The organism is Pseudomonas sp. FP2300 (genome assembly GCF_030687595.1).
GTDB classification, from domain to species: domain Bacteria; phylum Pseudomonadota; class Gammaproteobacteria; order Pseudomonadales; family Pseudomonadaceae; genus Aquipseudomonas; species Aquipseudomonas bijieensis.
The window spans coordinates 1152778-1209335 of sequence record NZ_CP117440.1 but is presented as its reverse complement, the minus strand read 5'-3'; the positions used below and the strand labels follow the sequence as shown (position 1 = coordinate 1209335).

The following is a 56558-nucleotide window of genomic DNA, read 5'->3' as shown; positions in this document are numbered from 1 at the left end:
GCCGCGCGGGTGCGCCAGGCCTTGAAGGACGGGCTGGCGGTGAAGGTGCGCGGCAAGGTCTCGCTGTTCGAGGGCCGTGGCGACTACCAACTGATCCTCGACACCGTGGAGCCGGCCGGCGATGGCGCCCTGCGCCTGGCCTTTGAGGCGCTGAAGGAAAAGCTCAGCGCCGAAGGCCTGTTCAGTGCCGAGCGCAAGGTGCCGCTGCCGGCCCACCCGCAACGCATTGGCATCATCAGTTCGCCCACCGGCGCGGTGATCCGCGACATCATCAGCGTCTTTCGCCGCCGTGCGCCGCAGATATCCCTGACCTTGATTCCCACCGCAGTGCAGGGCCGCGAAGCCACCGCGCAAATCGTCCGCGCCCTGAAACTGGCCGATGCCCGTGGCTTCGATGCGCTGATCCTGGCCCGGGGCGGCGGTTCGCTGGAAGACTTGTGGTGCTTCAACGAAGAGGCCGTGGCCCGGGCGGTGGATGCCTGCGTCACGCCGATCGTCAGCGCCGTGGGCCATGAAACCGACGTATCCATCAGCGATTTCGTCGCCGACGTGCGTGCCCCGACCCCGTCCGCCGCCGCCGAATTGCTGGCACCGGATGCCGGCGACCTGGTGCGCCGGGTCGAAAGCCTGCATCGCCGGCTGGTGATGCGCATGCGCGACCGGTTGATGCGCGATCAACTGCGCCTCGAAGGCCTCACCCGGCGCCTGCGTCATCCCGGTGAACGCCTGCGCCAGCAAGCCCAGCGCCTCGACGACCTGGACATGCGCCTGCGCCGGGCCTTCGAACGCAGCCTCAATACCCGCCGCGAACGCCTGATCCGCCTGGAAACCCGCCTGGCCGGGCAACACCCGGGCCGGCAACTGGCATTGCTGCGCCAGCGCCTGGACAGCCTGGCCGAACGCCTGCCCCGGGCCATGCGCGAAGGCCTGAAAACACGCCGCGTGCAATTGCACAACCAGATGCAGACGTTGCACATCGTCAGCCCCCTGGCGACCCTCGGTCGGGGCTACAGCATTTTGCTCGACGAGCGCGGCCATGCCATCCGTAGCGCCGGGCAAACCCAGACCGGCCAACGCCTGACTGCCAAGCTGGGCGAAGGCGAACTGCTGGTGCGGGTCGAAGACAATCACCTGACGCCGGTCACCCTTTCTTTACTGGATTGATTCATGCCGCGATATCTCGCCCCATTGCTCTTGCTGTGCCTGACCTTCAACGCCCACGCCGACAGTTACATCTCCCGCCTGTTGAACAAACCGGTGCCCGGCGGCGTCGCTGTGGTGGACCTGGGCAGCGCAGCCAAGGCGCCGAAGGCCAGTTACCAGGGCAAACCGGTGTTGGTGGTCAAGGAACAGGACAACTGGCTGGCGATTGTCGGCATCCCGCTGACGGTCCAGCCCGGCACTCAGCAGATCAGCAGTGGCGGCAGCACCCAACCGTTCGTGGTCGGCTATAAAAAGTACCCTGAGCAACACATCACCCTGAAGAACAAACGCCAGGTCAACCCGAACCCGGCGGATCTCAAGCGCATCGACGCCGAACTGGCCGTGCAACTGAAAGCCTACCGCAGCTTCAGCCCGAACATCCCCAGTAACCTGCTGCTGGACAAACCGGTCAACGGCCCGCTGTCGAGCAAGTTCGGCGTGCGCCGGTTCTTCAACGGCGAAGAACGCAACCCCCACGCCGGCCTGGACTTCGCCGTGCCCGCCGGCACGCCGATCAAGACCCCGGCCGCCGGCAAGGTGATCCTCACTGGCAATTACTTCTTCAATGGAAACACGGTATTCGTCGATCACGGCCAAGGCTTCATCAGCATGTTCTGCCACATGTCGAAGATCGACGTGAAAGTCGGCCAGCAACTGGCCCGCGGCACGGTGGTGGGCAAGGTTGGCGCCACCGGTCGGGCGACCGGGCCGCACATGCACTGGAACATCAGCCTGAACGATGCGCGGGTGGATCCGGCGATTTTCATTGGCGCGTTTCAACCCTGAGTTTTTGCGGTGAGGCTACTGGCCTCATCGCGAGCGGGCTCGCTCCCACATTTGGATCTCTTGTAAATACAACATTGTGCCCAACAGAAATCCCTGTGGGAGCGAGCCTGCTCGCGATGACGGCAGCCATATCACCGCGACTCCAGGAATTGCCAAGCTCTAAACATCAACGCAATTCCCAAGACAAATATTCGAGATATGAGCGATTAAATCTCGCAAACCTCCGCAAAAACAGAACTTCTCTCAATTTTTTCCGACTGCTTGCGATCCGCCCCTCACGCGGTTAGGGTTGAGGGCATGAAAACCTCTCACACCCTCATCCAGCTTCGCCAGCACCGCAGCCTGTGCCTCGTCAGCGCACGACTGCCGGGCTGAATCGCGGCACCTCGTCCCGGCTGCGAAGCCACCCCATTCGAACCACCGGCAGGCCGCCTTTTTCCGGCCACGACAATAAGGATTTCCCCATGAGCATGCTCAAAGACCCGTCTTCCAAATACCGCGCCTTCCCGACCATCAACCTGCCGGATCGCACCTGGCCGTCGAAGACCATCACCGCCGCGCCGATCTGGTGCAGCTCCGACCTGCGCGACGGCAACCAGTCGCTGATCGAGCCGATGGACGCGGTCAAGAAGCTGCGCTTCTGGAAAACCCTCGTCGCGGTGGGCGTGAAGGAAATCGAAGCTTCGTTCCCAGCCGCTTCGCAAACCGACTTCGACTTCGTGCGCACCCTCATCGAAGAAGGCCACATCCCGGACGACACCACCATCCAGGTGCTGACCCAGGCCCGTGAAGACCTGATCGCCCGTACCTTCGAGTCCCTGCGCGGCGCGAAAAAAGCCATCGTCCACCTGTATAACGCCACCTGCCCGTCGTTCCGCCGCATTGTGTTCAACCAGGACAAGGAAGGCGTGAAGGAAATCGCGGTGAACGCGGCCAAGCTGTTCGTCAAATACGCCGCGCAGCAGCCGGAAACCCAGTGGCAGTTCGAGTATTCGCCAGAAACCTTCAGCGCCACCGAGCTGGAGTTCGCCAAGGAAGTCTGCGACGCGGTGATCGAAGTGTGGAACCCGACGCCCGAGCGCAAGGTGATCCTCAACCTGCCCGCCACCGTGGAAGTCGCCACCCCGAACATCTACGCCGACCAGATCGAGTGGTTCCACCGCAACATCACTCGTCGTGACAGCGTGCTCATCAGCCTGCACACCCACAACGACCGTGGCACCGGCGTGGCCGCCACCGAGCTGGGCCTGATGGCCGGCGCCGACCGTGTCGAAGGCTGCCTGTTCGGCAACGGCGAGCGCACCGGTAACGTCGACCTGGTGACCGTGGCACTGAACCTTTACACCCAGGGCATCGACCCTGAGCTGGACTTCTCCGACATCGACGGCGTGCGCAAAGTGGTCGAGGAATGCAACCAGATCCCGGTGCACCCGCGTCATCCGTACGTTGGCGACCTGGTTCACACCGCGTTCTCCGGCTCGCACCAGGACGCCATTCGCAAAGGTTTTGCCCAGCAGAAACCGGACACCCTGTGGGAAGTCCCGTACCTGCCGATCGACCCGGCCGACATCGGCCGCAGCTACGAGGCGGTGATTCGCGTCAACAGCCAGTCCGGCAAGGGCGGTATCGCCTACCTGCTGGAACAGGAATACGGCATCAGCCTGCCGCGTCGCATGCAGATCGAGTTCAGCCAGGTGGTGCAGCGCGAAACCGATCGCCTGGGCCTGGAAATGACTGCCCAGCAGATCCACGCCCTGCTCCACAGCGAGTACCTGCAAGCCAACACCCCGTACGCGCTGGTCAGCCATCGCCTGCAGGAAGAAAACGGCCACAGCGCCGTGGAAGTGGAAGTGGCGAGCAAAGGCCAGGGCGAGACCAACCTGCACTGGCGCGGCAAGGGCAACGGCGCGCTGGAAGCGCTGGTGGCCGGGCTGCCAATTCCGGTGGAGATCATGGACTACAACGAACACGCCATCGGCGCCGGCACCAATGCCAAGGCGGCGGCGTACATCGAACTGCGGGTCAACGGCGAGCGTGCGGTGCACGGCGTGGGGATCGATGAAAACATCACCACGGCGAGCTTCAAGGCGCTGTTCAGCGCGCTGAACCGCTCGCTGAGCCAGCCAGAGGCCAAGGCGGCCTGATCCACCGATGAAATACAAAAGGCCCTGGGGTGTGAACCCTGGGGCCTTTTGTTTGGCTGATGTTATGGCGCTGGCTGTTCCGACCTCATCGCGAGCAGGCTCGCTCCCACACTGGATCTTCAGTGGGGCCGAAATCCTGTGCCCACCTCAGACTCCCTGTGGGAGCGAGCCTGCTCGCGATGGCGGCCTCTCAGGCAACCAAGATGTCAGGCATGGGTATCGATCGAAACGGTCATCGCCTGCAAGAGCGCGGCCTGCAAGGTCTGCAAAGTCGCTTGGGTCGCCATGATCTGGGTCTGAATCGCCATGGTTTCCTGGGCTTTCTGCTCCTCATCAGCCCGGCTTTTTTGTACCCGAGCCAGCTGAGCTTGCTGTTCGGCCAGCAACTTCTCGGTCTGCTCGATCTGCTTCTTCAGTTGTTCGATAACATCGCCGCTGCCACTGCTGCCGCCCGCACCTGCGATATTCGCGCCGCTGGTGTCGACTTCCAGCTTCTTGTCCTTGTCTTCGCTGCTGTCAGCCGATGCCACTGGACTGGCCGCTTTCTCCTCTTCAGCCCCGCGAATGGAGACTTTAGGGGCTGACAATGGGTAAGGGTTTACGGTGGTTGCGCTGATACTGGTCATAGGGACTTCTCTCCTTGGCTGACCGGTTATCGGCACGCAACACTGCTCCTTGAGGCTGAATCGTTTCAATTCGTGAATTCGAAGCGATCGGCATCCAGGTTCGCCGGAAACCGCGTGCGATAGGCCGCCAGGTCCGCCGCCTTCAAACACACCGTGAACACCCCATCGGCCTCGCCGGCGCTGAGCAGGGTCTCGCCCTGGAAATCCAGCACCTGACTGTCACCGGTGTAGGCAAAACCCTTGCCGTCGGTGCCGATGCGGTTGACCGCCGCCACGTAGCACAGGTTCTCGATCGCCCGGGCCGGCAGCAGCCGGTTCCAGTGCATACGCCGCGCGCCGGGCCAGTTGGCGGTGTACAGCAGCAGGTCGGTGTCCTCGGCATCGCGGCTCCACACCGGAAAGCGCAGGTCGTAGCAGATCAGCGGACGAATGCGCCAGCCCTTGAGTTCGAACAGCACCTGGCGGTCACCCGGCGTGTAGTGATTGTGTTCCCCCGCCATGCGAAACAGATGACGCTTGTCGTAATGCAGCACCTCACCGTCCGACCGCGCCCAGAGCAGGCGATTGCGATGGCTGCCGTCAGCGGCCTGGATGATCACACTGCCGGTGATCACCGCATCCAGCTTCGCGGCTTGGGCCTTGAGCCATTGGCGTGTCGGGCCGTTCTCCGCTTCCGCCAAGGTCTCGGACTCCATGGAAAAGCCCGTGGTGAACATCTCCGGCAGGATAATCAGGTCCGCGCCACGCGCCTGCTCCAGCAAACCTTCGAAATGCTCCAGGTTGGCCCGGCGGTCGTGCCAGGCCAAGGTGGTCTGGACCAAGGCGATATTGAGGTCGGGCAATGTGCTCAGATCACGCATAGTTTTTCCGCCGCTTCGCGCAGCGTCTCCTCGCGCTTGGCAAAGCACAGGCGCACCAGGCGCTGGCCTTGTGGTGGGTTCTGGTAGAACACCGAGATTGGAATCGTTGCCACGCCGTGCTCGCGGGTCATCCACACCGCCATGTCGACGTCGTTCAGGTCCGGACGGATTTGCGAATAATCCACCAACTGGAAATAAGTGCCGGCCACCCGCTTGAAGCTGAACCGCGACGGCGCCAGCAGATCGCAGAACAAGTCGCGCTTGGCCTGGTAGAAGTCCGGCAGTTCATCGACGTGTTCCGGATGTTCGGCCATGTAGTCGGCCAGGGCGTATTGCAACGGCGTCACGCCGCAGAAGCTGACGTACTGGTGCACCTTGCGCAGTTCCGCCGTCAGGGCCGCTGGCGCCACCACGTAGCCGGTTTTCCAACCGGTGACGTGGTAGGTCTTGCCGAACGAACTGACCACGAAGGCGCGCCGGTACAGCTCCTCATGGGCCAGGACGCTGGCGTGGGCGACGCCGTCGAACACCAGGTGTTCGTAGACCTCGTCGCTGACCAGGTAAATGTCGCGGTCTCGAATCAGCGCCGCCAACTGGTCCAGTTCAGTGTGGCTGATCAGGGCGCCGCTGGGGTTGTGGGGGCTGTTGAGAATGATCATCCGCGTGCGCGGGCTCAGGGCTTGGCCGAGCTTTTCAAAATCGATGGCGAAGTCATCCAGGCCCAATGGCACGTGCACGCAACGCCCACCAGCCAATTGCACGGCAGGTTCGTAGCTGTCGTAGCTGGGGTCGAAGACGATCACTTCGTCGCCGCTGTGCACAACGGCCGCAATGGCACAGAAAATCGCCTGGGTCGCGCCGGGGGTCACGGTCACTTCCTGATCGGCATCGACGCTGACGCCATAACTGCGGGCAATCTTCGCCGCGATCTGCTCGCGCAGCGCCGGCAAGCCGGTCATGGGCGAGTATTGGTTATGACCTTGAGCAATGTGCCGGCCAACTGCATCGCGCAGGGCCTGCGGACCATCGAAATCGGGAAACCCCTGGGACAGATTGAGCGCGCCGGTCTGCGCGGCGAGCTGGGACATCTGGGTGAAAATAGTGATGCCGACATTCGGCAACTTGCTGGTGATCATCGAGGGTTCCCTGGTCTGCACCCGGCTCAGGTGCGGCGCGGGAGAGCTCGAGGATAGCCCAATCGCCGGGCATGAAAAAGGGTGCCACACAGGGCACCCTTTTCATGCTGAATACTCATGCCTGTGGGAGCAAGGCTTGCCCGCGATGAACGATAACGCGGTTCAGCTGTTACACCGCGGCGCGGTCATCGCGGGCAAGCCTTGCTCCCACAGATCAACATCCCAACTTTCAGATCCAGACTGGATCAGCGCTTGTCACGACGCTTCTTGTCAGCCTTCTTGTGGTGCGACATCAAGCGGCGCTTCTTGTTGACCTGGCGGTCGGTGAGCGTGTTCTTGTTGCCTTCATACGGGTTCTCACCGCCCTTGAACTCGATGCGGATCGGCGTGCCGACCAGCTTCAGGACGCGGCGATAGGTGTTTTCCAGGTAGCGGACGTACGACTTGGGCACCTTCTCGATCTGGTTACCGTGAATCACGATAATCGGCGGGTTGGCACCACCCAAGTGGGCGTAGCGCAGCTTGATCCGGCGGTTGTTGACCATCGGTGGCGCGTGCTCGCCTACCGCGTCTTCGAGGATCTGGGTCAGGCGGTTGGTCGGCCAACGGGTGACCGCCGACTTGAACGAGTTCTGCACCGACGCATAGAGGTTGCCCACGCCGGTACCGTGCAGGGCCGAGATGAAGTGGATGTCGGCGAAGTCGACGAAGAACAGCCGACGCTGCAATTCGACCTTGACGAAATCCCGCTCGCTCGGCGTCATGCCGTCCCACTTGTTGATCGCGATGACCAGCGCACGACCGGCTTCCAGGGCGAAGCCCAGCAGGTTGAGGTCGTGATCGACCACGCCCTCGCGGGCGTCCATCACGAAGATCACCACGTTGGCGTCTTTGATCGCCTGCAGGGTCTTGACCACGGAGAACTTTTCGACTTCTTCGTGGATCTTGCCGCGCTTGCGCACACCGGCCGTGTCGATCAGCGTGTACTTCTCTTCGTTACGCTCGAAGGGAATGTAGATGCTGTCACGGGTGGTGCCAGGTTGGTCGTAGACGATGACCCGGTCTTCACCGAGCATGCGGTTGACCAGCGTCGACTTGCCCACGTTCGGGCGGCCGATGATGGCGATCTTGATCCCGTCTTTTTCGCTCGGGCCCGGAATGCGCTTGGCTTCCTCGCCTTCGGCAACGATCTCTTCCTCGCCCTCTTCCGGTTCTTCCACGTCGTCCTTCGGGAAGCTCTCCAGAGCGATTTCCAGCATCTGGGTGATGCCACGGCCGTGGGCACCGGCGATCGGGATCGCCTGACCCATGCCCAACGGGGCGAACTCGGCGCGGGCCATGTCCGGGTCGATGTTATCGACCTTGTTGGCGACCACATAGGAACGCTTGTTACGTTTGCGCAAATGCTCGGCGATCATCTGGTCGGCGGCGGTAAAACCGGCCTTGGCGTCTACCAGGAACAGCACCACATCGGCTTCTTCGATGGCGAGCAGCGACTGCTCGGCCATTTTTTCGTCCATGCCGTGTTCATCACCGGAGATGCCGCCGGTGTCGACCAGAATATAGGTACGCCCTTGCCACTTGGCCTCACCGTATTGGCGATCACGGGTCAGACCGGACAAGTCGCCGACGATGGCGTCGCGAGTCCTGGTCAGGCGATTGAACAAGGTGGACTTGCCGACGTTCGGTCGGCCCACCAGGGCGATTACGGGAACCATACGGCTCTCCACTTCGTTATTTCAGAAAATACAAAAGCCGCTGCGAGGCAGCGGCTGGTGCTCGGGGCAGTCTGGGCAAGCACTGCAAACCTTGTGAACAAGGCCGCTTGGGGGATTAGCCCCAAGCATAGTCTTACTTGATGGTCAGGGCTTCCAGTTTGCCGCTGTTGCCATACACATAGATCATGTTGCCCACCACCAGCGGACGGGCACGCAGGCCGTCGCTGTCGATGCGCTCACGGCCGACGAAACGACCGTCCACCTGGCTGAGCAGGTGCAGGTAACCTTCCAGGTCACCCACTGCAACGTAGCTGGAGAACACTTCCGGGGCCGACAGTTGACGACGGGCCAGGGAGTCGTTGCTCCACAGTGCGGTGGTGGAACGCTCGTCAACGCCTTCGACGGTGCCCGAGGACAGGCTCACGTAGACGCTGCCAAAGCCTTGGGCGACACCGGCGTAGCTGGACGCATCGCGCTGCCACAGCGGACGACCGCTTTCCAGGTCCAGTGCCGCAACACGGCCCTGGTAGCTGGCGACGTACAGTGTACCGCCGGACAGCAGCAAGCCGCCGTCGATGTCGACCACACGCTCCAGCTCCGAACGACCTTGCGGGATCGCCACGCGCTGTTCCCACACCGGCACGCCGTTGGAAATATCCAGGGCAACCACTTTACCGGTCGACAAGCCAGCCACCGCCAGGCGGTTGGTGACAACTGGCGCACTGGTGCCACGCAGGGTCAGGACCGCCGGGGTGCTGTCATACAACCAGCGCTGGTTGCCGGTAGCGGCATCCAGGCCGATCAGACGGTCGTCCTGGGTCTGGACCACGACCACGTCACCGTTTGTGGCCGGCGGTGCGAGCACTTCACTGGTCACGCGGGCGCGCCATTTCTCTTCACCGCTGCTCGCGTCCAGGGCGACGATCTCGCCCTTGAGCGTGCCGATCATGACCAGGCCATAACCCACGCCAACGGCGCCGGAAACAGGCAGTTCAAGATCTTTCTTCCATTTGACGTCGCCGTTGCTGCGATCCATCGCCATCACCACACCGGTGACGTCGCCTGCATAGATGGTGTCGCCATCGATAGCCGGCACCAGCATGTTGTAGGTTTCACCCTGGCCATCGCCGATGGAACGGCTCCACTGCTTCTGCAGCACGACTTCTTCTTTGAAGTCGGTCAGCTCGGCCGGAGGCAGTTCTTTCTTGCTGTTGCTGCTGCAACCCGCGGCCAGAATGGCCAGGGCCAGCAATGCTGCATGTTTCCAACGGATCACGTCACGCATCCCCTTTGGCCAGGTCGTCCAGCTTGATTTGCAGGCCACCGACTGCGGCTTCATCCGACAGCGCAGCCTTGGCTTTTTGGTAGGCCGCATAGGCCTCATCGGCACGACCCAGCTGTACCAGCAGGTCGCCCTTGAGTTCTTCGCGAGTCGCCAGGAACGCCTTGTCGGCATCGCCGGCGAGCAGTTTCAGGGCGTCTTCGGCCTTGTTCTGTGCCGCCAGCACCTGCGCCAGGCGCTGACGCGCCACTTCGCCCAGGGTCGGGTTGGCCGGTTTGTCGACGATACCTTTGAGCTCGGTGGCCGCGTCGTCCAGCTTGCCGCTGTCCACCGCCACCTTGGCCACGAACAGGCGACCGTACTGCGCGTAGGCGGTGCCGCCGAATTCCTTGTCCAGCTTGCCGGCCAGGTCCGCCACGCGGGCCGCGTCAGGCTTGCCGTCCGGGGTCAGGGTGGTTTCCAGCAATTGCTGGTAGAGCACCGAGGCGCCTTGCGACTGGTTGCTCTGGTATTTCTGGTAGGCCTGCCAGCCGAACACGATGACCAGCGCCAACAGGCCGCCAGTGACCAGCGGCTTGCCGTTGCGCGTCCACCAGTCCTTCAAATCCGCCAGCTGTTCATCTTCGGTACTCGACACCCCAATACTCCTTAATCGCTAAATCGGCTGTTTGACAGCTTCAACCCTGCACGACGCAGGTGGCCAGGTGTGCAGCAAGCGCATCCCAGGCAATGCTTTGTTGTTCGCCCTGGCCACGCAGGGGTTTGAAACCTACCACTTGTTGGGCCAGTTCGTCGTCACCGAGGATCAGTGCGTACAGCGCACCGCTCTTGTCGGCCTTCTTGAATTGGCTCTTGAAGCTACCGGCGCCGGCGTTGATCTGCAGGCGCAGGTTGGGCAACTGGTCGCGGATCCGCTCGCTCAAGGCCAGGGCTGCCAGTTCGGCGGCCTCGCCGAAGGCACACAGGTAGACGTCGACCTGGCGGGAAAGCTCTTCAGGCACCTTGTCCAGGGCTTCGAGCATCAACACCAGCCGCTCGATACCCATGGCAAAGCCCACGCCCGGGGTCGGCTTGCCGCCCATCTGCTCCACCAGCCCGTCGTAACGGCCACCGGCACACACGGTGCCCTGGGCGCCGAGCTTGTCGGTGACCCATTCGAAGACGGTCTTGCTGTAGTAATCCAGGCCGCGAACCAACTTGGGGTTGATCACGTAAGGAATGCCAACGGCGTCCAGGCGTGCCTTCAGCCCTTCGAAGTGCGCACGGGATTCGTCGTCGAGGTAGTCGGCCATTTTCGGCGCATCGACCAGGACCGCCTGGGTCTCGGCATTCTTGGTGTCGAGCACGCGTAGCGGATTGGTCTTCAGACGGCGCTGGCTGTCTTCGTCGAGTTTGTCCAGGTGGGCGGAAAGAAACTCCACCAATGCCTCGCGGTAGCGGCCACGGGACTCGCTGGTACCCAGGCTGTTGAGCTCGAGCTTGACCGCGTCGCGCAGCCCCAGCTCGCCCCACAGACGCCAGGTCATGACGATCAGCTCGGCGTCGATGTCCGGCCCCTCGAGGTTGAACACCTCGAGACCAATCTGGTGGAACTGGCGATAACGGCCCTTCTGCGGGCGCTCGTGACGGAACATCGGGCCGATGTACCAGAGTTTCTGCACCTGGCCGCCGCCGGTGATACCGTGTTCGAGCACCGCACGCACGCACGCCGCTGTGCCTTCGGGGCGCAGGGTCAGGGAATCGCCGTTGCGGTCGTCGAAGGTGTACATCTCTTTTTCGACGATGTCGGTCACTTCGCCGATGGAGCGCTTGAACAGCTCGGTGAACTCGACGATCGGCATGCGGATCTGCCGGTAACCGTAGTTATCCAGCAAACGCGCCACGGTGCCCTCGAAATAGCGCCACAGGGGCGTCTGCTCGGGCAGGATGTCGTTCATGCCACGAATGGCTTGCAGGGACTTGCTCACAGGTAATCCTTAAATTCGTTCGACTCAACCACGCGCAATCACTGCGGCGTCGGCTTCGACCTTTTCGGCCGCTTTCTGGCGAATCAGCCGTTCCAGCTCATCCACCAGATTGTCATTCGTCAGTTTCTGCGACGGCTTGCCGTCGATGTAAATCAGGTTCGGTGTGCCGCCAGTCAGGCCGATATGGGCCTCCTTGGCTTCGCCCGGCCCGTTGACCACGCAACCGATCACCGCGACATCCAGCGGCACCAGCAGGTCTTCGAGGCGCCCTTCCAGCTCGTTCATGGTCTTGACCACATCGAAGTTCTGTCGCGAGCAGCTCGGGCAGGCGATGAAGTTGATCCCACGGGAGCGCAGGTGCAGGGACTTGAGAATGTCGTAGCCGACTTTCACTTCCTCGACCGGGTCGGCCGCCAACGAGATGCGGATGGTATCGCCAATCCCTTCGGCGAGCAGCATACCGAGGCCGACGGCGGATTTCACCGTGCCCGAACGCAACCCACCGGCTTCGGTGATGCCCAGGTGCAGCGGCTGGACGATTTCCTTGGCCAGCAGGCGGTAGGCTTCGACGGCCATGAACACGTCGGACGCCTTCACGCTGACCTTGAAGTCCTGGAAATTCAGGCGCTCCAGGTGCTCGACATGGCGCAGGGCAGACTCCACCAGCGCCGCCGGGGTCGGTTCGCCGTATTTCTTTTGCAGGTCTTTTTCCAGGGAACCGGCGTTCACGCCGATGCGGATCGGAATGCCCCGGTCGCGGGCAGCATCCACCACGGCACGGACACGGTCTTCGCGACCGATGTTACCCGGGTTGATACGCAGGCAATCGACACCCAACTCGGCCACACGCAGGGCGATGCGGTAGTCGAAGTGGATGTCGGCCACCAGGGGGACCTTGACCAATTGCTTGATCTTGCCGAACGCCTCGGCGGCGTCCATGTCCGGCACCGATACCCGCACGATGTCGACACCGGCGGCTTCCAGGCGGTTGATCTGCGCGACCGTGGCGGCCACGTCATTGGTGTCGCTGTTGGTCATGCTCTGCACAGCGATAGGCGCATCGCCGCCCACGGGCACGTTACCGACCCAGATCTTTCGGGATTCGCGACGCTTGATTGGAGATTCGCCGTGCATGACTTATTGACCCAACTTCAGGCGAGCGGTCTCGCCACTGGTGAACGGAGCCACATCGACCGGCTGGCCGTTGTAGCTGACCTGCGCGCCACGGGCATAACCCAGGCGTACGGCAAAGGGTGGCTTGCCGTTGATGGAAGTGCTGTCGCCCTTGCGCTTGAGGCCACTGAACAGCACCTTGCCGTTGCCGTCGGTGATCTGCGTCCAGCAGTCGGCGACAAACTGAATCTGTACCTGGCCTTCACCTGCGGCAGGCGCCACCGGAACCACTGGCGCTGCCGGAACGACTGGCGCGGCTGGCGCGGTGTGGGTCGTCGGCGCAGCGACGTTTGGCGCTGACGCGGTCGGTGCGGCAGGTGCCGTGGCAATCGGTGCGCTGCCAGTGCCCGGTGCAACTGGCGCTGCGGGCGCAGGGGCTGGAACAGCCGGCTCGGCGCCCGCCTCGGCATCGGCGGCATCCGGGCTCTGTGGCAACGCCAGGGCAGTTTCGCCTTCGGTCTGGCCTTCGACGACCGCCTGGTCTTCCGGCTCGTCCAGCGGATGGATCTGGGTGGTGCCGTCGGCACCCTCGACCTCGACATGCTCAGGGTTCAAGGCGACCGGCTCCTTGTTGCGCAAGGAAGCCTGGTCCTGCCACCAGACAAAACCACCACCAATCACCGCGATCAGCAGCAACAGGCTGACGATTCGCAAAATGGTGTGGGAAACGCGAACCGGCTCTTCGATGCGACCCAGGCTGTGCACGCTGCTGCCCTGGGCATCGGAACCGGTGTATTGATCGAATTGCTGGACCAGCACGGTCTGGTCCATGCCGAGCAATTTGGCATAGGCACGGATATAGCCCCGGGCGAAGGTATGCCCCGGCAGCTTGTCGAACGCGCCCGCTTCCAGGTTGCCCAGGGAAGCCGCGGTGAGATTGAGCTTGAGGGCCACTTCGGCCAGCGACCAACCATTGCTTTCGCGGGCTTGACGCAGGGTCTCACCGGGATTTACGCGAGTCGCTGCTACAACTTCGGGATGCGCCGCTTTCATCATTGCTCCGACAGGTATTGCTGATATTCCGGCGTACCGGGATAGAGTCTTTTGAGTTGCAGGCCGTAACTTGCAGCCTTGTCGCGATCTTCAAACACATGTGCCAGCCGAACGCCGAGCAATAGACTACGTGCATTTTGCTCGCTCAGCAGGCTAAAACGCTCGTAGTAGTCACGTGCGGGCACATAATGCCTGTCTTCGTAAGACAACTCAGCCATTTCCAGCAGTGCCCGCGGTTGCTGGCGGTTGAGCCGCAGCGCTTTTTCCAACTGCTGGCGCGCCAGGTCGCGTTGGCCGAGCTGCGCAGCCGTCATGCCGAGGTTTTCGAAAACCCGCGAGCGCTCAGGATAAAGGGTGTCGGCGGCAGCCTGCTCGAAGCGCTCGTAGGCTTCCTTGTAGCGTTTCTGCTCGTAAAGAAAACTGCCGTAGTTGTTCAGGATCCGTGCATCCTGAGGCCGGGCCGACAGCGCCTTGCGAAAATGTTCGTCAGCCAGTTCCGGCTCCATCTCGGCCTGGAACACCAGGGCCAGGGCCGCATTGGCATCGGCGTCGGAACTGTCCAGCTCCAGGGCTTTCTTGAGCGGGACCTTGGCCCGCTCGGTCATGCCCTGCTGCAAGTAACCAATGCCCAGTTGCACATAGGCCACACGTGCCTCGTCGCGCCCTTTGCTGGTCTTCATCGGGTTGTAGTCACCCGACAGGACACAACCGGAACAAAGGCCGGCCAACAGCAAAACGAGCGCGAAGCGCAGGGACATAGAGTTCCTCTCTTAGTGACTGTTCGCAGCGTTTTGCACCGCATCATCCGCGGCGTTCAACTCACGCACGGCAATGTAGCGCTCGCTGCGACGGGTGCGATCCAGCACCTGTCCTACCAATTGGCCACAAGCGGCGTCGATGTCTTCGCCGCGGGTGGTGCGCACGGTGACGTTGAAGCCAGCGTGGTGAAGCTGATCCTGGAAGCGACGAATCGCGTTGTTGCTCGGACGCTCGTAACCGGAATGCGGGAACGGGTTGAACGGGATCAGGTTGATCTTGCACGGGATGTTCTTGAGCAACTCGATCATCTCGACCGCGTGCTCGACCTTGTCGTTCACGTCCTTGAGCAGCGTGTATTCGATGGTCAGCACGCGCTTTTCGCCCAGGGACGACATGTAGCGCTGGCACGACTCCAGCAGCATCTTAAGCGGATACTTCTTGTTGATCGGCACCAATTGGTTACGCAATGCGTCGTTGGGTGCGTGCAGCGACAACGCCAGGGAGACGTCGATGTGCTTGGCCAGCTCATCGATCATCGGCACCACGCCCGAGGTGGACAGGGTCACCCGGCGCTTGGAGATGCCATAGCCCAGGTCATCCATCATCAGGTGCATGGCGGCGATGACGTTGTCGAAATTCAGCAGCGGCTCACCCATGCCCATCATCACCACGTTGGTGATGGCACGGTCGACGGTCGCCGGGACGCTGCCAAAGGATTTGTTGGCAATCCACACCTGGCCGATCACTTCGGCGGCGGTGAGGTTGCTGTTGAAGCCTTGCTTGCCGGTGGAGCAGAAACTGCAATCCAGGGCACAGCCTGCCTGGGACGAAACGCACAAGGTGCCGCGTTTGCCCTGGGGAATGTAGACGGTCTCGACGCAGCTGCCGGACGCCACGCGCACCACCCACTTACGGGTGCCGTCGCTGGAGATGTCCTCGCTGACCACTTCGGGGCCGCGAATCTCGGCAACAGCCTTGAGCTTTTCGCGCAGGGCCTTGCCGACATTCGTCATGGCGTCGAAGTCGTCGACGCCAAAGTGGTGAATCCATTTCATCACCTGGCCGGCACGGAAACGCTTCTCCCCGATCGAGTCGAAGAATTTCTCCATTTCCGGCTGGGTCAGGCCCAACAGGTTGGTTTTGCCGTTCGATGTAGTCATGGATTCACCTTCACTCAAAAGCCTGGGCTTAGCGAGTGGTTACTTCAGTAGCGGAGAAAAAGTAAGCGATTTCGCGAGCGGCAGCGGCTTCGGAGTCCGAACCGTGGACGGCATTGGCGTCGATCGACTCGGCGAAGTCAGCGCGGATGGTACCGGCAGCGGCTTCTTTAGGGTTGGTAGCGCCCATCAGCTCACGGTTGCGAGCGATAGCGTTTTCGCCTTCCAGCACCTGAACGACAACCGGACCGGAAGTCATGAAGGCAACCAGTTCACCGAAGAAACCGCGCTCGCTGTGCTCAGCGTAGAAGCCTTCGGCTTCGGCTTTGGACAGTTGCTTCATTTTCGAAGCTACAACGCGCAGGCCAGCGTCTTCGAAACGGGTAACGATCTTGCCGATCACGTTTTTAGCAACGGCGTCAGGCTTGATGATGGAGAAAGTACGTTGAACAGCCATGGTGTAACTCCAGAAACGGTAATTTGCGAAAAATTAAACCCGCGAATTATACGCGGGTTCAGGGGTATTGCCTAACCTGCCAGGTCGATCAGTCGATTTCGTCGATCCAGAGCTGTTGGACAGCCTCCAGGACCTTCTCGCCACAACGGCCAGAGGTATTATCGAAATCGGGTAGTTCCATGATCCAGCGCTGCAAATCGACAAAATTCACAGCTTTCGGGTCCACGCCCGGCTTGGCTTCGGCCAGTTCTTCTGCGATGCGTTGTACATCAGTCCAACCATAGCTCATGACAGTGTCACCATCAGTGCGGCGCTTCAGCCGCATGGTTAAGCGAATATTTCGGGATTTCGACGGTCAGGTCTTCGGTACCGACGATGGCTTGGCAGCCCAGCCGCGATTGGGCTTCCAGGCCCCAGGCCTTATCGAGGAAATCTTCCTCCAACTCATCCGCTTCTTCCAGCGAATCGAAGCCCTCACGAATAATGCAATGACAGGTGGTGCACGCACAGACGCCACCACAGGCACTTTCCATCTCGATGTGATGCTCATGGGCCAGCTCGAGAATGGAAATCCCGGGCTCAGCCTCCACGACCATGCCCTCCGGGCAGAACTTCTCGTGGGGCAGAAAAATCACCTGCGGCATCAGTTACTCCTCGATTTCATTCAGGTTGCGCCCCGCCAGGGCGGCTTTCACCGTCGAGTCCAGGCGGCGGGCAGCAAAGGCATCGGTGACTTGCGACAGACGCTTGGTCTGCTGCTCGATGGCATAACCATCGGTGCCCTTGATCAATTCGGACAGTTCCTGCATTTGCAGCTCGATGACCATGCGCTCTTCGGCGTCGAGCAAGCGCTCGCCGTCGGCTTCAAGGGCACCTTGCACGGCTTCGATCAGGCGCTGGGCGTCGACCTGCTGCTCGCGCAGCACGCGGGCCACCTTGTCGTCGCTGGCGTGCTGGAAGGAATCCTTGAGCATCTTGGCGATTTCGCCGTCGGTCAGGCCGTAGGACGGCTTGACCTGGATGCTCGCCTCGACGCCCGAACCCAGTTCGCGAGCGGAGACATTGAGCAGGCCATCGGCATCGACCTGGAAGGTCACGCGAATCTTCGCCGCACCGGCCACCATCGGTGGGATGCCGCGCAATTCGAAGCGCGCCAGGGAACGGCAGTCGCTGATCAGTTCACGCTCGCCTTGCAGCACGTGGACCATCATCGCCGACTGGCCGTCTTTATAAGTAGTGAAGTCCTGGGCGCGGGCAACGGGGATGGTGGTGTTGCGTGGAATCACCTTTTCCATCAGCCCGCCCATGGTTTCCAGGCCCAGGGACAGCGGAATCACGTCGAGCAACAGCAGCTCGCCACCATCGCGCTTGTTACCGGCGAGGGTATCGGCCTGGATCGCGGCGCCGATGGCGACCACTTGGTCTGGGTCGATTTCGGTCAGCGGCTGGCGGCCAAAGGCCTCGGCAACGGCTTCGCGAACCCGAGGCACGCGGGTTGAACCACCGACCATGACCACGGCCTTGACGTCTTCCAGCTCCACGCCGGAATCGCGCACGGCCCGGCGGCAAGCCTTGAGGCTGCGGGCGACCATGGGTTCGATCAGGGCATCGAAGGCTTCACGGGTCAGCGAGGCTTTCCAGTCGCCGTAGACGACTTCAACCGTCGCAGCGTCGGTCAAGGCTTCCTTGGCCGCGCAGGCGGTTTGCAGCAAGTGACGCTGGGCACCCGGATCGAGATCGGCGGACAGGCCCGCTTGCTCGATGATCCAGCCAGCAATGGCGTGATCGAAGTCATCGCCGCCCAGGGCACTGTCGCCACCGGTAGCCAGGACTTCGAAGACTCCGCCGGTCAGGCGCAGAATAGAGATATCGAAGGTACCGCCGCCCAGGTCGTAGATAGCTACGAGGCCTTCGGCGTGCTGGTCGAGGCCGTACGCCACCGCAGCGGCGGTCGGCTCGTTGAGCAGGCGCAGCACGTTCAAGCCGGCCAGCTTGGCGGCATCCTTGGTGGCCTGGCGCTGGGCGTCATCGAAATAGGCCGGGACGGTAATGACCGCGCCCACCAGCTCACCGCCCAACGCCGCTTCGGCACGCTGGCGCAACACCTTGAGGATATCGGCGGAAACCTCTACCGGGCTTTTCGGACCCTGCACGGTTTCGATGAACGGCATGTGGGATTCACCGCCAACGAAGCGGTACGGCAGTTGATCGCCCAATTGCTTGACGTCGGACAGACCACGACCCATCAAGCGCTTGACCGAGACAATGGTGTTCAGCGGATCGGTAGCGGCGGCCAGCTTGGCCGACTCGCCCACTTCGACGCGATCGGCGTGATAACGCACGGCGGAAGGCAGGATCACCCGCCCCTGCTCGTCGGCCAACGGTTCGGAAAGACCGCTGCGCAAGGCAGCGACCAGGGAATTGGTGGTACCCAAGTCGATCCCGACAGCCAGGCGACGCTGGTGCGGTTGTGGACTTTGGCCGGGTTCGGCGATCTGCAGTAGGGCCATCGTAATCAGGACTTATCTGTAATCAGGCGTGCGACCGGAGCGGCACTGGGTTAATCGTCGAGGCGCTCTTCGAGCTGGCGCACTTCATAGGTGAGCTTGTCGAGGAACTGCATGCGCCGCATCAGGCGTTCGGCCTGTTCGCGTTGCGCGGCATCGTTCCAGCAGGCTGCGAAGCTTTCGTTCAATGTGTGCTGGGCGTCTTTCAAGCGGCGCTTGAATACCGCGACACCGGCCAGGTCGGCGCTGTCCTGCAGGTCTTCGAGCTCTTCGCGCCATTGCATCTGCTGCAAAAGAAACTCGGGATCGTGGACCGTGACTTCCAGGGGCAACTCATGACCGCTGATGGCGAGCAGGTAACGCGCGCGCTTGGCAGGACTCTTGAGCGTCTGGTAGGCCTCGTTGAGGTTCGCAGACTGCTCGAGCGCCCGCCGCTGTTCAGCTTCGGAGGCGTCAGCAAAACGGTCCGGGTGGACACCACGGGCCAATTCCAGGTAACGCGCGGATAACTGGTCGAGATCCAGCTGGAACGCAGGCTGCATCTGGAACAAAGCAAAATGACAGGGAGTACCCACAAGCCGCCTCAGATGTTGAAGCTTTCGCCGCAGCCACATTCACCGCGTACGTTGGGGTTGTTGAACTTGAAGCCTTCGTTCAACCCTTCCTTGACGAAATCCAGCTCGGTGCCGTCCAGGTACGTCAGGCTTTTCGGGTCGATGATCACTTTCTGACCATGACTCTCGAATACCTGATCGTCTTCGCCCACTTCGTCGACGAATTCCAGCACATAGGCAAGACCAGAGCAGCCCGTGGTGCGAACACCCAGGCGGATACCCTCGCCCTTGCCGCGCCCCGCGAGGGAGCGCTGGATATGCTTAGCTGCCGCTTCTGTCATCTGGATAGCCATGGAAACTCCTTACCTGTGCACAGATCAGATCAAGCCTTTCTTCTGCTTGTAATCGCGAACGGCGGCCTTGATGGCGTCTTCGGCGAGTACCGAGCAGTGGATCTTCACGGGCGGCAGGGCCAGTTCTTCAGCCAGCTGGGTGTTCTTGATGGTTTCGGCCTCATCAAGGGTCTTGCCCTTCATCCACTCGGTGGCCAGGGAGCTGGACGCGATGGCGGAACCACAGCCGTAGGTCTTGAACTTGGCATCTTCGATGATGCCTTGCTCGTTGACCTTGATCTGCAGGCGCATGACGTCGCCGCACGCCGGGGCGCCGACCATGCCGGTGCCAACATCAGGATCCTGCGCGTCCATCTTGCCGACGTTGCGCGGGTTCTCGTAGTGGTCGATGACCTTTTCGCTATATGCCATTTGCTTCAATCCTCATCAGTGAGTCGCTCTGGTGGCGACTTCTTCAGTGCGCCGCCCACTCGATTTTCGAAATGTCGACGCCGTCTTTGTACATGTCCCACAGCGGCGACAGAGCGCGCAGCTTGGTGACGGCCTCGCAGACTTTCTGCGCGGCGTAATCGATTTCTTCTTCGGTGGTGAAGCGGCCGAAGGTGAAGCGGATCGAGCTGTGGGCCAGTTCGTCGTTGCGGCCCAGGGCGCGCAGTACGTACGAAGGCTCAAGGGATGCCGAGGTGCACGCCGAACCGGACGACACGGCCAGATCCTTGAGTGCCATGATCAGCGACTCGCCTTCAACATAGTTGAAGCTCAGGTTCAGGTTGTGCGGTACGCGGGCGATCATGCTGCCGTTGACGTAAAGCTCTTCCAGGTGCTCGACCTGCTTGAAGAAACGGTCACTCAGGGCCTTGATGCGCACGTTCTCCGCAGCCATGTCTTCCTTGGCCACGCGGAAGGCTTCGCCCATGCCGACGATCTGGTGGGTCGCCAGGGTGCCGGAACGCATGCCACGCTCGTGACCGCCGCCGTGCATGGTCGCTTCGAGGCGAACGCGCGGCTTGCGGCTGACGTACAGGGCGCCGATGCCTTTAGGACCGTAGGTCTTGTGGGCGGAGAACGACATCAGGTCGACTTTCAGCTGCGACAGGTCGATCGCGACCTTGCCGGTGGACTGCGCCGCGTCGACGTGGAACAGGATGCCCTTGGAACGGGTCAGTTCGCCGATGGCCGCGATGTCGTTGACGGTGCCGATTTCGTTGTTCACGTGCATGATCGAAACCAGGATGGTGTCGTCGCGTAGCGCGGCTTCGACCATGGCTGGAGTGATGATGCCGTCTTCACCCGGCTCGATGTAGGTGACTTCGAAGCCTTCACGCTCCAGTTGGCGCATGGTGTCCAGGACAGCCTTGTGCTCGATCTTGGAGGTGATCAGGTGCTTGCCCTTGGTGTGATAGAAGTGCGCGACACCCTTGATTGCCAGGTTGTCGGACTCGGTGGCACCGGAGGTCCAGACGATTTCACGCGGGTCGGCGTTGACCAGGTCGGCGACCTGGCGACGGGCGTTTTCGACCGACTCTTCGGCTTTCCAGCCGAACACGTGGGAGCGGGACGCCGGGTTACCGAAGTTTCCGTCGACCAGCAGGCATTCACTCATTTTTTGCGCGACACGCGGATCAACCGGGGTGGTCGCGGAGTAATCAAGGTAAATCGGCAATTTCATGGACTCTCTCCTAAATCAGGCTGGCTGGCGTTCCGCTTGCTCTGCGGCGGTCATTCGACGGCGGACGCTTCAATCTTGTCCAGGTGCGGCGCCTTGCTATTGCAACGGCGCTGGTCCTGACGCTGGGCTACTTCTTGCACCTCACGGCGAGTTACAAGGTCAGCCAAGCTGATACCGCTCAGAAATTCGTGGATCTGCAGGCTGAGGTCGCACCACAAGTGGTGGGTCAGGCAAGTATCGCCGCCATGGCAGTCGCCAAGGCCCTGGCATTTGGTCGCATCGACCGATTCGTTCACCGCATCGATCACCTGGGCAACCTGGATGCCCTGCATGTCGCGCGACAGCTGGTAGCCGCCACCCGGGCCGCGAACGCTGGAAACCAGGTTGCTACGGCGCAGCTTGGCGAACAGCTGCTCAAGATAAGACAGGGAAATGCCCTGGCGCTCGGAGATATCGGCCAGGGACACCGGCCCGTGCTGCGCGTGCAATGCCAGATCCAGCATCGCGGTCACGGCGTATCGGCCTTTTGTAGTCAGTCGCATGGACAATTACCACGGAGTTCGGAATGGGGGCGAGTATGCAATTCCCGAGTATTTAAGTCAAGTATAAGACCTAGTGGGTTACTCGGGTTTACCCGCGAAAGAGCGCGCGCATGATAGCAAAGGTAGGCGACTAACGACCAGCTATACCGCGTTATCGTTCATCGCGAGCGAGCTTTGCTCCCACAGGACGCCTGCGAAACAGGACTCCTGTGGGGCAAGGTTTTGTGGGAGCAAGGCTTGCCCGCGATGCAGGCGCCTCGGCTCAGCTGGCCTGAGTCTCATCCTTGTCCTTCACACACGCGAAATCTTCCTCGCGCAGTTCAGGCAGATCCTTGGCACGGTAATTACTCCCCAGCTCCTTCAGGGCCCCACACATCCCCTCCAGGCGCCCATCGACGGCTTGCAGGTGATCGAGCAACTGGTTGATGGCTCGGGCCACCGGGTCGGGCATGTCTTCGCCGACACCGTAGGCGTCGAAGCCGATCTTCTCGGCCATGGCCTTGCGCCGGGCGTCTTGCTCGTCATCGGACTTGACGATGATCCGCCCCGGAATACCGACCACGGTCGCGCCAGGCGGCACCGCCTTGGTGACCACGGCGTTGGAGCCGACTTTCGCCCCCGCCCCTACCGTGAACGGCCCGAGCACCTTGGCGCCGGCGCCCACCACCACGCCGTCTTCCAGGGTCGGGTGGCGCTTGCCCTTGTTCCAACTGGTGCCGCCGAGGGTCACGCCCTGGTACAGGGTCACGTCATCGCCGATCTCGGCGGTTTCGCCGATGACGATGCCCATGCCGTGGTCGATGAAGAACCGGCGACCGACCTTGGCCCCGGGATGGATCTCGATCCCGGTCAGCCAACGGCCGAAGTTCGACACCAGCCGCGCCAGCCACTTCCAACCCATGTTCCACAAGGCGCCGGACAAACGATGGATCCAGATCGCGTGCATCCCGGGATAGCAGGTCAGCACTTCAAAGGCATTGCGCGCCGCCGGGTCACGATGGAAAACACTTTGGATATCTTCACGCAAACGTTCGAACATTTTATTTCTTCCGCTTAATCAGCTCGCCACGGGCCGCCTTCTGGGTTTCCGTGAGGATGCCGCGCAATATATTCATCTCCGCCCGGCTCACCGAGCTTCGTCCGTACAACCGACGCAGGCGCGCCATCAAGTGTCGCGGCTTTTCCGGGTCGAGGAACTCGATGTCCACCAGGGTCTGCTCCAGGTGCTCATAGAATCGCTCCAGTTCGTCCATGGTCGCCATTGTCTCACTGCGCGGCGACGTGACTTCGGTTTTTTCGACCTTGCTGGGCTGCCCTTCAGCCGCCAGCCAGGCCATGCGCACTTCATAGCTCAACACCTGCACCGCCGCCCCGAGGTTCAAGGAACTGAACTCGGGGTCGGAAGGGATATGCACGTGAAAGTGACATCGCTGCAGCTCGTCGTTGGTCAGGCCGGAGTCTTCACGGCCGAACATCAGGGCGATTTCAAAGCCTTGCGCGGCTTCCTCGACCACTTTGGTCCCGCATTCGCGGGGGTCGAGCAGCGGCCACGGAATGCGGCGGTCGCGGGCGCTGGTGCCTAGCACCAGGTTGCACCCCACCAGGGCGTCTTCCAGGGTGGCGACGACCTGGGCATTGGCAAGGATGTCGTCGGCGCCGGAGGCACGGGCATCGGCCTCGTGATGGGGAAACAGGCGCGGTTCGACCAGCACCAGCCGCGACAAGCCCATGTTCTTCATGGCCCGCGCAGCTCCGCCGATGTTACCCGGATGGCTGGTATTGACCAGGACGACACGAATGTTCTGCAACAAGGGAGGCGCTCTCGAACACGATAAAGGGAGCAAATCTTACATAAGCACCTACCGTTAAGCTATGAAAGCGAACACCAACCTTCTCCTCGGAAAACTTTCTGATAGAATGCGCGGCTTTCTTTAACAACCTTAGGTGACACATCCATGCAGCCCATGCTGAATATCGCGCTGCGCGCCGCCCGCAGCGCCAGTGAACTGATCTTCCGCTCCATCGAGCGCCTGGATACCATCAAGGTCGATGAAAAAGACGCCAAGGACTACGTGTCCGAGGTTGATCGCGCCGCCGAGCAAAAAATCGTCGACGCCCTGCGCAAGGCTTACCCGAACCACTCGATCCTCGGTGAAGAGACCGGCATGCACGCCGGTACGGGCATCGAAGGCGAAGAGTACCTGTGGATCATCGATCCGCTGGACGGCACCACCAACTTCCTGCGCGGCATTCCTCACTTCGCTGTCAGCATCGCCTGCAAATACCGCGGCCGCCTGGAACACGCCGTCGTGCTGGACCCGGTTCGCCAGGAAGAATTTACCGCCAGCCGTGGCCGTGGCGCCCAACTGAACGGTCGTCGCCTGCGCGTCAGCGGCCGCACCAGCCTGGACGGCGCCCTGCTGGGTACCGGTTTCCCGTTCCGTGACGACCAGATGGATAACCTGGATAACTACCTGGGCATGTTCCGCGCCCTGGTCGGTCAGACCGCCGGCATCCGCCGCGCCGGCGCTGCGAGCCTGGACCTGGCCTACGTGGCGGCTGGCCGTTTCGATGCGTTCTGGGAATCGGGCCTGTCCGAGTGGGACATGGCCGCAGGCGCCCTGCTGATCCAGGAAGCCGGTGGCTTGGTGAGCGACTTCACCGGCGGCCACGACTTCCTTGAAAAAGGCCACATCGTTGCCGGCAACACCAAATGCTTCAAGGCTGTGCTGACAGCTATCCAGCCGCACTTGCCGGCTTCGCTGAAGCGCTAAGCAACCGGCTACAGAAAAAAGCACCCTTCGGGGTGCTTTTTTTTATGCCTGGATTTTGCCACAGCCGAACCACTGTGGGAGCAAAGACTGTGGGAGCAAAGCTTGCTCGCGATGGCGGTGGGTCAGGTGGCCTCTCTGTTGAGTGCGCCACTGCATCGCGAGCAAGCTTTGCTCCCACAACCATTTCACAGGATATTTGAGGGATGAGCCATAAAATGCGGGCATAAAAAAAGCACCCCGAAGGGTGCTTTTTTCATAGCGGATGGATCACTGAGCCGGTTCGTTCTGCCCCAGGATCAGCTGGCCTTCCTTGTTCACCGGGATCTGGTTGCCCGGGTCACGGTCCATACGGACCTTGCCTTCCTTGCCGTCGAGCATGTAGCGAACGTCGTAGCCCACAACCTTGTCGCTGATGTCATTCACCGTGTTGCAGCGAGTCTGGGTGGTGGTGTAGGTGTCGCGTTCCTGCATGCCTTCCTGAATCTTGTTACCGGCATAACCGCCGCCGGCTGCACCTGCCACGGTGGCGATTTTCTTGCCGGTGCCGCCGCCGACCTGGTTACCCAACAGTCCACCGGCCAGGGCGCCGATCACGGTGCCGGCGATCTGGTGTTGGTCCTGGACTGGCTTCTGCCGAGTCACGGTGACGTCCTTGCACACTTCACGCGGGGTCTTGATCTGGGTCTTGACCGGTTCCACGGCCAATACTTGCGCATACTCAGGGCCACTTTTTACCAAGCTGTAGGTCGCGACCGCACCACCGGCAGTTACACCGACAGCACCCAATACCGCACCAACCAGCATCGATTTGTTCACTTGAACCTCCTGACCATCACAAGCGGATTAATCCGCGCTTCTCCCAGCCTTGGAGCACAAAAAAAGGCGCGAGTTCAACTCGCGCCTTTTCAGCAGTGACGGATGGAGCGACAAGCCTTACGGGCGGTCGTCCACTTCCGTTTCGGTGGCCGCGGGAGGAATCAGGTCCTCGGTGCTCAGGTTCAGCCAGATCAGCACCACGTTGGCGATGTAGATCGACGAGTAAGTACCCGCCAACACACCGACAAACAGTGCGATGGAGAAACCGAACAGGTTATCGCCACCAAAGAACAGCAGCGCGGCAATCGCCAGCAAGGTGGAGATCGACGTCGCCATGGTCCGCAGCAGGGTCTGGGTGGTCGAGATGTTGATGTTCTCGATCAGCGAAGCCTTGCGCAGCACACGGAAGTTCTCACGCACCCGGTCGAACACCACGATGGTGTCGTTGAGCGAGTAGCCGATGATCGCCAGCACCGCCGCCAGCACCGTCAGGTCGAAGGTGATCTGGAAGAACGACAGGATGCCCACGGTCACGATCACGTCGTGGATCAGCGAGACAATGGCGCCCACCGCGAACTTCCACTGAAAGCGGAAGGCCAGGTAGATCAGGATGCCGCCCAGCGCCATCAGCATGCCGAGGCCGCCCTGGTCGCGCAGCTCTTCACCCACCTGCGGGCCGACGAACTCGACGCGCTTGACCTGGGCCGGGTTGTCGCCGCCAGCCTTCTGCAAGGCTTCGGCCACCTGGTGGCCCAACTGCGGGTCTTCACCCGGCATGCGCACCAGCAGGTCGGTAGTCGCACCGAAGCTCTGCACGATGGCATCGCTGTAGCCCGACGTCGCCAGTTGCTCACGCACCTTGGTGACGTCGGCCGGACGCTCGTAGGTCAGCTCGATGAGCGTACCGCCGGTGAAGTCCAGGCCGTAGTTCAGGCCCTTGTGGAACCAGCTGAACAACGCCAGTACGGTAAGGAACAATGTGACGCCGAACGCAACGTTGCGAACGCCCATGAAGTTGATTGTACGTAACATGGCAGCCCCTTAAATCCACAACTTCTTGAAGTCACGACCGCCAAAGATCAGGTTGACCATTGCGCGGGTCACCATGATGGCCGTGAACATCGAGGTAAAGATCCCGAGGGACATGGTCACTGCGAAGCCCTTGACCGGGCCGGTGCCCATGGCGAAGAGAATCCCGCCCACCAGCAACGTGGTCAGGTTGGCGTCGAGGATCGCGGTGAATGCCCGGCCGAAGCCTTCGTTGATTGCCCGCTGGATCGACATGCCCGCGGCGATCTCTTCACGTATCCGCGAGAAGATCAGCACGTTGGCGTCCACCGCCATACCCATGGTCAATACGATACCGGCGATACCGGGCAGGGTCAGCGTAGCCCCCAGCAGCGACATCAGCGCCAGCAGCATCACCATGTTCACCGCCAGCGCGACGGTGGCGATGATGCCGAAGAAGCGGTAGATGGCGATGATGAACAGCGACACGAACAGCATGCCCCACAGCGAAGCATCGATACCCTTGGTGATGTTGTCGGCACCCAGGCTCGGGCCAATGGTGCGCTCTTCGGCGAAGTACATCGGCGCGGCCAGACCACCGGCACGCAGCAGCAGGGCCAGCTCCGAGGATTCACCCTGGCCGTTCAGGCCGGTGATGCGGAACTGGCTGCCCAACGGCGACTGGATGGTCGCCAGGCTGATGATCTTCTTCTCTTCCTTGAAGGTCTGCACCGCGACGTCTTTCTCGACACCGTCGACCACTTGCTTGGTGTAAGTGGTGGTCGGCTTCTGCTCGATGAAGATCACCGCCATGCTGCGCCCGACGTTGCTGCGCGTGGCGCGGCTCATCAGTTCGCCGCCATGGCCGTCCAGGCGAATGTTCACCTGTGGGCGACCCTGCTCGTCGAAGCCCGCCTGGGCGTCGGTTACCTGGTCACCGGTGATGATCAGGCCACGCTCGATCTGCGCCGCCGGACGCCCGCCTTCACGGAACTCGAAGCTCTCGGAAGTGGCCTTGGAAGCACCCGGCTCAGCGGCCAGGCGGAATTCCAGGTTGGCGGTCTTGCCGAGGATACGCTTGGCTTCGGCGGTGTCCTGCACGCCTGGCAGCTCAACCACGATGCGGTTGGCGCCCTGGCGCTGCACGATCGGCTCGGCCACACCCAGCTCGTTGACGCGGTTACGCACCGTGGTCAAGTTCTGCTTGATGGAGTATTCGCGGATTTCCGCCAGCTTGGCCGGGGTCATCGCCAGACGCAGCACCGCCTGACCATTGAGGTCGGCCGGCACAATGTCGAAATCGTTGAAGTTCTTGCGAATCAGCGCACGGGCCTGCTCGCGGGTATCGGTGTCGCTGAAGCCCAGCTGGATGGCACCGTCGAGTTGCGGCAGGCTGCGATAACGCAGGCGCTCTTTGCGCAACAGGCTCTTGACGTCGCCTTCGTAGACTTTCATCCGCGCGTCGAGGGCTTTTTCCATGTCCACTTCCAGCAGGAAGTGCACACCGCCGGACAAGTCCAGGCCCAGCTTCATCGGATGCGCGCCAAGCTTGCGCAACCATTGCGGAGTGGTCTGGGCCAGGTTCAGGGCTACGACGTAATCGTCGCCCAACGCCTTGCGCACCACGTCCTTGGCTGGCAGTTGGTCTTCCGCCTTGACCAGGCGCAACAGGCCGCCCTTGCCGTTTTCGGCGATGGACGCAGCCTTGACCTCGATATTGGACGCCTTGAGCGCAGCGCTCGCACGGTCCAGATCGGCCTGGGTGACCTGCAGCGCAGTGCTTGCGCCACTGACCTGAATGGCCGGGTCATCCGGGTATAGATTGGGAGCGGAATAAATCAGACCGACCGCCAGCACCGCCAGGATCAGTACATATTTCCACAGAGGGTATTTGTTCAGCATCACGCCGCCCGCTTATGACGCGGGGCGCCTTGCGCGCCCCGTCGATTGAATAGAAGTTGTTACTTAGATCGCTTTCAGCGTGCCTTTTGGCAGCGTGGCCGCGATAGCGCCCTTCTGGAACTTCATTTCAACAGTGTCGGACACTTCCAGGACCACGAAGTCATCGGCCACTTTGGTGATCTTGCCAGCGATGCCGCCGGTGGTGACCACTTCATCGCCCTTTTGCAGGCTGCTCAGCAGGTTCTTCTGCTCTTTGGCGCGCTTGGCCTGTGGACGCCAGATCATCAGGTAGAAGATGACCAGGAAGCCGACCAGGAAAATCCACTCGAAACCGCCGCCCATAGGGCCGGCAGCAGCAGGTGCAGCCGCGTCAGCCATGGCATTAGAGATAAAAAAGCTCATTTAGCACTCCAGTTGCAAGTATTGAATCTAGGGATCGGAAAACTCAGTCCAAGGGCGGTACAGGCAACCCGCGCTTGGCATAGAAGGCCTCGACAAAGGCGGCCAATGTACCCTGTTGGATAGCCTCGCGCAAACCAGCCATAAGCACCTGATAATGGCGCAAATTGTGGATGGTATTGAGCATACTGCCGAGCATTTCGCCGCACTTGTCCAAATGATGCAGATAAGCGCGGGAGAAGTTCTGGCAGGTGTAGCAATCGCAGGTCGGATCCAGCGGCGAATCATCATGGCGATGGAACGCGTTACGGATCTTCAGCACGCCAGTGTCGATGAACAGATGCCCATTGCGGGCATTACGGGTTGGCATCACGCAATCGAACATGTCCACCCCGCGGCGCACACCCTCAACCAGATCTTCCGGTTTGCCAACGCCCATAAGGTAACGAGGTTTGTCAGCGGGCATCTGGCCCGGCAGGTAATCGAGCACCTTGATCATTTCGTGCTTGGGTTCGCCCACCGACAAACCGCCAATGGCCAGGCCGTCGAAGCCGATCTTGTCGAGGCCTTCGAGGGAGCGCATGCGCAGGTCGCGGTGCATGCCGCCCTGGACGATGCCGAACAGCGCCGCGGTGTTCTCGCCATGGGCATTCTTCGAACGCTGGGCCCAGCGCAACGACAGCTCCATGGACACCCGCGCGACGTCTTCATCGGCCGGGTACGGCGTGCATTCGTCAAAAATCATCACGATGTCCGAGCCCAGGTCACGCTGGACCTGCATCGACTCTTCCGGCCCCATGAACACCTTGGCGCCGTCCACCGGAGAAGCGAAGGTCACGCCCTCCTCCTTGATCTTGCGCATGGCACCGAGGCTGAACACCTGGAAGCCGCCGGAGTCGGTCAGGATCGGACCTTTCCACTGCATGAAATCGTGCAAGTCACCGTGGGCCTTGATCACTTCCATGCCCGGGCGCAGCCACAGGTGGAAGGTATTACCGAGGATGATCTCCGCGCCAATCGCCTCGATGTCACGCGGCAGCATGCCCTTGACCGTACCGTAGGTGCCCACCGGCATGAACGCCGGGGTTTCCACGGTACCGCGGGGGAAGGTCAGACGACCGCGACGAGCCTTGCCATCGGTGGCGAGCAACTCGAAGGACATGCGACAGGTGCGACTCATACTGTTTCCTCGGGTCCGCGTGGCGCGGGGTTACGGGTGATGAACATCGCATCACCGTAGCTGAAAAAGCGGTATCCATGCTCGACGGCGGCCTTGTAGGCGGCCATGGCTTCGGGATAACCGGCGAACGCCGAAACCAGCATCAACAGCGTGGATTCGGGCAAATGAAAATTGGTGACCAGGGCATCGACCACATGAAACGGCCGGCCCGGGTAGATAAAGATGTCGGTGTCACCACTGAACGGCTTGAGCACGCCATCGCGGGCAGCGCTTTCCAGGGAGCGCACGCTGGTGGTCCCCACCGCCACCACCCGACCACCGCGGGCGCGACAAGCCGCCACGGCATCGACCACTTCCTGGCTCACTTCCAGCCATTCGTTGTGCATGTGATGGTCTTCGATACGCTCCACACGCACTGGCTGGAACGTGCCGGCACCGACGTGCAACGTCACGAACGCCGTCTCCACGCCCTTGGCGGCAATCGCCTCCAACAACGGCTGATCAAAATGCAGCCCCGCCGTCGGCGCCGCCACCGCCCCCAAGCGCTCGGCGTACACGGTCTGATAACGCTCACGGTCCGAACCTTCGTCCGGGCGGTCTATATAAGGAGGCAACGGCATGTGCCCGACACGGTCGAGCAGCGGCAACACCTCTTCGGCAAATTCCAGCTCGAACAACGCATCATGCCGCGCCACCATCACCGCCTCGCCACCGCCGTCGATCAAAATCGACGAACCCGGCTTGGGCGACTTGCTCGACCGCACATGGGCCAGCACCCGATGACTGTCCAGCACCCGCTCCACCAGAATCTCCAGCTTGCCGCCGGAGGCCTTCTGGCCAAACAACCGCGCCGGAATCACCCGGGTATTGTTGAACACCATCAAATCGCCCGGGCGCAAATGCTCAAGCAAATCAGTGAATTGACGGTGAGCCATGGCACCGCTGACCCCGTCCAGGGTCAACAGTCGACTGGCGCGACGCTCGGCCAGAGGGTGGCGAGCGATCAGCGAATCCGGGAGTTCGAAGGTAAAGTCAGCAACACGCATGATGGGGTTCGTCTAGCAGGGCCGGAAAGTCTAGCGGAATTATCAAAAATTCACCATGAAACGTGATTGACCAACGGTAGTCACCTCTCTATACTTCGCCGCCATTGAGCCCTGATGGCGGAATTGGTAGACGCGGCGGATTCAAAATCCGTTTTCGAAAGGAGTGGGAGTTCGAGTCTCCCTCGGGGCACCATCTTAAAGAAAGACCTTGAAATTCAAGGTCTTTTTTTTCGTCTGTAGGAAAGTGGGTTGGCCGTGACCTCAGCCGATCCCCGCCCCCTTTGTGGCGAGGGGATTTATCCCCGCTGGGCCGCGAAGCGGCCCCAAATACCAAACCTGTGGCACGGAAGAATCTGTGACCAGTAAGAACCCGTGGCGAGGGAGCTTGCTCCCGCTTGAGCGCAAAGCGCTCACAAAAAAGTCACTACCCCCACCGATACTCCGAGTTGCCACGGCCAAGGCATAAACCATCAACCCAACTCCGCCCTCCTCACCCAGTCACAAAGGATTTCACCCCATGGAATTGCTGCTGGAAACGGTCGCTCTTTACTCGCTCAAGCTGGCTTATGAGACGGAAGGCCACAGCCCGATTCTGCGGGATGATCCGTTGATGGGCAGTTGCGACCGTGAGGTTTTTGAGTTGTTGATACGCCGGGACGATGTGGCTGGGATTCAGGGCGAAATCGGACGATGCCTGGATTTAGCGTTGGGAGCGATTGGTGGGGTGGATACAGTGCTGGGCCGAGAGCTGCATCGTTTGGCTGCGGATTTCAACGCAGTGCAGAAACTGGATGATCTTTACGCTCCGCTCATCGCGCTTAACAGTTATGTGAAAGATATTCTATAAACCCCAGCGCTCGTTCCCACGCTCCGCGTGGTAACGCATCCCGCGACGCTCCGCGTTGCAGCCTTACAGGCAAAACACGCTCCTACGCAGGTAATTCATGGACGACATCATCACAGCGATAGGCAGTTGGCTAACCGAAACCCATGAAGCGAAACGGCGGATGGTGAGCAACCTGGAAATGCTCTTCTGGATCGCCGTCGCGATTGTCGGCGCACTCGCCGCGAAGGATTACGCGACGAAGCGTAAAGCACTGATGACGCGAATGGAGCAAGCCTTGCCGGAGAAGGACCTGATCGCGACGTCGTTGAGTGACGAACAGGGTCGTTCAGTTAAATATGTTGGCACCCTGCGGCGGGTTGAAGGCGGATATACCGCTAGCCTGATTCGGGAGGCTGACGGGGAGCGCACCGAGTCGTGTAGCGAGGTGATGCCTTCGTTGGAGAAGGTTGAGGTTTATCTTACAAGTTACACTTCGTTTGTTTTGTCGGATTTCAAAAGCTGAAGTGGCTGTTAACGTCAGCCATGACGGGCCCGTTCGCACAAAGACAGACGCCTAAGAGAAGTGAATCGAACATTTCGGCCGATGAAAACAATCCGTCCCAATTCAGTTCTGATCGCTGACCGTTAAACACTATTGAGGCTCGGACGATGACCCGCCCACAGCTTGTCCGTGATCATCCCAGAAGTCTCTGAGCTATTTGCACATCGAATTCGTAGGTCACTCAAGCTGGACTGAGGCCCCCACTGGGGCAACGCCCATGGGGATTTAACTCTGCTACGGCGCGATCCACCTCGGATTGACTTGTAAATAATCGGTCCCTTTCTCCTAATATGTCTGGGGATTCAGGGCGAGAATTGATCGGTGCTCGGATTTGGTGCCGGGGCGGTTGGTGGGACGGATACTGTGTTAGGGGAACTGGGGCGGTTAGCTGCGGATTTTAGTGCTGTACTAACGATGAAAGGGCTTCATGCTCCAGCTATGATGTTTAGAGATTATTTGCGCGATGTTAACAATATTTCCCACTCCTTTCTCAATCTCCAAAACACGTCACCTTCCACAAATTTATGACAACTGTTTTTATAAAACCTTACAAAACTTAGCTTAACGACATCAGCCAACATCACGTATTAGAAATTTCTTGACGTAGCTGCCGTACACCGCTAATCGCAACTTTAGCAGACTCCAGCTTACGCCAAGATGACTCTGTCATTTCGCCACTCTGAATCACCTCATTAATAATCGCTTCCGCAGATACGATTAAATCATCAATTCTACGTTGCAACTGACGATTTCTCCTTACAACTACCCTACTTGGACGATTCAAACCAAGTAATTTAATTAAATATTTTGACGGACTCCTTTTCGGAACGAGCACCCCACTTAACTCCACACAAAAAAAGTCAAGCCTGTTGTGTTCAAAGGGATCAATAAATCCCATCTCATCCAAATAAGTCACTTCCAATTTTATATCCACAGGCCAGTGGGAGGACTTACTTCTGTTACACTTAGAGCAAGCGACGACTAAATTCTTAGGATCATTCTTTAAATCCGGAAATTTCTCTTGCGGCCTAAAGTGATCCAGAGCAAACCCCTCATGACCGCACTCATCCAATTTAATATCACAATAAACACATCGATATTGACAGTCTATGTGAATTTGGTCCTTATAGTAAGCATAACCATGATAACTACCACATTCTTTAACTGTGTATTTTTCGCAACGCACAATTTTAGGAAAAAATGTCATACTTTAATTCTTCTTAAAGTTGCTTTCAATTTCCTGAATTTTTCTTTCAAGCGCATCAAGCATCTTTAGCCTTTCATCACTATAAATCTCATCAACTTCAAATGGAGCGGAGCGCAAATAGTCCAACTCAACAAACTCTCGCTTCTCATCATCATCGAGACTAGAGCCTATTGACTTCCTTAGCAACGACTCAAAGCGAACCTCCCTCTCAGTTAAAACGTCAAGAAAACTATCGATTCTTCTCAGCACGCGAGCGCCTACAATATCTTTTCTTTCAGGCAGATCTTGCTTACTTAATATATCTTCCACTTTCATCTCCCCTTCAGACAGCTCTTCAGAATGAGGATAGCTAGTTAGTATATAAATTGGAATCTTCTTATTTAGCCCTCTGAGATACTCTGCCAACTCAATTCCTAAATAAGTCGCCACCCCCGACTCTTTCAACTGTTCATCAAGCACGATACTGACTACATCCTCGTCCTCTACCAAAAACCTCATATCACTTAACTTTGGCCTTGGAGGAATACCCACGACCACCGGCGATGTCGGATCCTTTGGAAAGCATTCCTGTAGCATCAAGCTATAAGTTTCACGCTGATCATCGTCTTCATCAACAAAAAAAATCTTCACAATTAAATCCCTGTATTAATCGACGGCACTTTAATCCAGAAGCGAGCCCCACCTAAGTCCCCCTTGGGTGCCAATACGATAGTACCCTTTGAGTGTTCCTCTACGAAAGTTCGTACAATAGAAAGCCCCATCCCGGTTCCAACTGTATCTCCCTTTCTATTTCGCTTCGTTGAGAACGTTGCTTTAAACACATGATTTTCTACACCAGCCTCTATTCCGCACCCACTATCTTCAAATTCTATGACACCCACATCCTCCTCGAGACTCAGCTTAATATTAATCCTCCTATGCTCAGCCGGAGTATCAGATAATGCCCAACAAGAGTTTGTTATAAGATTAGCAAATATGCTTTCCCAATCAATTTCATACGCCTTAATCTTCAACCCGGCTGGTGTTACATCATTAAAACTGACTTTGATTTTTCTCTTATCCAACATTTCATCAAAGCTGCTAAGCACGTTAGCAACGACGACGGACAGATCAATAACGCGCCTATTTCGCTTATCGCGCTTAACGTTACCCAAAGAAAAATTACCGAAAACTTTAATGTAGTTTAAAGACTTTTCAATTGAATCGAATCGCCTATTAGCAAAATCCACTACATCCTGAGGCAGCATGAAAAAGCCTTCAACTACCTTACTCCGAAGCAAAGCTCCATTTGTAATCGCATTAGATATAGCAGCCAGGGTCTCGTGCCCAAAAGACACAGACAAAATCCCTAAAGATGCTAAATTGGCGAGGGTGTCTTTTTCAGCCTCTAACTGATCCATACGCCCCTTTACAAAAGCTGTTCGTTGATTCTCTTCTGCGAGAGTCGACTCAATCACCTCCAACTGTTTCTTTATCTCAACATCTACAGAGCTATCCTTCAGCTTTCCTATTCTCTCCAGTACATCTTTGTATGCGCTAGCACTTTCATCAAGCACTTCAGACAAAACAATTTTCTGTGGCCTTAGTTGCTTTTCCGCTAGTGCGTGAGCTTGAATGTGCTTTTCAAAAAGCTCTATACATTTGAGGGAAAATTTCCGCAACTGAAAATAAGCTGGAGTTTCAGTTAATCCTTCTCTGTTTGTTTGGTCAACCAGATTAGGATTTGCCTCTCTACCAATGAAGACCGCACCTACGACTTGGTTATAGCCTATCTTCCAATTTTCCATAGTGATACTTTCAGGGTTAACTACCCGCCGCATCGCGAGGCCGAGCCAGTCGCCGTCGCCGCTAGGCTCCCCATATGGCTTGACTCTAAAATTGTCTCTATAGACTCGTACACCCTGATTACTTTTCAAAAATGCCCGAATTTCTTTAGGCTTAAATTTATTTGTATCCACTTCTCTACTGGAAAGATTGCGCATAAAATAAACACTAAAAGTCAAGGGTCCACACTGTGGCGCTTTTTCCGTATTCTTCATCCAATCCCCCCAATCCGCAGGTTTTGGCGCTAGACTTACCTCTCCATTGCTGTCGTATATTGTTACTGAGACCTTAGAGTCGTTAGTAATCTCAGCCTCCAAGCGCCATTCGGCTGCTTCGAGGAAGTGATCTGAAGCAACATACCCATCCAGCTCAGGCAGAAAACCGCCGGTATCAAATTTAACCCTAAAACCAAGTGCCTTTGAAAAAGGAGACACTAATAGAGATAGCTCTTTTCGCAAATCAGACAAAAACTCTTCATCCCATTTATCCTTAAGACCCGAAAGGATATATTGAGAGCCTTTGCTTTTACCTTTAATTGGGAAAAAGTTTTCTTCTATACGCGCCGAATCGATCTCATACACTTCATGCCTGACACTATCCAACTCAACGCTCTTGACTAAATTATATTTATTCCAATCAATATCAACTTCAAAAATTTTTTGACTTTCTTGTGTTTTCGTAAAAAGATTTAAACGAGTACATAGGCGATCAATACCTAAGCGTCCGAGCCCTTTAGCTCCGGTATACACTCGTTCCCTGGCGCTCTTCCCAACTTCATATTTATGCGTTGTCCCAATCCGCATCCATCTGGTTAATAGACTCTCTTTATCCATCCCATCACCGTCATCGGTGACGGTAAGTACAGGGTTGTCCGAATCAAGCCCACTAAATTCAATTACTACTTCATCCGCATCCGCGTCATACGCATTCTTCACCAACTCATTAATAGCCACGAGAGAGCTTGATATACTTTCTCGACCTAACTGGATTGCAACCCGCGCTTCAACACTAAAAGGGTGGCCTCCTAAACTATTCCTTATATTCATGCCATTCCCCTATTGGTAATCCTTTTATAATCCCAACGGTTAAATGCCTGCATCTAATCTTAGAATTAATGTAATCATTTACAAGCGAGGACTTAAAGAAATCAAGCAAGGAAATGCAAGATTCAATACTTCCATCATCCGGGCATATTGCAATAATATGATTTTCAACCGCGACCGCTTCATCACAGTCTACAATTGTTCCAACCACACGAAACTTATCCTTCGGACTTGAAGTTCTTCTAACCGCAACAAAAGGGCAAGGTATTTTTCGTCCGGGATGGAGTATTCTTTCGGCCAATACATTTACTGTAGACCATGGAGGAAGGATTTTAGCATGTGCAAACGGTGCTTCCGTACCAACTAAAGGATCTCGATGAGGTACAACTGGCCCAACACTCACGCGAAACCTATCTTCTAAAACTTGGTAATGCTCTGGAGCTAACTGAGAATTACTAATAGAGGCCGAAGCCAGATCAAATGGCTTAGTACCGCTAAGCACAAACACATCTATCTGCACATCTTTTTGGAAGCTACCAAAATCTTCAACCATAGGATTGAGCGAATTAAAAACTTCCGACCTCCAAATCTCATATCGACTGCCACTTTTTAAGACATCTGGCAGGATACCTACAATTTTCCCACCCGCAGGCATAATATCAATTGCATAAGCCATAAACAATGCAGCTGCATTGCACTTTCCTGATGTCCACTTTATATCTTCTGGTGTATCCGTTGGACAAAAAGGCGGATTCATTATTACATTATCTATAACTCCTACATAACTTGAATACTCTGCCAGAAAATCTCCCGCCCTAATATTACTCAACATAGCCATGGCTTCAGCTAGTGTCAAACCACACGTAGGAAGCGCCCCTTTAGAAATGGCCAGACCTACTATTTTTTTCCTCGCGAGCCGAACAAATTCTTGATTAATATCCAAACCGTATAGCTTTTTATTCCACCTATACAGACATTCCGTTAATGAGCCGCTAGCACTAAGACTATCGGCAACTTTAAGCAATAAGTTTCCTGTACCGCACGCCGGGTCAAAAACAGTTCCGCCAATACGAAAATCGATTTTAGAAGCCGCTAGTCTAGCTAACTCATCGGGTGTAAAAAAAACTCCCTGACGCTTCCTCTGCGTCGCTCCCATGAAAGATAAGAGGCTAGCCTCTTCCTCCTTTATTGCTTCAGAATCAACATGACAACATTCGACCACATCGACAGAGTTAGTTTCTATATGCTTTGAACGTGAAGCCAAAGTTTTTTCAGCAATTAGAAAGCTATCGCCATTTGCTTGAGCGCTCATGCGATCTCCTTCCCAGAAACTTCACAAGCTTGATTTTTTTCAGAAAGTCTTATTTCCATTCCTAAAACAGAAAGTACCGCGATTAACTTTCTGGTGCCGAATTCTGCAGTGCGTCCCCTTTCAAAACGGGATAGAGACTCCTGGGTGATACCGGCCCGTCCCGCAACGTATCCCTGCTTGATTCCAAGGAGATGACGGCGTTTCGCGATTGCTTGGCCCAGCTCATACAGCGTTTCCATCAGAGACACTCATAATTTTTGACGTATATATCAAAATTTACCCTTTTTTTTGTCCTAGCGCGAGCAGACAAAGGGAGTTGCTATACAAGCTACGTAAGGATCTGACAAATCCAGCTTTAACGGACCATAGTTGCTAGGAGGAGAAGGGCCTCGTGAACAAGACCCTTCCGCATCCACAAAGTAGGATGGTTCGTCTGCCCTACCTCACCTCAACAATATCCAACGCCCGATTCGCCAACAGCTCACTCACCTCAATCACCTGCAAAATCCCCAACGCAACACGCCGCCGCGAACCATCCAGATCAAACGCCAAATCACTGATCATGGCATTCGCCGAAGCCAGGTTCTCACTGAGATTCGCCAGCAAACACTCAGAATCCACCCCCGGATCAATCCGGAAAATGGAGTCAGTCTTGTCAGACGTTTCGCCCTTAGGCTTGGGCTTCAGGTAGTAATCCAACGCGCGGGTAGCCGCTTCATCGAGCTTTTTGTTGCGGGCAGACTGTGCACGAGACGTGGGTTCATCTGTAACTGGAGGATTCGGTGTAATTTTGACCATAGCCTTAGCTCTCTTTGGTTGAGGCTACTTCCCGCTCGCGACTAAACGATTGGGAGGCAGCTGTACGCAGGTTAGTCGACCGACGAGCTAAGAAATCGGCGCGCCCGGAGGCGCCCTGCGCACAGCCACCATCGAGTGCAGGGATGGGGATTCCTGACTGATGGACGCTTGAGCGACTTAGCAACGACGGGCGACTAAACCCGATCACTGATGAGCAGTGACAGGTCCCAAACTACCGACGCAACCCAAGGCGAACAAGCCGGCGGATTCTGGCGTAGTTGTAGGCAAAGGCGCAAGGCGACGTCGGCTGGCGAGTTGCGGTTGCCCAATGGCTGACAGCCCCGGCTGACGCTTCAGATTGTTCTGCCCCTCAATAGCCAGCCTTACCTGTTTTGAGGAAACCAGAACAACCACTTCAAGAAACCTCCTACATCGCGCCCCTCTCTTCACGCGTTAGCGTCTGTCCTGCCTTTACCGGACGAGACTCACTACGTGGCGACACGCAAAAAGGACATTCCCCAGGTTCGAAACCCACCCGGTGGCGACGGGCATTACGTCACCTATCGGGACATGACGGCCACCGAACTGGCCGAGCGCGACGCCCGACAGCGGGCTTATGAAGCCATGCTTGCCCGGCAGGCGGCCTATGAGCAAGAACGCTGGGCCACGGTGGATAAGAAGCCTTTGCCCATCGTGACCGGAAGCGTGTTTGCCAAAAGCTGCAAGCTATCCAACGGCCTCATCAATTACAGCAACCCCAACGGTTACGTCCCGGCAGATCTGGTCAAGCAGTACGGCGATCTCATGTGGCTCGGCGGCAGGAGCGTCGACTCATCCGGCACCATCCCCCTCAAGCGGATCGGCGCTGGTACGGTTCCCGCTACCTTAGGCAGGCTCGCGCTGGGCGGTTCGGCAACTTCCACAGCTGCAGTTGCCGGCGGCACCGTCGGCGCAGCCCTGCTAACAGGCGTCGTCGCCTTGCTCTGGCCCAGCAGCCTGGGTGACAGCGCGCTCTATAGCGAAGACCAGTTACGCAAACTCAAACAGGCCCGCAGCCGCATGCGCCTGAGCATCGAGCAACAGGCCGACGGCAGCCTCAAGGGCTATGGCTTCTACACCGGCCAGAATCGTGATTGGGAAATGGTTGACGTTGTCCAGTTCACCCCACGAGCCGATCAGTTCATCGCCGACCTGGGGGATGACATCGAACTGATCTGGACGCCAGCTACCAATCCGTCTGACACCCTCGGCATCCCCGCCCTGGAAGCCGCGCCACAGGCCCCGCACATCTGGATCTACCCCCCGACACCGATGGCCGACAGCATCATCGTCGACCCGATCTATCCGCCGGAGTACAGGGATTTCATTCTGGTGTTTCCGGTGGATTCGGGGGTTCGGCCGGTTTATGTGGTTTTGAGTGTTCCTGGGGATCATAAGTACTACAAACCCCCGTCGCTGCTTCCAGCGTTTCCAGAAGCCAAGATTGCTCCATCCAAAACGTTTGTACGTGGAGGTGGCGTTAAACGTCGAAGATGGAAGGATCGTAAAGGCAAGATTTATGAATGGGACTCACAGCATGGCGCTGTAGAGCTATACACAAAACAAGGTCAACACCTTGGCGAGTTCGATCCAATAACTGGCGAACAAACCAAACCCGCCGATCCGACAAGGAAAGTAGAAAAATGAAGCCCGTCGTTGAAATTTTTGACCAGACTACCGAAGAGCTAATACAGACCGTGGAAGTCCCAAGCGTATACATGGACCCATTGGCCGCACTTATGGGTTGGACAAAGCCTGAAGATTTTTGCTTTGTCTACGACCTGTCACCACAGCAGATAAAAACCATAGAAGAGTGGACTCACACAACTATTCATGGTGATAACCGCATCATTCAAATCGTCTGCCTTGAATGACGATCGCGGCCATTTTTGAAAAAGGTCTTGTTAGACAAGACCTTTTTCTTATACCGCTGTAGCTGAGTCGCTACCTCACCTCAACAATATCCAACGCCCGATTCGCCAACAGCTCACTCACCTCAGTCACCTGCAAAATCCCCAACGCAACACGCCGCCGTGACCCATCCAGATCAAACGCCAAATCACTGATCATGGCATTCGCCGAAGCCAGATTCTCACTAAGATTCGCCAGCAAACACTCAGAGTCCACACCCGGATCAATCCGAAAAATGGAGTCAGACTCGTCAGACGTTTCGCTCTTAGGCTTGGGTTTCAGATAAAAATCCAACGCTCGCGTAGCAGCGTCATCGATTTTCTTGTTGCGGGCAGACTGAGCACGGGAGACGTGTTCGTTCGTATCAGGGGGATTCGGCGTATCTTTTGCCATCGTCTTGCTTCCTGTAGTTGGAGCCATCACCCGCTCGCTGCTAAACGATGGGAGGCAGCTGTACGCAGGTTAGCAGACCGGGGAAACAAGAAACCGGCGCGTCCGGGGACGCCCTGCGCACAGCCACCATCAAGTGCAGGATGGGAATCCCGACTGGATGACGCCTTGCACAACCTGTTTCACCGCGAGCTGCTAAACCCGATCACTGATGAGCAGTGACAGGCCCCAAACTACCGACGCAACCCCAGGCGAACAAGCCGGCGGATTCTGGCGTAGTTGTAGGCAAAGGCGCAAGGCGACGTCGGCTTGCAAGCCGCAGCCGCCCAGTGTCTGACAGCCCCGACTGACACATGGGAAAAATCTTTCCAATCCATCCCCTCCCGCAAAGCCCCCATCCGCTCCAGCAAACGCCTCCACCGTTCCCCCCCTCGATAATGCCCCCTTCACTCACCCCCTACCGCTGCAACCGAGCACCGTGTACCCCCATGAACCTACGCACCTTCATCCGGAGCTACTGCCTCAACTCCAGGCTCGCCACGAATGCCCTGACCCGCCTGCACAAGGCGCTGTCCTCCCTGGCCGCCTACCTTGCGCAGCAAGGCTTCGACTCCAACACATGGCCGACCACCCGTGACGAAGCCACACAGGACCGTCGCCTCAACACCGTCTGCCCAGAACTGGCCGCCACGGTGTTCAGCCACGCCCGCGAAGGCATCATCCTGGTCGACCCGTTCGGCCGGGTCATCGCCGTGAACGAGGCCTTCACCCGGCTCACCGGTTACGGGCAGGAAGAGTTGAAGGGCCGTGACTTGAACTCCCATCGCATGGTACGGCGGCTCGCGGCGTTTTATGGGCCGATGAAGAACGCGTTGGATTTCCACGGCCACTGGTCCGGCGAAATCCAAAGCAACCACAAGGACGGCCGGGAGATGACGTCGCGGATCAGCATCAGTGCCGTGCATGACCGGCACGGCAATGTTCAGCACTACGTAACGCTGCTCAGCGACATGACGCAGATGAAGCAGCGTCTGCAGTTGCTGGAACGCGACGCTCGGTATGACGCGCTCACGCAACTGCCCAATCGCTTGCTGCTGGCCGAGCGGATGCGCCAGGCGTTGGGCAGGGCGCGCATTCATCAGCAGAAGGTGGCCATCGCGTTCATTGACCTGGATGGGTTCAAGGCGCTGAACGACAGTTATGGCCATGACTGGGGGGATCGGGTGTTGCAGATTGTCGCGGCGCGGATCAATGCGACGTTGCGTGAGGGCGATACCTTGGCGCGGCTGGGGGGTGATGAGTTTGTCGCGGGGCTGGTGGGTTTGCAGGCGGTGGAAGACAGCGAGCCGTTGCTCAAGCGGATGCTGGCGGCGGCGAATGCGCCGATTTTGATTGGTGCGCAGACGGTGGAGATTGCCGCGAGTATCGGGGTGGCGTTTTTCCCCGAGCATGGGCATGAGGTCGATGGGCTGATCAGCAAGGCGGATCAGGCGATGTACCTGTCGAAAAAGGCCGGCGGGAATCGTTTGGCGTTTTGTCCGACGCGGTTTATTTCCCTCAATAGCGAAGTCTGACGGTGGTACCGACGGTTCGTTCGGCGCCGGTCATGACGCCGTAGTCGCCGGAGCCGAGCAGTGAATACACGGCGGTGATGTACTGACGGTCGAAGACGTTGCGCACCCAGCCTTCCACTTCCCAGGCGCGGTCCTGGCTGCGCAGGCCCAAGCGCAGGTTGGTGAGGCCGTAGCTGGGTTGATAGCTACCCTCGCCGCCTTCGAGGGTGCCGGAGTAGCCGGTGCGAAAGCTGTAGTCGATGCCACTGTAGGCTTCCAGGCCGTAGGGCAGCGGGTGGCTATGGTCGAGGCCGCTGCTGAGGCTCCATTGCGGCGCGTTGTAGAGACGGTCGCCGCTGAGGTCGCAGGTCCATTGGCCCGACTCTGGTGGGCACGGTGCGTTGGGGAAGCTGCGGTAGCGGGCGTCGCTCCAGGCCAGGCCCAGGCGCCAGGTGAGTTGCGGGTGAAGTTGCCAGGCGGAGTCGAGTTCGATGCCGCGCAGGCGGACTTTGCCGACGTTGATCAGGTTGTCGCGCAGGGGTGGCGCGAACACGGACGTGGGCGGGCTGTAGGTGAGCGCTTGGTAGTTGTCGACGTCGGTCTGGTAGACGGCGAGGTCGAGCAATGCGCGCTCATCCCAGAAGCGTGTTTTCATGCCCAGCTCCAGGGACGTGGCCCGCTCCGGTTCGAAGGTGGGCGCGGTGAACGGGCCGACCACGTCGAAGTTGATGCCGCCGGCCTTGTAGCCCCGCGACCAACTCACGTAGCCCATCACCGCATCGCTGAAGCGGTAACTGGCGCTGGCGAGGCTGGAGATATTGTCTTCCTCGATCGAATCCTCACGGTAGTAACCGCCACCGAGGGCGATGTCGCGCAGCAATTGCCCACCCGACTGGAACACCGGTGGTAAGCCGGTCAGCGGGGCCAGGTTGCTGACGTCGCGGGAGATCCAGCCGTCCTTGCGCTCCTGGCCGTAGCGCAGGCCGCCGGTGAGTTCCAGCGGTTCAATCGGACGCCAGGAGATCTGGCCGAAAATCGCCCGGCTGTCGCCTTTCTGTTCACCGTCATAGCGTTGCCGAGCGCCGTCCAGCAGCATGGCCGGCACCTGGCTCGGATCGGTGATGTTAATGCCCAGTTTCTTCAGTTGCTCCACTTGATCGCCGACGAACCAGGGCGCGGCGTCCTTGCCGAATTCGGTGTCGATCCGGCGGTCGAGCTGTTGGCGCAGGTAGTAGAGACCGGCGACATAGTCGATGGACGAGCCGGCCGTGCCGGACAGGCGCCATTCCTGGCTGAACTGGCGGTGGCCCAGCTCGGTTTCGGATTGGATCACCGACAGCGCGGTGCTGTCGCTATCGCGGGTGGCGCGGTAGTCCCAGTCGCGGTAGGCGGTGATGCTGGTGAAGCGCATTGCCTCGTCGAGGTCCCAGTTCAATTCCAGTGAGACACCGTTCTGCAGGGTTTGCGGATGACCCGGCGCGTCGATCCGCGTTTCGCGTTGGTAGGGGTCGGGCTCGGTCAGCGGATAGCCGACGAATTTGGCGCGTTTGCGGGTTTGCTCGCTGTAGTGATTGACCAGCAGGACGTTGCCGGCTTCGTTTTGCTCGGCATAGTCAGCGATCAGGCGGGCGCTGAAGTCGGCGTTCGGCGTCCACAGCAACTGGCCCCGCAGGCCTTGGCTGTCGGCGTCGCCGAGGCGGGCACCGTCTTGCAGGTTTTCCACCGCGCCATCGGTGGAGCTGTCGAAAATGTTCAGTCGCCCAGCCAGCACATCGTCCTGCAACGGGCCGGAAATCGTCCCGCGAAACTCACGCAAACCGTGTTCACCGTAGCTGGCTTCGAGGTTGGCTTCGGGCTGGAACGTCGGTTGCCGGGTGACGATGTTCAACGCGCCCGCGGTGGTGTTCTTGCCGAACAAGGTGCCTTGCGGCCCGCGCAATACTTCGATGCGCTCGATGTCCATCAACTCGGTGAAGGCCATGCCCTGGCGCGCCTGGTAGACGCCATCGACGTAGGTGCCGACGCTGCCTTCCAGGCCATCGTTGTAGGTGGTGGCGCCGAAGCCGCGCAGGCCGAAGCCGGCGAAGCGAGAGTCGTGCCCGGACACCACCAGGCCGGGGACGCGCTGTTGGATGTCTTGCAGCCGATGCAGGCCGGCTTCGTCCAGTTGCTCACCGTAGAGGACGTTGATCGGGATCGGCACCTGCTGCGGGTCTTCTTCGCGGCGGCGAGCGGTGACGGTGGTTTCGTCGAGTGTGAGGGCGCTGGGTGCCTCTTGTTCGGCCTGGACCGACAGCCAAGGCAACATCGAAACGCCGCCAAGCAGGAGCAACCGGTAACCCATACCCGGCATGCTAGTGCTCCTGAGCCAATGCGCGAGGTACCGTGTCCGGGCAGGCCAGAGCCCTGACGCACGCCAGCAATTCCCGGCTGTCAGCGGGCTTGAGCACGATCGCATCGAAGGCCAGATCGTTTGGGTAACCCTGCGGCCTGCGTGGCGGGACGGCCGAATAAAGCATCGCCGGCAGATCGGGCCAACGGTCGCGCACCTGGCGCAGCAGCTCCCAACCGTCCATGCCGGGCATCATCTGGTCGCTGATCAACAGGTCGACCGATTGTTCAGCCAGGCAGGCCAAGGCGTCTTCGCCGTTCTCCGCCATGCTCACGTCAAAACCGTAACCGGCCAGCAGGTCGTAGAGCCATTCGCTGTTCTGCTCGATGTCGTCCACCAGCAGGACATGCTTGCCCTGGCCATCGAGCGGCGTGACGTTGTTGTCGACAATGCCGTTTTCCAGGTCGTGTTCCTCGGCGCATTTGAGTTGCAGACGAAAACTGAAGTGGCTGCCCTGCCCGGTGGCCTGGGGTTCGAGGCGGCTGTCCATGCGCTCCAGCAGTTGGGTGACGATGGACAAACCCAGCCCGCTGCCTTCATAGCGTTGCGCATTGCGACCGCGACGGAACGGTTGCAGCAGTTGTTCGAACTCTTGCGGGTCGATGCCGATTCCGGTGTCGATCACACTGAAGCGAAGTTCCACGGTGTCAGGAGTCGCCCCGGGGCAGGCGCTCACCTCGAAACGGATCTGGCCGTTGCGGGTGAATTTTGCCGCGTTCGCCAGGAGGTTCATGAGGACCTGTCGAAGGCGTTTGAAATCGGCCTCCACCAGCGGCGGCAGGTCATCCGCCAGCACCGCTTCGAACGTGTTGCCCTGGCGCGCGGCAAGAAAGCCCGCCTCGTCTGCGATCTCTTTCAGGAAACCGTACAAATAGCCTGCGGCGAGGGTCAGTTGCATTTGCTCCAATTCGCCACGGGAGAATTCGAGCATCTCGTCGATCAGCTCCAGTTGCTGGCGGGCGTTGCGCTCGATCGTGACCTGATAATCGCGGTTGGGCCCGGCGTGCAACAGGCGCGCATAGTCGATGATGCGCACTAGCGGCGAGCGCAGGTCATGGCTGATGCGGGCCATCAACGCACTGCGGGCCGCCAGGGATTCGCGCAACTGCGCCGTGCGCAGTGCCACGGTGCTTTCCAGGCGTTCGTGCTCGGCCTGGCGTTGTTGTTCGAGGCTGGACAGGGCGTGTTTTTCCCGGTTGCGGCTGCGGCTGACTTCCATGATCAATGTGCACACCAGCAACGCCACGCCCGGCAACGTGGACGATAAGCTGTATTTGCTTTGCGGCGACTGCCAGAGCAACTGTTCCTGGGGGAAGAAATACCGCATCGACAATTGCGCAAGCAGCAGCCCGGGTACCAGCCAGGCCATCCAGTTGTAGCTGAGCCGCCTGCGCCAGGCCATGAACAGCGTGGCAAACAGCGCACCGTAGAAACTCAACATGGATATCTGGACTATCTGCGCGCCCTGGACCGGATCGACCTTCAGCCACCAGAGTCGGCCGAAGACACAGCCCAGCAAAGGTATCCAATAGCTCCAGCCAACGACTTTGGGCAATCGGGAAACCTGTAGCAGCACACGCATGTAGGCAAGAAAAAGAACGAACGCGATCGCGCTGGTGCAGACCAGCAGCTCGCGTGTCCAGCTGAGCGCCGCCGGCCAGTAGATCAGGTAGCCGTTCAAGATGCAGGTCAGCAAAATGTAGCTCAGCACCGCGCCCGCATTCACGGTGAGCAGTCGAGAGCGGAGAATCCAGCCGACAATGAGGCCGAACGGGACGACCAGCAGGACAATGCCCAAGGTGAGCCCATCACTCAGGTAAGTCCGTTGCTGACTGCGCAGCAGCGCCGGTTCGGCCCACAACTGCGGCTCCAGCAGCATCTGGAAATTACTCGCCACCCGGACGTACAACGTGACGTTCTGCCCTGCCGCCAGCGTGACCGGAAACGCCGGCTGACGCACCGCCGGCTGCGGCCATTCGGCCAAGGGATGGGCAACTCCGGCATGGGCATCACGCCCCGGTTGGTAGACGCGAATGTCCTCCAGGCGCGGAGCCCCGACCACCAGCAAGCGCGAACACGCCACGGGGCTTGAGTTGGTGAGCTGCACTTTCAACCAGAAGGCCGAGCGGCTATAGCCTTGCGTCGGCCAGCTCGCGGTTGCGGCGTTGAATTGCGTATCGGGCAGTTGAGCGACTTGCTCCAGGCTCAAGCTGGCCTGGGTGTCTTCGAAAATGTTTATGGCGGGCATCAGGTCCAGGTGGTCAGCCTGGCAGACATCCACGGGCGCCGCGCGTAACAGGCCTGCGGACAACATCGCCATCGCCAGCAATAGCACCTGTAGAAGCCGCATCAGGCGTGCCCGGCCGACTCTGCATCGGCAACGCCCAGGGTTTGCTGGCGAAACTGGCTGGGGGTCATGCCGATGCGCTGGCGAAAGGCGGTGGTGAAGTTGCAGGCATTGCGAAAGCCCACCAGATCGGCAACGTCCTGCACGCTCAGGGCGCTTTCGGACAGCAACGCCTGGCCGCGCCGCAATCGCGCGTCGCGAATGTAGGCGAACACGGTCAGTCCCAGGTGTTCGCGAAATATCCGCGAGAGACGTTTCTCATGGGTGCCGACTTTTTGCGCCAGTTGCACCAGCGAAGGCATGTCGTCGAGGTGTTCGTCAATCAAGCGCATCGCGACCCGCAGCACGATCTCGTCGCCCTGCGGCTCCGGGTCTGCCGGGTTGTGTTGGCTGGGTGGCGGCGCGCGCCAGGTCAATTGCAGGTGGATCTTGATACGCGCCAGCACTTCCTCGGGGGCGCAGGATTTGGGGATGTAATCGACCCCGCCGACGGTCAGCCCTTCCAGGCGCTCGATTGAGCTGTTGGCCGACGACAGAAACAGGATCGGAATCTGGCGGGTCGACGGTGCCTCACGCAGAAGCCGACACAGACTGAAACCGTTCATTTGCGGCATGTGCACGTCCAGCACGATCAGGTCCGGACGCAATGCCAGTGCCCGCTGATAGCCCTGGTGGGCATCGCTGGCCAGGGAAATGCGCCATGGTTGCGCCTTGAGCAGGACGAGCGTCGCACGGATATCCTCCGGGACGTCGTCGATCAGCAGAATATGCGGCGGCTCGGCCGACGCCGCGCCTTCAGCCGTAGCCGCCTGCCTTTCGTATCGTCCGTCGTCCATGCGCTACGCTCTCTTGTCGTGCGTTTGCCAATTAATTGCCGGAAAGCAAAGGTTTTGCAAAACCAATCGATGGATCGGTGAAAATCGTTATACCGATAGCGGCAGGTCCGGCAAAGACTTGAAGACGCTGGATGCCCCTGACCGCCCCACCGCTGGCGGCCTATGCTGAAACGCTTCCCCTTCGACAGGCAGGTTTTTGATGATTCAGTGCAAACGCGCCTATGAAACAGCGAGCGCCGAAGATGGCGTACGCGTCCTGGTGGACCGTTTGTGGCCGCGCAATTGTCGCAAGGATGCGCTGGCTATTGCCGAGTGGCTACCGGAGGTTGGTCCTTCTCATGAGCTGCGCAAGGCGTTCAAGGCGGGGACGGTTTCGTTCGAGCAGTTCAAGGTGGCTTATCGCAAGGAGTTGGCGGGGCGGCCGGAGCATTGGTGGAAGCTGGTGGATGTTGCGCGGGGTGGGACGCTTACGCTGGTGTATGCGGCCAAGTCGACGGTTGAGAATAATGCCGTGGTGTTGGCGCAATGGTTGGAGGATGAGGTGGAGAAGCGGGCACAAGGGAGTTCGCCGGTTTGCTACTTGTCCGAGTTTCCGGAGCTTTGAGTCACTGGACTAGCTCGCTCCCAAAATGGTCTGTGCCCGGCCAGCCACAGGGTGATGGTTGTCCTTTGGGTATGGTGCACAGCTAAGATGGCGCGCAGAGAAACCAATAGGAAGACAGCCGTGATGCAATCGCCATTTGACCCGTTGGTTCATATCGATTGGAAAACACCGGGCGGCGAGTTGCTCGGGTTGTTGCAGCATTACTATCCCGACATCGATGTGTTTACCGGCCCAGGGTTCGAAGCGTTGTTGGATGAGCTGTCCAACGAGATGCCCGAGGTCTGTTTCGAGGCGTTGGCACCCGTGTTGGCGGATCAGGGTTATGACTTGTGGAACCTGGATGCCGGTGGCGATGATTACCGGCCGGTGATTGTCCCGGTCGGTCAGCGCGAGGCGTTCGCCAAGCGCTGGCAGGGCCAGCGCGGCGAGCCGAGGTTCACCGCGAGTTTGATCGAGCCGCAGAAACCCGCCCCTGTCGCACGCAAACCGGCCAAACCCAAGCGCAGCAAGGTGAAGTGGCTGCAGGAAGTCCATGACTATCCCGGCGCCACCTATGTGCATGAATACAACTACCGCAACGGTTGGGCCGCGATTACCGAGCAGGACGAAGACCAGTGGCTGTGCTTTCTGATCGATTACAACCCATGGCCGCCCGCCGAGCAGGACATGCTCGAGCATCGAACCGATGGGGTTGATGGTGCTGACCTGACGCTCATCGATGCCAATGCCCAGCGGACGCTGTGGCGCCGCCAGGTCAAGCGCGGTGATTACAGCGCAGATGACCGGTACCAATACGAGATCCGTCAGGGCGATGACATTGCGGTGTTCGGACCTGCCGACGTGCAATGGCCAGGCTTTGAAGAGCCCTGCGTGGTGGTGGGTGCCGAGGTATTCGAGCGTCAGCGCATTTACGAACCCGAGCATCTGACGCGGATCTGGCGGATCACGGCGGACAGCAGCGAGGTGATTTTCGAGGACACCGATGACCTGACCATCCTGCCCATCGGCCCTCGCCGCTTGCTGTTCATGCAGCACAACGGCCCCAAGTGCTGGATTTGGCATCAAGACCCGCCGCACCAAACCATCGCCGCCCAACCAATGCCCGCCGACGCCTACAAGCTGCGGGCATCAACCGCGTACCTGGGGGGTGACGAGATTCTGCTGTTCAGCGAAGGCGCACGGCAGAACGTCGAGCATTCGGGTTATCAGGAGACGGTGCTGTTGGCGTGGCGCTTCAACTTCATCACCGGCGCCAAGACCAAGGCGGCGCTGGACGGTTTCGGCAGTGAACTGCGCCAGGACACACGCCTGCTCGTCACCCAGCCCAAGCAGGTCATCACCTTGCGCACGTTTCATGGGCAGCTGCATGTGGCCCGGGGGCATGGGGATTGGTGGGTGTGGAGTTATCGCGCCAATACCTTTGGCACACAGACGCTGGCGTGGTTTTGGAATCAAAACAGCAACGAGGTGGTGAAACTGACCTCCAAGGACATACCGCGGATCAAGCCGGATATTCGTTATGTGGCGGCACAGGATCGGTACCTGGCGTTTGAGACGGAGTTAGTGGCGCGGTTGCCGGTGTTTGATGAAATGGTTGAAGCCAAGGGGTGTGAGATCCTGGTTTTTGAGTGACGCATTTTTGCTGCGTGCGAAAAAACAAGAAAGGGCTCCTGAGAGCCCTTTCCAGCTGACGTTACTCTATGACCGGATACCACGTCGCATAGTTATCGCTAAAGTCGTCCAGCAGAGGAAACTCCTCATTGCGGGCACCTGCCACGACTGCTTTTTTTCGCTCAAAAGCTTCTTTCATGTGCTCCTTGCAGAGCTCAGCAGAGATGTAACACAGTCCGTGCCAGCGATGGCGCCATGCGATTAACTGGCGATCGGTTTCTACGATAAAGACGGTTTTATTAAGCGACTTGCGTAGACGGGGGGCCGACTCGCCATGCAACGACCTGGGCACCCTGACTTCCTGTCCAAATTTGTCCCAGCCCGCCCATTGGCTATAAAACCTTAGCCGAGTGTCATTGTTGATCGAGAGGAATTCATAGTAAGCGACGTCTGGCTTGGGTTGAGCCACCTCGCAATACCGGCGCATCAGCGTGGTGCTGATATTGCCTATCAGGTCTTCGGGAAGATGTTCTAAGACTTTGCGAAAGTGATGGAAATTATTGAAACCGAACTCTTTGCAGATGTGGGTCAATCGCTGGCAATACGTGTATTCGCCAATGACCGAGACTCGAGCCAATCCTTTAAGGTCGTCGACACACTCAGCAGCACTTGAACGGGACATAGCTCACTCCTTTAGCCAAATCAAAGACGTGCTTCGACTAGCATGCTGCTTGCAGTGGCTAAATAAGTGGGTAAGTTCACTTAGATTTTTCGTATTTCCCATCGCAGCAGGGAGGCTACTTGTGCCTGCACGTATAAAAACACAGAGCCACCTATGACGTAAACCACCTGATGAATCACTCGCTAACGCCGAACCATTGTGGCCAGAGCTTGCTCTCGCTCGGCTGCGCAGCAGTCGTAAAACCTGCCAACTGTTTTTCCTGGCGCGTCCGTGCTGATGGGTTTGGGGCTGCTTCGCAGATCAACGGGAATAAATCCCTTCGCCACAATTCATTGGCTCAAATACGCAGCACGCCACGAAACCCGCGCGCCGCATAATACGACTGCACGCCATTGTGGTAGATGAACACCCGACCATAGCGGTAATCGCCAAAAATCGCTCCATCGAGCGCGCGAAGTTCTGGAGGGGTTGCCAGCCAACTGGACGTCTTCGCATCAAATTCGCCAAGCTTCTGCAGGGCTCGATATTGGTCTTCCGTCAGCAGGGCGATGCCCATCTCTTCGGCCATTTCGATGGCACTGCCTTTGGGTTTGTTCTCCTTGCGCGCATCCAGGGCAGCGCGGTCGTAGCACAGGCTGCGGCGACCGGTCGGGCTCTCCTTGGCGCAATCGCAGAAGGTAACGGCGCCGGTCTTCGGGTCGAGACCAATCACGTCCGGCTCGCCGCCAGTGGCTTCCATGGCCTGGAGGGACTTCAGGGCATTGGGGTAGTTGTCGAGCCGGGTCTGGACGTCGTCCCACTGGATGTCCGGGTGACGGTTCGGGTTTTGTTCGAAGCGGGTTTTCAGGGTTTGGATAAGGTGTTCCAGTTCTGTTTTTTTCATGGCGTTGGCCCGCCGAACAGATCGCTCTGCCCTTTCCATTGAATCATCGAGTGTACTTGGACGGTAAACATGGGGGTTGTTCCGAGAGGGCAATAATAGTGCTCATCAAAATAGACGAGCGCCAACCCGGCTGCCATTTTTCAACGCTGTGCTTTTGAGTCGAGCGACTCATGACAATTCTTGTGGGCGGATTGGCAGAAATGGCCGGGCAAGTAGTCGGCCAAGTACGCGAGATAGACGACGCCGTATCGGGTTGGTGGCTTGTCCAGATACAGGTCGGACGGATAGCATTGAGCTATCACTCACAAGGAAGTCCGAACGTGTCTGGATTGCCCATCTCCCCCATGCCACTCACGGAAGCTTTAACAGCGCCTTCTCCCTCCCGGCTTAAAGAAACAAAGCGCCCGACCTCGCAGGACGCGCCTTTCGTTAAAACGCAGGTAGGCCCATGAGTTCTCCTGACGCGGGTGCCATCGGGCAGCTATCGACGTTTTTCATCATCGTTTTATCCTGCCTTTTCCTCCTGATCATCGCCAAGGCCTTGAGCAAGGTGAATAAAAAAACCAGTCCGGACTCTCAGCTATTCGTTTACGGCGGCATTTTCATCTCCTTCGTCATTATTATTTCGGCCGTATTGATTTGGGGTCGTAAGGATCTTCCCGCCTGGCTTCAGGGTATTGGCAGTATTTACGCAATCATCGTGGCGATACTGGTCTCCCGGCACGAAGGGAGAAACGCCCAGGAAAGAAGCCGGCGAGAACGCGCAGAAGATCACAGACGTGAAGCACAACGGGTCACCGAAGAAAAGATAGAAACGACCAGGGCCATCTATCAAATGGTGCTTCGCGCATTCATGAGCTTTAGCTACGTGCGCGAAAACGCTTATGACCGAAGCCTGGTCGGCAAGGACATTGGCCCGCGCAACGGGGACCCGGACATGAAAATCAAAGCCGGCAAACAGTGGCGCACGCTGGGTTTCAAGGCTTCCGACATTCGCGTACAACTTCGACAACTTGAGGCCTTTGTAGAGCAGTTGGAAAAAATCTCTCCCTTTGAGCACAAGGATGCGGTTCTGGCCCTGCTGACCTCCGAGTTCTGTGCCTCGGTTAAAGTGTTCCTGGCCGATCTGAAAACGGGTTGGAATATCACCAGCAAGCAACCGGCCCCCCTCGGCGGATCGACAATCAAATATCCGCCCGGCGAAAAAAACGCCACCTACACAGAAACCGAAAAACTCATTGGCCTAACGGAATATCTGGCCCATGGGATTTTTCACATGTATCTGGACGAGCCGGAATGCCATCGTATCGAAGAGGTTTTTCTGAGTTGGACAGAAAGGGCGGACAAGATTTTTTCAAGCGGACAACCTCAGAAACCATCCGGGACCGTTGCTTCCACAGAGAATGAGCAATAGATACGGAGTTTGCGAACGTTCGAGATCAAAACGGTGGTGCGAGCTTGCTCGCGATAACGGTGTTTCAGCCAACAAATAGCTGAACGTAAAGCTCGCTCACAAGGGCCAGTCCGTGAAGCAGCGATCGTTGGCGGTCGGCTCAGCTGTTTGTCAGGTAAAGCGACGAGCTGGGCACATCAATATCCACGGCCGATATCACGAATTTTGCACGCTATCACAACCTCTGATATCGTGCTGAAATCCTGATACGAAAAAAACACCATGACAGCTACCCGCCAAGACCATGACTTCCCGGAAAGACCTGACCTGATAGAGCTCAAAGTCTATGTAGAAAGCGTGCTTGGCCTGAAGCTGCGCCTGAAGCCTTGGGAAAACGTCAAGATCCTTCCGTATGCGCTGCGTGACCGATACGAATTTTTCATCACGAATATCTTCAACGCCCAATGCCTGATCCTGAAGGAACGTCCACAGCGCGAAGCCAGCGTTGCGGATGTCGCCAAGCATATCCAGGCCATCCACAACTTCCAGGCCTACAGCAAGTTGCCCGAGACCGGCGACCTGATGATTTTCGTCACCGACACGCTCCCCAGTTATGACCGCAAGCGGCTGGTGGAGAAAGGCGTTCAGTTCATCGTGCCAGGCAATCAACTTTTTCTTCCGGCCTTTGGCATGGATTTACGTGAGTATTACCGCCAGCGCCTGGACAAACCTCAGGTCCTGAGCCCCGCCACCCAGGTCATGCTGATTCAATACCTGATCAAGGGATGGCATCACCCGCTGCTGGTCACTCGCGCGGCCTTCGAGCAGTCCTTCTCCTACGCCAAAATGACCGTCACCCGGGCGATCAAGGAACTGACCGACCTGGACATTGTTAAGCCTGGAAAGGAACTGGGCGAAGCCGCAATCATCTTTCCTTTATCGTCCAAGGAAACCTGGGAGAGAGCGAAAGAGGCCATGCGTACGCCGGTCAAAAAAACACTTTGGCTCAATGCCATTCCGGAGCCTTTCGACACGCCAATGTTGCTGGCGGGAGAAACTGCCCTGGCCGAGATGAGCCTTCTCGCCAGCCCGAAAGCTCCTTGCTTTGCACTGACGGCAGCGCAGTTCGATCAGATTCGAGCGCGCGCGCAGTCTGAAAAAAATGCGGCTTACGGGGACACGTTCGGCGCTTGGGGTTCAACTTCAAAAGCGGCCAAGTCGAAACTCGAGAGCACGGCGCCCTATCTTGAAGTGCCACAAAATCACGCGGCGTGCTGCATCCAGTTCTGGAGTTATGAACCACCGCGCAGCAACATTTCCACGGAGACGGTAGACCCCTTCTCTCTCTATCTGAGCCTCAAGGATGACCATGACGAACGCGTGCAAATGTGCCTCGATGAAATGATGGAGAACGTGAAATGGTAGTGGGTGTCGACCGGTTTCGAGAATACTTCAAGGACTTCCAAGGCAGTTACGTGTTGATCGGCGGGGTGGCCGCTTCGATTGCCATGGAGGAACTGGGTGAAGCATTTCGACTGACCAAGGACCTGGATATCGTCCTGGTCGTCGAGGCACTTGATCGTGCGTTCGTCGGGCAGTTCTGGAAATTCATCAAGGACGGAGGCTATGCCATTCGCCAGAATGGAGAAGGCGATGGGGCCTCCCCGGTTTTCTACCGTTTCCAGAACCCTGAGGACAAATCCTTTCCCGTTCAGGTAGAGCTGTTTTCCCGTGTCCCGGATGGCCTGGAACACGAAGAGGCAGCCCGAATGACCAGGATTCCTGTGCAAGAGCAAGCCGCCAGCCTGTCTGCGATTATCCTGGATGATGAGTACTACGCTTTTCTCCTGACCGGCGTCGATCACACCCGGGAGATCAGCCACATCGGTGCTGATCGGCTCGTTCCGCTCAAAGCCCATGCGTGGCTCAACAAGAAGGCGCAACTTGAACAGGGTATGGCCGTGGACAGCCGCGATATCAAAAAGCACTTCAGGGATGTGATCGTACTGGCTGTCGGCCTTACTGAGGGAATGGCCCAGCTACCTGAGCGATTGGCCCTCGATTTGAAGGCGTTTCTGAGTCAAGTACCTGCTGAGCTCGCGTCAAATCCTCAAGCTTACAAAGGTGTGGACGGCGACCGTTTGATCAAGACCATTCAGGAGGCCTTCAGTCTTGCCTGAATCATGTTTTTCGCACGCTATCAGCCACATTGATAGCGTGCGGATATGTTGTTAAATGGCTGTCTAGAGCCTCAGCTCGACACAAGAACTACCGCTGTGCCTCCCCCTGTGGATAAGCATCACTGACATTCAACGACAACTGCGCCGCCACTTCGTAGCCATCGGCCTTGCTGAAGTTCAACTGGAACTCCTGATAGGCCGGCCCGGCCAGCCAGCGGTTGACTTGCAGGTCCTGGTACCTGGAGCTCTCCCCGGGCGTGAGTTGCCCGAACAGCGGGAAGCCTGCATCGGCAAAAATCCGGTCGGCCTCGAACCAGTCCATCTCGTTATCGAACTTCACATTTGAGCCCACCGCCGCCCACGCCTCTGGCGTGACTTTCTGGCCGACGTCCAGGAAGACCACTTTGCTTTCTTTCGCGGCGATCAGGAAGGGCAAGGCAATGGGTGTCCCGGTCGAGTCGAGGAGCTTGGATTTCATACCGGCGTACTCGCCGCCACCATCTTCCCTGCGCTCCCATATTCGCCAGTCGATGACACTTTCCGGGTTGAAGCTGTTGTTGGTGAGGATGATTTTGTAGCGCTGCTTGAAGAGTACGAATGGGAAATCGGCGAAGGGTTTGTAGAACGACACTTTGCTGTGTTCGGCGCCAACCCGGATGATGATCGGCGTTCTGCGGCTGGCGACGCTGTCCTGGTATTGCTGGTAGCTGAAGTAGGCAGAGGCGATGGAGACGATCAGGGCCAGTGTTGCAATGGCATCTGTCCGAGTGAGGGTTTTGAACCATTTCATCATGAGGTGGCGTGTCCAGGCGTTGGTGGCGGCTAAAAGTGGAGACATCGCGAGCAGGCTCGCTCCCACAGGAGGTCGGCGGTGGACGCGATAGTGGCACTTCAGTAGCATTCGCCAACTTTATCGATCCTTCAAGGATGCCCCATGCTCGCCCTGCCTCGCTATCCTGCCCCGTTGCTAGCATTGTCCGCGTTGTTTGTATTGCTCGGCGGTTGCAGCGTCAATGGCAGCTATCCCGATGCCATCGAACCGGACGCCGCCAAGTTGCGGTTCGTTGCCAATACCAGCAACGCCACGCTGGATTATTTCGATGCCGCCCATTGCGACGGGCAAACCACGGGCATTCTCAACAATCTGCTGCTTA

At 58.4% G+C, this 56558-nt stretch carries 56 protein-coding genes and 1 tRNA gene (2 of these 57 only partly in view); 16 read left to right on the top strand and 41 right to left on the bottom strand.

All coding sequences use genetic code 11. The annotated features are described in order from the left end of the window. The 3 genes from xseA to leuA form a co-directional block, all read left to right on the top strand. Window positions 1-1164 carry the 3' portion of an exodeoxyribonuclease VII large subunit gene (gene xseA, locus PSH86_RS05195; RefSeq protein WP_116834181.1) on the top strand. The gene continues 216 nt to the left of window position 1, outside the view, so 1164 of the gene's 1380 nt are visible here — the last part of the coding sequence; its start codon lies off the left edge, out of view; its stop codon occupies window positions 1162-1164. Between the two features lie 3 nt (window positions 1165-1167). Further along, window positions 1168-1989 (top strand): peptidoglycan DD-metalloendopeptidase family protein, encoded by an 822-nt coding sequence (locus PSH86_RS05190; RefSeq protein WP_109753628.1) that lies wholly within the window; start codon window positions 1168-1170, stop codon window positions 1987-1989. 464 nt (window positions 1990-2453) lie between these two features. Next, window positions 2454-4133 (top strand): 2-isopropylmalate synthase, encoded by a 1680-nt coding sequence (leuA, locus tag PSH86_RS05185; protein WP_109753627.1) that lies wholly within the window; start codon window positions 2454-2456, stop codon window positions 4131-4133. Between the two features lie 206 nt (window positions 4134-4339). Here leuA and PSH86_RS05180 read toward each other — a convergent pair whose 3' ends face one another. The 22 genes from PSH86_RS05180 to trmJ all read right to left on the bottom strand — a co-directional run bounded on the left by PSH86_RS05180 (window position 4340) and on the right by trmJ (window position 23697). Then, a complete protein-coding gene (locus PSH86_RS05180; protein ID WP_116831521.1) occupies window positions 4340-4759 on the bottom strand; it encodes a hypothetical protein in 420 nt (139 codons plus the stop codon). 65 nt (window positions 4760-4824) lie between these two features. Beyond that, window positions 4825-5619 carry an amidohydrolase gene (locus tag PSH86_RS05175; RefSeq protein WP_109753625.1) on the bottom strand — a complete coding sequence of 265 codons (795 nt, stop codon included), beginning with the start codon at window positions 5617-5619 and terminating at the stop codon, window positions 4825-4827. Beyond that, window positions 5607-6755, bottom strand: a complete 1149-nt coding sequence (locus tag PSH86_RS05170; protein WP_109753624.1) for a pyridoxal phosphate-dependent aminotransferase — start codon at window positions 6753-6755, stop codon at window positions 5607-5609. The genes PSH86_RS05175 and PSH86_RS05170 overlap by 13 nt, the downstream gene beginning before the upstream one ends. Before the next feature lie 245 nt (window positions 6756-7000). Continuing rightward, window positions 7001-8473 (bottom strand): ribosome biogenesis GTPase Der, encoded by a 1473-nt coding sequence (gene der, locus PSH86_RS05165; RefSeq protein ID WP_063322847.1) that lies wholly within the window; start codon window positions 8471-8473, stop codon window positions 7001-7003. A gap of 133 nt (window positions 8474-8606) precedes the next feature. Continuing rightward, window positions 8607-9758: an outer membrane protein assembly factor BamB gene (gene bamB / locus PSH86_RS05160; protein ID WP_109753623.1), complete on the bottom strand. Its 1152-nt coding sequence runs from the start codon at window positions 9756-9758 to the stop codon at window positions 8607-8609. After that, the gene (locus PSH86_RS05155; protein ID WP_116831519.1) at window positions 9751-10392 is read right to left on the bottom strand and encodes a tetratricopeptide repeat protein; all 642 of its coding nucleotides are present in this window, start codon (window positions 10390-10392) and stop codon (window positions 9751-9753) included. The genes bamB and PSH86_RS05155 overlap by 8 nt, the downstream gene beginning before the upstream one ends. 40 nt (window positions 10393-10432) lie before the next feature. Beyond that, complete coding sequence (gene hisS, locus PSH86_RS05150) at window positions 10433-11722, bottom strand: histidine--tRNA ligase (protein ID WP_109753621.1); 1290 nt, start codon at window positions 11720-11722, stop codon at window positions 10433-10435. Between the two features lie 24 nt (window positions 11723-11746). After that, window positions 11747-12856, bottom strand: coding sequence for a flavodoxin-dependent (E)-4-hydroxy-3-methylbut-2-enyl-diphosphate synthase (gene ispG / locus PSH86_RS05145; protein ID WP_003185136.1), 1110 nt, complete (start codon window positions 12854-12856; stop codon window positions 11747-11749). Between the two features lie 3 nt (window positions 12857-12859). Continuing rightward, window positions 12860-13888: a RodZ family helix-turn-helix domain-containing protein gene (locus PSH86_RS05140; protein ID WP_305488309.1), complete on the bottom strand. Its 1029-nt coding sequence runs from the start codon at window positions 13886-13888 to the stop codon at window positions 12860-12862. Then, the gene (pilW, locus tag PSH86_RS05135; protein ID WP_109753619.1) at window positions 13888-14646 is read right to left on the bottom strand and encodes a type IV pilus biogenesis/stability protein PilW; all 759 of its coding nucleotides are present in this window, start codon (window positions 14644-14646) and stop codon (window positions 13888-13890) included. The genes PSH86_RS05140 and pilW overlap by 1 nt, the downstream gene beginning before the upstream one ends. A gap of 12 nt (window positions 14647-14658) precedes the next feature. After that, window positions 14659-15807 carry a 23S rRNA (adenine(2503)-C(2))-methyltransferase RlmN gene (rlmN, locus tag PSH86_RS05130; protein WP_109753618.1) on the bottom strand — a complete coding sequence of 383 codons (1149 nt, stop codon included), beginning with the start codon at window positions 15805-15807 and terminating at the stop codon, window positions 14659-14661. 28 nt (window positions 15808-15835) lie between these two features. Beyond that, window positions 15836-16261, bottom strand: coding sequence for a nucleoside-diphosphate kinase (gene ndk, locus PSH86_RS05125; protein WP_042727994.1), 426 nt, complete (start codon window positions 16259-16261; stop codon window positions 15836-15838). An 88-nt stretch (window positions 16262-16349) separates the two neighbouring features. Further along, complete coding sequence (gene iscX / locus PSH86_RS05120; RefSeq protein WP_249016004.1) at window positions 16350-16550, bottom strand: Fe-S cluster assembly protein IscX; 201 nt, start codon at window positions 16548-16550, stop codon at window positions 16350-16352. Window positions 16551-16563: 13 nt separating this feature from the next. Beyond that, a complete protein-coding gene (gene fdx / locus PSH86_RS05115; RefSeq protein WP_092402602.1) occupies window positions 16564-16905 on the bottom strand; it encodes an ISC system 2Fe-2S type ferredoxin in 342 nt (113 codons plus the stop codon). Window positions 16906-16908: 3 nt separating this feature from the next. Next, a complete protein-coding gene (gene hscA / locus PSH86_RS05110; protein ID WP_116831517.1) occupies window positions 16909-18771 on the bottom strand; it encodes a Fe-S protein assembly chaperone HscA in 1863 nt (620 codons plus the stop codon). A 50-nt stretch (window positions 18772-18821) separates the two neighbouring features. Next, window positions 18822-19343 carry a co-chaperone HscB gene (hscB, locus tag PSH86_RS05105; RefSeq protein WP_003197997.1) on the bottom strand — a complete coding sequence of 174 codons (522 nt, stop codon included), beginning with the start codon at window positions 19341-19343 and terminating at the stop codon, window positions 18822-18824. Window positions 19344-19351: 8 nt separating this feature from the next. Further along, window positions 19352-19675, bottom strand: coding sequence for an iron-sulfur cluster assembly protein IscA (gene iscA, locus PSH86_RS05100; RefSeq protein WP_122568811.1), 324 nt, complete (start codon window positions 19673-19675; stop codon window positions 19352-19354). Between the two features lie 24 nt (window positions 19676-19699). Then, window positions 19700-20086 (bottom strand): Fe-S cluster assembly scaffold IscU, encoded by a 387-nt coding sequence (gene iscU, locus PSH86_RS05095; RefSeq protein ID WP_003185157.1) that lies wholly within the window; start codon window positions 20084-20086, stop codon window positions 19700-19702. Between the two features lie 43 nt (window positions 20087-20129). Further along, entirely contained in the window at window positions 20130-21344 is a 1215-nt protein-coding gene (locus PSH86_RS05090; RefSeq protein ID WP_109753615.1) for an IscS subfamily cysteine desulfurase, read from the bottom strand. Window positions 21345-21394: 50 nt separating this feature from the next. Beyond that, entirely contained in the window at window positions 21395-21886 is a 492-nt protein-coding gene (gene iscR / locus PSH86_RS05085) for a Fe-S cluster assembly transcriptional regulator IscR (protein WP_003185160.1), read from the bottom strand. Window positions 21887-22148: 262 nt separating this feature from the next. Then, complete coding sequence (gene cysE, locus PSH86_RS05080; protein WP_109753614.1) at window positions 22149-22925, bottom strand: serine O-acetyltransferase; 777 nt, start codon at window positions 22923-22925, stop codon at window positions 22149-22151. 1 nt (window position 22926) lies between these two features. After that, a complete protein-coding gene (gene trmJ, locus PSH86_RS05075) occupies window positions 22927-23697 on the bottom strand; it encodes a tRNA (cytosine(32)/uridine(32)-2'-O)-methyltransferase TrmJ (protein ID WP_305488296.1) in 771 nt (256 codons plus the stop codon). Window positions 23698-23841: 144 nt separating this feature from the next. On the opposite strand from trmJ, the gene suhB reads away from it, so the two are divergent. Further along, window positions 23842-24660 carry an inositol-phosphate phosphatase gene (gene suhB, locus PSH86_RS05070; RefSeq protein ID WP_003185165.1) on the top strand — a complete coding sequence of 273 codons (819 nt, stop codon included), beginning with the start codon at window positions 23842-23844 and terminating at the stop codon, window positions 24658-24660. A gap of 267 nt (window positions 24661-24927) precedes the next feature. On the opposite strand, the gene PSH86_RS05065 is transcribed toward suhB, so the two are convergent. From PSH86_RS05065 to queA, 6 genes are all read right to left on the bottom strand, one after another. After that, a complete protein-coding gene (locus PSH86_RS05065) occupies window positions 24928-25476 on the bottom strand; it encodes a glycine zipper 2TM domain-containing protein (RefSeq protein WP_109753612.1) in 549 nt (182 codons plus the stop codon). 117 nt (window positions 25477-25593) lie between these two features. Further along, window positions 25594-26508, bottom strand: a complete 915-nt coding sequence (gene secF, locus PSH86_RS05060) for a protein translocase subunit SecF (protein WP_109753611.1) — start codon at window positions 26506-26508, stop codon at window positions 25594-25596. A 9-nt stretch (window positions 26509-26517) separates the two neighbouring features. Then, window positions 26518-28386 carry a protein translocase subunit SecD gene (secD, locus tag PSH86_RS05055; RefSeq protein ID WP_109753610.1) on the bottom strand — a complete coding sequence of 623 codons (1869 nt, stop codon included), beginning with the start codon at window positions 28384-28386 and terminating at the stop codon, window positions 26518-26520. 63 nt (window positions 28387-28449) lie between these two features. Continuing rightward, a complete protein-coding gene (gene yajC / locus PSH86_RS05050) occupies window positions 28450-28788 on the bottom strand; it encodes a preprotein translocase subunit YajC (RefSeq protein ID WP_007916913.1) in 339 nt (112 codons plus the stop codon). Window positions 28789-28831: 43 nt separating this feature from the next. After that, the gene (gene tgt / locus PSH86_RS05045; RefSeq protein WP_249016457.1) at window positions 28832-29947 is read right to left on the bottom strand and encodes a tRNA guanosine(34) transglycosylase Tgt; all 1116 of its coding nucleotides are present in this window, start codon (window positions 29945-29947) and stop codon (window positions 28832-28834) included. A gap of 14 nt (window positions 29948-29961) precedes the next feature. Then, window positions 29962-31011 (bottom strand): tRNA preQ1(34) S-adenosylmethionine ribosyltransferase-isomerase QueA, encoded by a 1050-nt coding sequence (gene queA, locus PSH86_RS05040; protein WP_025211994.1) that lies wholly within the window; start codon window positions 31009-31011, stop codon window positions 29962-29964. A 108-nt stretch (window positions 31012-31119) separates the two neighbouring features. On the opposite strand from queA, the gene PSH86_RS05035 reads away from it, so the two are divergent. From PSH86_RS05035 to PSH86_RS05025, 3 genes are all read left to right on the top strand, one after another. Continuing rightward, window positions 31120-31204: transfer RNA gene (locus PSH86_RS05035), tRNA-Leu, on the top strand. Window positions 31205-31528: 324 nt separating this feature from the next. Next, entirely contained in the window at window positions 31529-31858 is a 330-nt protein-coding gene (locus PSH86_RS05030) for a hypothetical protein (RefSeq protein WP_305488292.1), read from the top strand. A gap of 97 nt (window positions 31859-31955) precedes the next feature. Further along, window positions 31956-32360 carry a hypothetical protein gene (locus tag PSH86_RS05025; RefSeq protein WP_305488289.1) on the top strand — a complete coding sequence of 135 codons (405 nt, stop codon included), beginning with the start codon at window positions 31956-31958 and terminating at the stop codon, window positions 32358-32360. A gap of 619 nt (window positions 32361-32979) precedes the next feature. Here PSH86_RS05025 and PSH86_RS05020 read toward each other — a convergent pair. The 6 genes from PSH86_RS05020 to PSH86_RS04995 form a co-directional block, all read right to left on the bottom strand. After that, on the bottom strand, window positions 32980-33606 hold the full coding sequence (locus tag PSH86_RS05020) for an HNH endonuclease (RefSeq protein WP_305488287.1): 627 nt from the start codon (window positions 33604-33606) through the stop codon (window positions 32980-32982). 3 nt (window positions 33607-33609) lie between these two features. Next, window positions 33610-34236 carry a hypothetical protein gene (locus tag PSH86_RS05015; protein ID WP_305488284.1) on the bottom strand — a complete coding sequence of 209 codons (627 nt, stop codon included), beginning with the start codon at window positions 34234-34236 and terminating at the stop codon, window positions 33610-33612. Between the two features lie 2 nt (window positions 34237-34238). Next, a complete protein-coding gene (locus PSH86_RS05010; RefSeq protein WP_305488281.1) occupies window positions 34239-36476 on the bottom strand; it encodes a sensor histidine kinase in 2238 nt (745 codons plus the stop codon). Continuing rightward, complete coding sequence (locus PSH86_RS05005) at window positions 36460-37785, bottom strand: class I SAM-dependent DNA methyltransferase (protein WP_305488278.1); 1326 nt, start codon at window positions 37783-37785, stop codon at window positions 36460-36462. The genes PSH86_RS05010 and PSH86_RS05005 overlap by 17 nt, the downstream gene beginning before the upstream one ends. Beyond that, on the bottom strand, window positions 37782-38024 hold the full coding sequence (locus PSH86_RS05000) for a helix-turn-helix domain-containing protein (RefSeq protein ID WP_305488275.1): 243 nt from the start codon (window positions 38022-38024) through the stop codon (window positions 37782-37784). Before PSH86_RS05000 ends, PSH86_RS05005 begins: the two co-directional genes overlap by 4 nt. 199 nt (window positions 38025-38223) lie before the next feature. Then, the gene (locus PSH86_RS04995) at window positions 38224-38583 is read right to left on the bottom strand and encodes a DUF6124 family protein (protein WP_305488272.1); all 360 of its coding nucleotides are present in this window, start codon (window positions 38581-38583) and stop codon (window positions 38224-38226) included. Window positions 38584-39075: 492 nt separating this feature from the next. On the opposite strand from PSH86_RS04995, the gene PSH86_RS04990 reads away from it, so the two are divergent. After that, a complete protein-coding gene (locus PSH86_RS04990; RefSeq protein ID WP_305488269.1) occupies window positions 39076-40269 on the top strand; it encodes a colicin E3/pyocin S6 family cytotoxin in 1194 nt (397 codons plus the stop codon). Beyond that, the gene (locus tag PSH86_RS04985; RefSeq protein WP_116831504.1) at window positions 40266-40496 is read left to right on the top strand and encodes a hypothetical protein; all 231 of its coding nucleotides are present in this window, start codon (window positions 40266-40268) and stop codon (window positions 40494-40496) included. Before PSH86_RS04990 ends, PSH86_RS04985 begins: the two co-directional genes overlap by 4 nt. A gap of 70 nt (window positions 40497-40566) precedes the next feature. Here PSH86_RS04985 and PSH86_RS04980 read toward each other — a convergent pair whose 3' ends face one another. Further along, complete coding sequence (locus PSH86_RS04980; RefSeq protein WP_305488266.1) at window positions 40567-40926, bottom strand: DUF6124 family protein; 360 nt, start codon at window positions 40924-40926, stop codon at window positions 40567-40569. Window positions 40927-41411: 485 nt separating this feature from the next. Between PSH86_RS04980 and PSH86_RS04975 the strand changes: the two genes are divergently transcribed. Continuing rightward, entirely contained in the window at window positions 41412-42497 is a 1086-nt protein-coding gene (locus PSH86_RS04975) for a sensor domain-containing diguanylate cyclase (protein ID WP_305488264.1), read from the top strand. On the opposite strand, the gene PSH86_RS04970 is transcribed toward PSH86_RS04975, so the two are convergent. From PSH86_RS04970 to PSH86_RS04960, 3 genes are read right to left on the bottom strand one after another with little or no spacing between them, the layout of a single operon-like run. Then, the gene (locus PSH86_RS04970) at window positions 42481-44829 is read right to left on the bottom strand and encodes a TonB-dependent receptor (RefSeq protein ID WP_305488262.1); all 2349 of its coding nucleotides are present in this window, start codon (window positions 44827-44829) and stop codon (window positions 42481-42483) included. The genes PSH86_RS04975 and PSH86_RS04970 overlap by 17 nt on opposite strands. A 1-nt stretch (window position 44830) precedes the next feature. Further along, entirely contained in the window at window positions 44831-47218 is a 2388-nt protein-coding gene (locus tag PSH86_RS04965) for a hybrid sensor histidine kinase/response regulator (protein WP_305488260.1), read from the bottom strand. After that, on the bottom strand, window positions 47218-48051 hold the full coding sequence (locus PSH86_RS04960; RefSeq protein ID WP_204334261.1) for a helix-turn-helix domain-containing protein: 834 nt from the start codon (window positions 48049-48051) through the stop codon (window positions 47218-47220). The genes PSH86_RS04965 and PSH86_RS04960 overlap by 1 nt, the downstream gene beginning before the upstream one ends. 199 nt (window positions 48052-48250) lie before the next feature. Between PSH86_RS04960 and PSH86_RS04955 the strand changes: the two genes are divergently transcribed. Next, on the top strand, window positions 48251-48655 hold the full coding sequence (locus PSH86_RS04955) for a DUF488 domain-containing protein (RefSeq protein ID WP_109753592.1): 405 nt from the start codon (window positions 48251-48253) through the stop codon (window positions 48653-48655). A 123-nt stretch (window positions 48656-48778) separates the two neighbouring features. Next, window positions 48779-50287, top strand: coding sequence for a hypothetical protein (locus PSH86_RS04950; RefSeq protein WP_305488257.1), 1509 nt, complete (start codon window positions 48779-48781; stop codon window positions 50285-50287). A 61-nt stretch (window positions 50288-50348) separates the two neighbouring features. On the opposite strand, the gene PSH86_RS04945 is transcribed toward PSH86_RS04950, so the two are convergent. After that, window positions 50349-50948 carry a hypothetical protein gene (locus PSH86_RS04945; protein ID WP_109753590.1) on the bottom strand — a complete coding sequence of 200 codons (600 nt, stop codon included), beginning with the start codon at window positions 50946-50948 and terminating at the stop codon, window positions 50349-50351. Window positions 50949-51285: 337 nt separating this feature from the next. Then, complete coding sequence (locus PSH86_RS04940) at window positions 51286-51831, bottom strand: DUF4256 domain-containing protein (RefSeq protein WP_163855265.1); 546 nt, start codon at window positions 51829-51831, stop codon at window positions 51286-51288. 448 nt (window positions 51832-52279) lie between these two features. On the opposite strand from PSH86_RS04940, the gene PSH86_RS04935 reads away from it, so the two are divergent. The 3 genes from PSH86_RS04935 to PSH86_RS04925 all read left to right on the top strand — a co-directional run bounded on the left by PSH86_RS04935 (window position 52280) and on the right by PSH86_RS04925 (window position 55404). Next, a complete protein-coding gene (locus tag PSH86_RS04935; RefSeq protein ID WP_109753588.1) occupies window positions 52280-53245 on the top strand; it encodes a hypothetical protein in 966 nt (321 codons plus the stop codon). 261 nt (window positions 53246-53506) lie between these two features. Then, window positions 53507-54649: a hypothetical protein gene (locus PSH86_RS04930; protein WP_232200639.1), complete on the top strand. Its 1143-nt coding sequence runs from the start codon at window positions 53507-53509 to the stop codon at window positions 54647-54649. After that, complete coding sequence (locus PSH86_RS04925) at window positions 54643-55404, top strand: hypothetical protein (protein ID WP_109753586.1); 762 nt, start codon at window positions 54643-54645, stop codon at window positions 55402-55404. The genes PSH86_RS04930 and PSH86_RS04925 overlap by 7 nt, the downstream gene beginning before the upstream one ends. An 88-nt stretch (window positions 55405-55492) precedes the next feature. On the opposite strand, the gene PSH86_RS04920 is transcribed toward PSH86_RS04925, so the two are convergent. Further along, window positions 55493-56197, bottom strand: a complete 705-nt coding sequence (locus PSH86_RS04920) for a hypothetical protein (protein WP_116831497.1) — start codon at window positions 56195-56197, stop codon at window positions 55493-55495. 141 nt (window positions 56198-56338) lie between these two features. Here PSH86_RS04920 and PSH86_RS04915 point away from each other — a divergent pair, with 141 nt between their 5' ends. Next, window positions 56339-56558, top strand: the 5' portion of a protein-coding gene (locus tag PSH86_RS04915) for a hypothetical protein (RefSeq protein WP_305488252.1). The gene runs 830 nt beyond the window's last position; 220 of the gene's 1050 nt are visible here — the first part of the coding sequence; its start codon is at window positions 56339-56341; the stop codon falls past the right edge of the window.

Excerpts from the sequence above, each read along its gene's own strand:
- PSH86_RS04930 (WP_232200639.1), top strand. The coding sequence starts at position 53,507 with ATGACAGCTACCCGCCAAGACCATGACTTCCCGGAAAGACCTGACCTG.
- ispG (WP_003185136.1), bottom strand. The coding sequence starts at position 12,856 with ATGCACGGCGAATCTCCAATCAAGCGTCGCGAATCCCGAAAGATCTGG.
- PSH86_RS04960 (WP_204334261.1), bottom strand. The coding sequence starts at position 48,051 with ATGGACGACGGACGATACGAAAGGCAGGCGGCTACGGCTGAAGGCGCG.
- der (WP_063322847.1), bottom strand. The coding sequence starts at position 8,473 with ATGGTTCCCGTAATCGCCCTGGTGGGCCGACCGAACGTCGGCAAGTCC.
- secF (WP_109753611.1), bottom strand. The coding sequence starts at position 26,508 with ATGTTACGTACAATCAACTTCATGGGCGTTCGCAACGTTGCGTTCGGC.
- PSH86_RS04975 (WP_305488264.1), top strand. The coding sequence starts at position 41,412 with ATGAACCTACGCACCTTCATCCGGAGCTACTGCCTCAACTCCAGGCTC.
- PSH86_RS04945 (WP_109753590.1), bottom strand. The coding sequence starts at position 50,948 with ATGTCCCGTTCAAGTGCTGCTGAGTGTGTCGACGACCTTAAAGGATTG.
- yajC (WP_007916913.1), bottom strand. The coding sequence starts at position 28,788 with ATGAGCTTTTTTATCTCTAATGCCATGGCTGACGCGGCTGCACCTGCT.
- PSH86_RS04920 (WP_116831497.1), bottom strand. The coding sequence starts at position 56,197 with ATGATGAAATGGTTCAAAACCCTCACTCGGACAGATGCCATTGCAACA.
- PSH86_RS05025 (WP_305488289.1), top strand. The coding sequence starts at position 31,956 with ATGGACGACATCATCACAGCGATAGGCAGTTGGCTAACCGAAACCCAT.
- iscR (WP_003185160.1), bottom strand. The coding sequence starts at position 21,886 with ATGCGACTGACTACAAAAGGCCGATACGCCGTGACCGCGATGCTGGAT.
- secD (WP_109753610.1), bottom strand. The coding sequence starts at position 28,386 with ATGCTGAACAAATACCCTCTGTGGAAATATGTACTGATCCTGGCGGTG.
- fdx (WP_092402602.1), bottom strand. The coding sequence starts at position 16,905 with ATGCCGCAGGTGATTTTTCTGCCCCACGAGAAGTTCTGCCCGGAGGGC.
- PSH86_RS05190 (WP_109753628.1), top strand. The coding sequence starts at position 1,168 with ATGCCGCGATATCTCGCCCCATTGCTCTTGCTGTGCCTGACCTTCAAC.
- PSH86_RS04965 (WP_305488260.1), bottom strand. The coding sequence starts at position 47,218 with ATGCGGCTTCTACAGGTGCTATTGCTGGCGATGGCGATGTTGTCCGCA.
- PSH86_RS05020 (WP_305488287.1), bottom strand. The coding sequence starts at position 33,606 with ATGACATTTTTTCCTAAAATTGTGCGTTGCGAAAAATACACAGTTAAA.
- PSH86_RS05170 (WP_109753624.1), bottom strand. The coding sequence starts at position 6,755 with ATGATCACCAGCAAGTTGCCGAATGTCGGCATCACTATTTTCACCCAG.
- pilW (WP_109753619.1), bottom strand. The coding sequence starts at position 14,646 with ATGTCCCTGCGCTTCGCGCTCGTTTTGCTGTTGGCCGGCCTTTGTTCC.
- PSH86_RS05005 (WP_305488278.1), bottom strand. The coding sequence starts at position 37,785 with ATGAGCGCTCAAGCAAATGGCGATAGCTTTCTAATTGCTGAAAAAACT.
- rlmN (WP_109753618.1), bottom strand. The coding sequence starts at position 15,807 with ATGACTACATCGAACGGCAAAACCAACCTGTTGGGCCTGACCCAGCCG.
- queA (WP_025211994.1), bottom strand. The coding sequence starts at position 31,011 with ATGCGTGTTGCTGACTTTACCTTCGAACTCCCGGATTCGCTGATCGCT.
- PSH86_RS05030 (WP_305488292.1), top strand. The coding sequence starts at position 31,529 with ATGGAATTGCTGCTGGAAACGGTCGCTCTTTACTCGCTCAAGCTGGCT.
- PSH86_RS04925 (WP_109753586.1), top strand. The coding sequence starts at position 54,643 with ATGGTAGTGGGTGTCGACCGGTTTCGAGAATACTTCAAGGACTTCCAA.
- tgt (WP_249016457.1), bottom strand. The coding sequence starts at position 29,947 with ATGTCCTTCGAGTTGCTCGCCACCGATGGCAAGGCTCGTCGCGGTCGT.
- hscA (WP_116831517.1), bottom strand. The coding sequence starts at position 18,771 with ATGGCCCTACTGCAGATCGCCGAACCCGGCCAAAGTCCACAACCGCAC.
- PSH86_RS05090 (WP_109753615.1), bottom strand. The coding sequence starts at position 21,344 with ATGAAATTGCCGATTTACCTTGATTACTCCGCGACCACCCCGGTTGAT.
- iscX (WP_249016004.1), bottom strand. The coding sequence starts at position 16,550 with ATGAGCTATGGTTGGACTGATGTACAACGCATCGCAGAAGAACTGGCC.
- PSH86_RS04935 (WP_109753588.1), top strand. The coding sequence starts at position 52,280 with ATGAGTTCTCCTGACGCGGGTGCCATCGGGCAGCTATCGACGTTTTTC.
- leuA (WP_109753627.1), top strand. The coding sequence starts at position 2,454 with ATGAGCATGCTCAAAGACCCGTCTTCCAAATACCGCGCCTTCCCGACC.
- iscA (WP_122568811.1), bottom strand. The coding sequence starts at position 19,675 with ATGGCTATCCAGATGACAGAAGCGGCAGCTAAGCATATCCAGCGCTCC.
- PSH86_RS05175 (WP_109753625.1), bottom strand. The coding sequence starts at position 5,619 with ATGCGTGATCTGAGCACATTGCCCGACCTCAATATCGCCTTGGTCCAG.
- PSH86_RS05010 (WP_305488281.1), bottom strand. The coding sequence starts at position 36,476 with ATGAATATAAGGAATAGTTTAGGAGGCCACCCTTTTAGTGTTGAAGCG.
- PSH86_RS04970 (WP_305488262.1), bottom strand. The coding sequence starts at position 44,829 with ATGCCGGGTATGGGTTACCGGTTGCTCCTGCTTGGCGGCGTTTCGATG.
- iscU (WP_003185157.1), bottom strand. The coding sequence starts at position 20,086 with ATGGCATATAGCGAAAAGGTCATCGACCACTACGAGAACCCGCGCAAC.
- PSH86_RS05140 (WP_305488309.1), bottom strand. The coding sequence starts at position 13,888 with ATGAAAGCGGCGCATCCCGAAGTTGTAGCAGCGACTCGCGTAAATCCC.
- PSH86_RS05000 (WP_305488275.1), bottom strand. The coding sequence starts at position 38,024 with ATGGAAACGCTGTATGAGCTGGGCCAAGCAATCGCGAAACGCCGTCAT.
- bamB (WP_109753623.1), bottom strand. The coding sequence starts at position 9,758 with ATGCGTGACGTGATCCGTTGGAAACATGCAGCATTGCTGGCCCTGGCC.
- ndk (WP_042727994.1), bottom strand. The coding sequence starts at position 16,261 with ATGGCTGTTCAACGTACTTTCTCCATCATCAAGCCTGACGCCGTTGCT.
- PSH86_RS04995 (WP_305488272.1), bottom strand. The coding sequence starts at position 38,583 with ATGGTCAAAATTACACCGAATCCTCCAGTTACAGATGAACCCACGTCT.
- PSH86_RS05180 (WP_116831521.1), bottom strand. The coding sequence starts at position 4,759 with ATGACCAGTATCAGCGCAACCACCGTAAACCCTTACCCATTGTCAGCC.
- suhB (WP_003185165.1), top strand. The coding sequence starts at position 23,842 with ATGCAGCCCATGCTGAATATCGCGCTGCGCGCCGCCCGCAGCGCCAGT.
- PSH86_RS04950 (WP_305488257.1), top strand. The coding sequence starts at position 48,779 with ATGCAATCGCCATTTGACCCGTTGGTTCATATCGATTGGAAAACACCG.
- PSH86_RS04980 (WP_305488266.1), bottom strand. The coding sequence starts at position 40,926 with ATGGCAAAAGATACGCCGAATCCCCCTGATACGAACGAACACGTCTCC.
- PSH86_RS04940 (WP_163855265.1), bottom strand. The coding sequence starts at position 51,831 with ATGAAAAAAACAGAACTGGAACACCTTATCCAAACCCTGAAAACCCGC.
- cysE (WP_109753614.1), bottom strand. The coding sequence starts at position 22,925 with ATGTTCGAACGTTTGCGTGAAGATATCCAAAGTGTTTTCCATCGTGAC.
- PSH86_RS04985 (WP_116831504.1), top strand. The coding sequence starts at position 40,266 with ATGAAGCCCGTCGTTGAAATTTTTGACCAGACTACCGAAGAGCTAATA.
- PSH86_RS04955 (WP_109753592.1), top strand. The coding sequence starts at position 48,251 with ATGATTCAGTGCAAACGCGCCTATGAAACAGCGAGCGCCGAAGATGGC.